The 57,671-nt window shown below is 69.5% G+C and carries 47 protein-coding genes (2 of these 47 cut by a window edge); 31 read left to right on the top strand and 16 right to left on the bottom strand.

Annotation, left to right across the window (positions count from 1 at the left end; translation table 11 throughout):
• The 3 genes from ACN469_RS32935 to ACN469_RS32945 all read left to right on the top strand — a co-directional run.
• On the top strand, positions 1-1,303 hold the 3' portion of the coding sequence (locus ACN469_RS32935) for an MXAN_6577-like cysteine-rich protein (protein ID WP_498774444.1). It extends 308 nt beyond the left edge of the window; 1,303 of the gene's 1,611 nt are visible here — the last part of the coding sequence; the start codon falls outside the window, past its left edge; it ends in the stop codon at positions 1,301-1,303.
• A gap of 304 nt (positions 1,304-1,607) precedes the next feature.
• On the top strand, positions 1,608-3,089 hold the full coding sequence (locus ACN469_RS32940; protein ID WP_498774446.1) for a sensor histidine kinase: 1,482 nt from the start codon (positions 1,608-1,610) through the stop codon (positions 3,087-3,089).
• Positions 3,071-4,438: a sigma-54-dependent transcriptional regulator gene (locus ACN469_RS32945; RefSeq protein WP_498774448.1), complete on the top strand. Its 1,368-nt coding sequence runs from the start codon at positions 3,071-3,073 to the stop codon at positions 4,436-4,438. The genes ACN469_RS32940 and ACN469_RS32945 overlap by 19 nt, the downstream gene beginning before the upstream one ends.
• 3 nt (positions 4,439-4,441) lie before the next feature.
• Here the strand turns inward: ACN469_RS32945 and ACN469_RS32950 are convergent, their stop codons facing one another.
• Positions 4,442-5,248 (bottom strand): glutaminyl-peptide cyclotransferase, encoded by an 807-nt coding sequence (locus ACN469_RS32950; protein ID WP_498774449.1) that lies wholly within the window; start codon positions 5,246-5,248, stop codon positions 4,442-4,444.
• Between the two features lie 458 nt (positions 5,249-5,706).
• On the opposite strand from ACN469_RS32950, the gene ACN469_RS32955 reads away from it, so the two are divergent.
• A complete protein-coding gene (locus ACN469_RS32955) occupies positions 5,707-6,087 on the top strand; it encodes a hypothetical protein (RefSeq protein WP_498774451.1) in 381 nt (126 codons plus the stop codon).
• Positions 6,088-6,912, top strand: a complete 825-nt coding sequence (locus ACN469_RS32960; protein WP_498774453.1) for a hypothetical protein — start codon at positions 6,088-6,090, stop codon at positions 6,910-6,912. It abuts the gene before it with no gap.
• A gap of 87 nt (positions 6,913-6,999) precedes the next feature.
• Here ACN469_RS32960 and ACN469_RS32965 read toward each other — a convergent pair whose 3' ends face one another.
• Positions 7,000-7,941 carry a lysylphosphatidylglycerol synthase domain-containing protein gene (locus ACN469_RS32965; protein WP_498774455.1) on the bottom strand — a complete coding sequence of 314 codons (942 nt, stop codon included), beginning with the start codon at positions 7,939-7,941 and terminating at the stop codon, positions 7,000-7,002.
• Between the two features lie 72 nt (positions 7,942-8,013).
• Entirely contained in the window at positions 8,014-8,472 is a 459-nt protein-coding gene (locus tag ACN469_RS32970) for a response regulator transcription factor (RefSeq protein WP_498774457.1), read from the bottom strand.
• Between the two features lie 440 nt (positions 8,473-8,912).
• On the opposite strand from ACN469_RS32970, the gene ACN469_RS32975 reads away from it, so the two are divergent.
• The 3 genes from ACN469_RS32975 to ACN469_RS32985 all read left to right on the top strand — a co-directional run bounded on the left by ACN469_RS32975 (position 8,913) and on the right by ACN469_RS32985 (position 12,309).
• Positions 8,913-10,409 (top strand): Do family serine endopeptidase, encoded by a 1,497-nt coding sequence (locus ACN469_RS32975; RefSeq protein ID WP_498774459.1) that lies wholly within the window; start codon positions 8,913-8,915, stop codon positions 10,407-10,409.
• A 222-nt stretch (positions 10,410-10,631) separates the two neighbouring features.
• Positions 10,632-11,552, top strand: a complete 921-nt coding sequence (locus tag ACN469_RS32980; protein ID WP_498774461.1) for a DUF6310 domain-containing protein — start codon at positions 10,632-10,634, stop codon at positions 11,550-11,552.
• 1 nt (position 11,553) lies between these two features.
• On the top strand, positions 11,554-12,309 hold the full coding sequence (locus ACN469_RS32985) for a DUF5953 family protein (protein WP_498774463.1): 756 nt from the start codon (positions 11,554-11,556) through the stop codon (positions 12,307-12,309).
• 109 nt (positions 12,310-12,418) lie between these two features.
• Here the strand turns inward: ACN469_RS32985 and ACN469_RS32990 are convergent, their stop codons facing one another.
• Both ACN469_RS32990 and ACN469_RS32995 read right to left on the bottom strand, forming a co-directional pair.
• On the bottom strand, positions 12,419-12,808 hold the full coding sequence (locus ACN469_RS32990) for a DUF1428 domain-containing protein (RefSeq protein ID WP_498774465.1): 390 nt from the start codon (positions 12,806-12,808) through the stop codon (positions 12,419-12,421).
• A 68-nt stretch (positions 12,809-12,876) separates the two neighbouring features.
• Positions 12,877-13,227 (bottom strand): hypothetical protein, encoded by a 351-nt coding sequence (locus tag ACN469_RS32995; protein WP_498774467.1) that lies wholly within the window; start codon positions 13,225-13,227, stop codon positions 12,877-12,879.
• Between the two features lie 174 nt (positions 13,228-13,401).
• Here ACN469_RS32995 and ACN469_RS33000 point away from each other — a divergent pair, with 174 nt between their 5' ends.
• The gene (locus tag ACN469_RS33000) at positions 13,402-17,433 is read left to right on the top strand and encodes a serine/threonine-protein kinase (RefSeq protein ID WP_498774469.1); all 4,032 of its coding nucleotides are present in this window, start codon (positions 13,402-13,404) and stop codon (positions 17,431-17,433) included.
• A 12-nt stretch (positions 17,434-17,445) separates the two neighbouring features.
• On the opposite strand, the gene ACN469_RS33005 is transcribed toward ACN469_RS33000, so the two are convergent.
• Positions 17,446-19,245, bottom strand: coding sequence for an OPT/YSL family transporter (locus ACN469_RS33005; protein WP_498774472.1), 1,800 nt, complete (start codon positions 19,243-19,245; stop codon positions 17,446-17,448).
• Positions 19,242-21,503: a serine histidine kinase EspA gene (locus ACN469_RS33010; RefSeq protein WP_498774474.1), complete on the bottom strand. Its 2,262-nt coding sequence runs from the start codon at positions 21,501-21,503 to the stop codon at positions 19,242-19,244. The genes ACN469_RS33005 and ACN469_RS33010 overlap by 4 nt, the downstream gene beginning before the upstream one ends.
• A 282-nt stretch (positions 21,504-21,785) precedes the next feature.
• Here ACN469_RS33010 and ACN469_RS33015 point away from each other — a divergent pair, with 282 nt between their 5' ends.
• The 4 genes from ACN469_RS33015 (at position 21,786) to ACN469_RS33030 (ending at position 26,971) form a co-directional block, all read left to right on the top strand.
• Positions 21,786-23,195, top strand: a complete 1,410-nt coding sequence (locus tag ACN469_RS33015; protein WP_498774476.1) for a serine/threonine-protein kinase — start codon at positions 21,786-21,788, stop codon at positions 23,193-23,195.
• Positions 23,196-23,444: 249 nt separating this feature from the next.
• The gene (locus tag ACN469_RS33020; protein WP_498774478.1) at positions 23,445-24,446 is read left to right on the top strand and encodes a hypothetical protein; all 1,002 of its coding nucleotides are present in this window, start codon (positions 23,445-23,447) and stop codon (positions 24,444-24,446) included.
• A 136-nt stretch (positions 24,447-24,582) separates the two neighbouring features.
• The gene (locus ACN469_RS33025; protein ID WP_498774480.1) at positions 24,583-25,764 is read left to right on the top strand and encodes a serine/threonine-protein kinase; all 1,182 of its coding nucleotides are present in this window, start codon (positions 24,583-24,585) and stop codon (positions 25,762-25,764) included.
• A gap of 205 nt (positions 25,765-25,969) precedes the next feature.
• Positions 25,970-26,971: a sensor histidine kinase gene (locus tag ACN469_RS33030; protein ID WP_498774776.1), complete on the top strand. Its 1,002-nt coding sequence runs from the start codon at positions 25,970-25,972 to the stop codon at positions 26,969-26,971.
• Here the strand turns inward: ACN469_RS33030 and ACN469_RS33035 are convergent.
• Positions 26,910-27,440 (bottom strand): cysteine dioxygenase, encoded by a 531-nt coding sequence (locus ACN469_RS33035; RefSeq protein WP_498774482.1) that lies wholly within the window; start codon positions 27,438-27,440, stop codon positions 26,910-26,912. The genes ACN469_RS33030 and ACN469_RS33035 overlap by 62 nt on opposite strands.
• Before the next feature lie 169 nt (positions 27,441-27,609).
• Here ACN469_RS33035 and ACN469_RS33040 point away from each other — a divergent pair, with 169 nt between their 5' ends.
• The 3 genes from ACN469_RS33040 to ACN469_RS33050 all read left to right on the top strand — a co-directional run bounded on the left by ACN469_RS33040 (position 27,610) and on the right by ACN469_RS33050 (position 32,143).
• Positions 27,610-29,100, top strand: a complete 1,491-nt coding sequence (locus ACN469_RS33040) for an FAD/NAD(P)-binding protein (RefSeq protein WP_498774484.1) — start codon at positions 27,610-27,612, stop codon at positions 29,098-29,100.
• 92 nt (positions 29,101-29,192) lie between these two features.
• Entirely contained in the window at positions 29,193-30,515 is a 1,323-nt protein-coding gene (locus ACN469_RS33045) for a hypothetical protein (RefSeq protein WP_498774486.1), read from the top strand.
• Positions 30,516-30,688: 173 nt separating this feature from the next.
• On the top strand, positions 30,689-32,143 hold the full coding sequence (locus tag ACN469_RS33050; RefSeq protein ID WP_498774488.1) for a hypothetical protein: 1,455 nt from the start codon (positions 30,689-30,691) through the stop codon (positions 32,141-32,143).
• Between the two features lie 18 nt (positions 32,144-32,161).
• On the opposite strand, the gene ACN469_RS33055 is transcribed toward ACN469_RS33050, so the two are convergent.
• Positions 32,162-32,947, bottom strand: coding sequence for a 2-keto-4-pentenoate hydratase (locus tag ACN469_RS33055; RefSeq protein WP_498774490.1), 786 nt, complete (start codon positions 32,945-32,947; stop codon positions 32,162-32,164).
• 234 nt (positions 32,948-33,181) lie between these two features.
• Between ACN469_RS33055 and ACN469_RS33060 the strand changes: the two genes are divergently transcribed.
• Positions 33,182-33,793 (top strand): outer membrane beta-barrel protein, encoded by a 612-nt coding sequence (locus ACN469_RS33060; protein WP_498774492.1) that lies wholly within the window; start codon positions 33,182-33,184, stop codon positions 33,791-33,793.
• 62 nt (positions 33,794-33,855) lie between these two features.
• Here the strand turns inward: ACN469_RS33060 and ACN469_RS33065 are convergent, their stop codons facing one another.
• Together ACN469_RS33065 and ACN469_RS33070 are read right to left on the bottom strand one after the other, a co-directional pair.
• Complete coding sequence (locus ACN469_RS33065) at positions 33,856-34,638, bottom strand: SDR family NAD(P)-dependent oxidoreductase (RefSeq protein ID WP_498774494.1); 783 nt, start codon at positions 34,636-34,638, stop codon at positions 33,856-33,858.
• A 42-nt stretch (positions 34,639-34,680) separates the two neighbouring features.
• Positions 34,681-36,426 carry a sensor histidine kinase gene (locus ACN469_RS33070; protein WP_498774496.1) on the bottom strand — a complete coding sequence of 582 codons (1,746 nt, stop codon included), beginning with the start codon at positions 36,424-36,426 and terminating at the stop codon, positions 34,681-34,683.
• Between the two features lie 284 nt (positions 36,427-36,710).
• Here ACN469_RS33070 and ACN469_RS33075 point away from each other — a divergent pair, with 284 nt between their 5' ends.
• The 7 genes from ACN469_RS33075 to ACN469_RS33105 are packed head-to-tail and all read left to right on the top strand — an operon-like array spanning position 36,711 to position 43,517.
• The gene (locus tag ACN469_RS33075; RefSeq protein WP_498774498.1) at positions 36,711-38,153 is read left to right on the top strand and encodes an aldehyde dehydrogenase; all 1,443 of its coding nucleotides are present in this window, start codon (positions 36,711-36,713) and stop codon (positions 38,151-38,153) included.
• Between the two features lie 21 nt (positions 38,154-38,174).
• Positions 38,175-38,603 (top strand): RidA family protein, encoded by a 429-nt coding sequence (locus ACN469_RS33080; RefSeq protein ID WP_498774500.1) that lies wholly within the window; start codon positions 38,175-38,177, stop codon positions 38,601-38,603.
• Positions 38,604-39,128: a 3-hydroxyanthranilate 3,4-dioxygenase gene (gene nbaC / locus ACN469_RS33085; RefSeq protein WP_498774502.1), complete on the top strand. Its 525-nt coding sequence runs from the start codon at positions 38,604-38,606 to the stop codon at positions 39,126-39,128.
• Complete coding sequence (locus tag ACN469_RS33090; protein ID WP_498774504.1) at positions 39,125-40,141, top strand: amidohydrolase family protein; 1,017 nt, start codon at positions 39,125-39,127, stop codon at positions 40,139-40,141. The genes nbaC and ACN469_RS33090 overlap by 4 nt, the downstream gene beginning before the upstream one ends.
• Complete coding sequence (gene kynU, locus ACN469_RS33095) at positions 40,138-41,418, top strand: kynureninase (RefSeq protein ID WP_498774506.1); 1,281 nt, start codon at positions 40,138-40,140, stop codon at positions 41,416-41,418. Before ACN469_RS33090 ends, kynU begins: the two co-directional genes overlap by 4 nt.
• Positions 41,405-42,802 (top strand): FAD-dependent oxidoreductase, encoded by a 1,398-nt coding sequence (locus tag ACN469_RS33100; protein ID WP_498774508.1) that lies wholly within the window; start codon positions 41,405-41,407, stop codon positions 42,800-42,802. Before kynU ends, ACN469_RS33100 begins: the two co-directional genes overlap by 14 nt.
• Complete coding sequence (locus tag ACN469_RS33105) at positions 42,780-43,517, top strand: SDR family oxidoreductase (RefSeq protein WP_498774510.1); 738 nt, start codon at positions 42,780-42,782, stop codon at positions 43,515-43,517. The genes ACN469_RS33100 and ACN469_RS33105 overlap by 23 nt, the downstream gene beginning before the upstream one ends.
• A gap of 2 nt (positions 43,518-43,519) precedes the next feature.
• Here ACN469_RS33105 and sitI6 read toward each other — a convergent pair whose 3' ends face one another.
• The 3 genes from sitI6 to ACN469_RS33120 form a co-directional block, all read right to left on the bottom strand.
• Positions 43,520-44,290 carry a SitI6 family double-CXXCG motif immunity protein gene (sitI6, locus tag ACN469_RS33110; RefSeq protein WP_498774512.1) on the bottom strand — a complete coding sequence of 257 codons (771 nt, stop codon included), beginning with the start codon at positions 44,288-44,290 and terminating at the stop codon, positions 43,520-43,522.
• Between the two features lie 827 nt (positions 44,291-45,117).
• Positions 45,118-45,609, bottom strand: coding sequence for an SRPBCC family protein (locus ACN469_RS33115; RefSeq protein WP_498774514.1), 492 nt, complete (start codon positions 45,607-45,609; stop codon positions 45,118-45,120).
• A complete protein-coding gene (locus ACN469_RS33120) occupies positions 45,606-45,947 on the bottom strand; it encodes an ArsR/SmtB family transcription factor (protein ID WP_498774516.1) in 342 nt (113 codons plus the stop codon). Before ACN469_RS33120 ends, ACN469_RS33115 begins: the two co-directional genes overlap by 4 nt.
• A gap of 243 nt (positions 45,948-46,190) precedes the next feature.
• Between ACN469_RS33120 and ACN469_RS33125 the strand changes: the two genes are divergently transcribed.
• Positions 46,191-48,284, top strand: coding sequence for a thaumatin family protein (locus ACN469_RS33125; protein ID WP_498774518.1), 2,094 nt, complete (start codon positions 46,191-46,193; stop codon positions 48,282-48,284).
• 71 nt (positions 48,285-48,355) lie between these two features.
• Here ACN469_RS33125 and ACN469_RS33130 read toward each other — a convergent pair whose 3' ends face one another.
• Entirely contained in the window at positions 48,356-49,162 is an 807-nt protein-coding gene (locus ACN469_RS33130) for an alpha/beta hydrolase family protein (RefSeq protein ID WP_498774520.1), read from the bottom strand.
• A 288-nt stretch (positions 49,163-49,450) separates the two neighbouring features.
• Here ACN469_RS33130 and ACN469_RS33135 point away from each other — a divergent pair, with 288 nt between their 5' ends.
• A complete protein-coding gene (locus ACN469_RS33135) occupies positions 49,451-50,890 on the top strand; it encodes a glutamine synthetase family protein (RefSeq protein ID WP_498774522.1) in 1,440 nt (479 codons plus the stop codon).
• Here ACN469_RS33135 and ACN469_RS33140 read toward each other — a convergent pair.
• Positions 50,887-52,143 carry an APC family permease gene (locus tag ACN469_RS33140; protein ID WP_498774778.1) on the bottom strand — a complete coding sequence of 419 codons (1,257 nt, stop codon included), beginning with the start codon at positions 52,141-52,143 and terminating at the stop codon, positions 50,887-50,889. The genes ACN469_RS33135 and ACN469_RS33140 overlap by 4 nt on opposite strands.
• Before the next feature lie 192 nt (positions 52,144-52,335).
• Between ACN469_RS33140 and ACN469_RS33145 the strand changes: the two genes are divergently transcribed.
• From ACN469_RS33145 to ACN469_RS33165, 5 genes are all read left to right on the top strand, one after another.
• Positions 52,336-53,856 carry a hypothetical protein gene (locus ACN469_RS33145; protein WP_498774524.1) on the top strand — a complete coding sequence of 507 codons (1,521 nt, stop codon included), beginning with the start codon at positions 52,336-52,338 and terminating at the stop codon, positions 53,854-53,856.
• Positions 53,857-54,130: 274 nt separating this feature from the next.
• A complete protein-coding gene (locus tag ACN469_RS33150) occupies positions 54,131-54,622 on the top strand; it encodes a hypothetical protein (protein ID WP_498774526.1) in 492 nt (163 codons plus the stop codon).
• Positions 54,623-54,627: 5 nt separating this feature from the next.
• A complete protein-coding gene (locus ACN469_RS33155; RefSeq protein ID WP_498774528.1) occupies positions 54,628-55,311 on the top strand; it encodes a hypothetical protein in 684 nt (227 codons plus the stop codon).
• A gap of 95 nt (positions 55,312-55,406) precedes the next feature.
• Positions 55,407-57,230 (top strand): sigma 54-interacting transcriptional regulator, encoded by a 1,824-nt coding sequence (locus ACN469_RS33160; protein WP_498774530.1) that lies wholly within the window; start codon positions 55,407-55,409, stop codon positions 57,228-57,230.
• On the top strand, positions 57,227-57,671 hold the beginning of the coding sequence (locus tag ACN469_RS33165; protein WP_498774532.1) for an nSTAND1 domain-containing NTPase. Its footprint extends 3,806 nt past the window's final position; only the first 445 of its 4,251 coding nucleotides appear in the window; it begins with the start codon at positions 57,227-57,229; the stop codon falls past the right edge of the window. Before ACN469_RS33160 ends, ACN469_RS33165 begins: the two co-directional genes overlap by 4 nt.

A 57,671-nucleotide genomic window follows, 5' to 3' on the forward strand; every position in this document is an offset into this window, starting at 1 on the left:
CGGCGCGGTTTGCAAGAGCTACGAGGTGTGCATGCAGGGCGACTGCCAGGGGAAGTGCGCCGGGGGATTCCTTCAGTGCGGCAACGCGTGCATCAGCGGGGAGTCCGACCCCAACAACTGTGGCGCTTGCGGCAACGTCTGCGGAGACGCCCGCGGTTGCCGGGGCGGCGTGTGTACCTATGACGTGGTGGCCACGTGCTTCAACACCGGGCAGGTGGTGGGCATCCAGTCCGGCTCGGACTTCAAGGGCCCGAACACCGGGGTGTCCTCGTCTCCGCAGAGCGCGGCGCGGATGATGAACGCGCTGCTGGTGCTCGACGCCACGAGCAAGCTCGTCCAGGCGCGCCTGAGCGACTACGGCGTGCTGCCCGCGCGCAACGACACGGGCCGCGCACCCAACCAAATCCTGGTCCTGGACCCGTACCTCTACATCCTCAACTCGTCCGACAACACGCTCCAGATGCTCCGTCGCGAAGGAGCCCCCTTGCCCCCCGGCCCCCGGGGCTCCCACTACCCCGACGGCATCACCCTCGCCGACATCGCGAGCGTGAGCTTCGGCGCCAACACCAATCCCTTCGCCATGACGAGGCTGGGCAACGACCTCTGGGTCACGCTCTACGGCAATCTGCTGGGCGACCCGTCCGCCGGAGGCCGCGTGGTGCGTGTCTCGCTGAACGAGTTCTCCACGCCCGTCGTCATGGACACCATCGAACTGCCCTCGGGGGCCGCGCTGAAGCCCTTCCCCGACAACACGACGCTGTCCACGCCCACCGGCATCACCAGCCACCACGGCAAGCTGTACGTCGCCCTCAACAACCTGAACCCCATCACGTACAGCCCGGGCGGGCCTGGCCTGCTGGCACGCATCGACCCCACGAGCCGCGCGGTGGACCTCATCGAGTTGGGTGAAGGCTGCCTCAACCCGAGCTCCGTGGCTCCCGTGGGCGAGCAGCTCCTCGTCAGCTGCGGCGGCAAGGCCGTCTATGACTCCGACTTCCAGCTGCTGTCCGTGGAGCGCTCGTCACTGGTGCTCCTCGACGCACAGGACCGCGTGGTGTCCACCGCGCCCATCCAATGCTCGCCGGGCATCGGCACCTGTCCGATTCCGGCCGCCGGCCGCTTCGCCGTGGTGGGCAATCGCTCGTACCTGGGCGACACCCACGGCGGGCGCATCTTCGTCCACGAAGTCGTGGGCAGCACGCTCGTCGAGCGTCGGGGATTGTTGGACACGTCGGAGCCCCCCATCGCCGCCTGCCCCGCGAGCGGCTTCTCGCTGGTCAGCGACGTGGTGGCCCTGCCCTGAGGCCGTGAAGCGGGGGCACTTCGCCCCGACGGGGCAATGTGCCCCCGTCCCGGCGGGTCATCCCGTCCCGCCGAGACGCGGTCCTCCGAGGGAAGTCGCGCCGAACACCGCCCTGGCATGGCGGATGCTCAAGGCTCGCGGAGCACGCGACCCACTCGACGGCCGCTCCCACTCCCACCAAGGACTCCGGCGCGACACACTGACCTCTTCTCTCGGCACTCGCGGTACGTTGTGAGTACTTCCTTCCGGTCCATGCGTATTCGACCCCTCCCAGGTGCATGGACCGGAATAGCCTCGACCCATCGTGAGACTCGCTCGCAAGTTCACCCTCGCTCTCGTCCTGCTCGCCGTGGCTGTCATCGCCGGGCTGCAGTTCATCCAGGTCCGCCGTGAGCTGGAGCGCTCGGCGCTCGACATGCAACATGACCACCGGCTGCTCGGTCACACGCTCGCCGGAGCCCTCGGCAAGGCGTGGCAGCTCGCCGGTGAGCGTGAAGCCCTCACCATCCTGAACCAGTCCAACAGCTACCAGGGACAGGTCCACCTGCGCTGGGTCTGGCTGGATGGCGGCCCCGGGACTCCGTCGCTCATCGGCTTCCCGCCGCGCCTGCTGGCCACGCTGCGCCAGGGGCTGGACGGCTCCATGGTGGACCCGAGCCCGGAGCCCGGCCTGCTGCACTCGTACACCCCGGTGCGCATCGGCCCGCGCTTCGGCGCCATCGAAATCACCGAGTCGCTGGGCGAGGAGCGGCAGCACGTCTTCGTCACGGTGGTGGGCACCATCGTCGCCACCGGCACCATCACCTTCGCCTTCTTCATCGCCGCCATGGCCATGGGCCGCAAGCTCGTCGGCGAACCCGTGGACGAGCTGGTCCAACTGGCGAACCGCTTCGGCCAGGGCGACCTGACAGCCCGCGTGCGGCTGCCCACCAAGCGTCGCGGCGACGAAATCACCACCCTGGCCGACGCGATGAACCGCATGGGCGAGCAACTCGAGGAGACGCGCTCGCGCCTGTCCGCGGAGACCGTCGCGCGCCTGTCCGCGGTGGAGCACCTGCGCCACGCCGACCGGCTCACCACCGTGGGCAAGCTCGCCTCCGGCGTGGCGCACGAACTGGGCACTCCGCTCAACGTGGTGATGGGCCGCGCGAAGATGATTTCGTCGGGCGAGGCGGAGGGCGAGGAGGTGGGCGAGTGCGCTCGCATCATCAACCAGCAGGCCCAGCACATGACGGGCATCATCCGGCAGCTGCTCGACTTCGCGCGGCGCCGCGCGCCCCACCGGGCCCCGGAGGACGTGCGGGAGTTGGTGGACCGCTCGCTGTCGCTGCTCAAGCCCATGGCCTCCAAGAAGAGCATCACCCTGGTGGACGACGTGCCTCCAGGTGTCATGCTGGAGGCCGATGGAGGTCAGGTGCAGCAGGTGCTGACGAACCTGGTGATGAACGCGCTGCAGGCGATGAACAAGCCCGGAACCGTGCGCATCCACGCGACCCCCACGCGCGCTACGCCGCCCACGGACGTAGGGGGCGCGGAGAGCAGCTACGTGCGGGTGGACGTGGAGGACGAGGGCGGCGGAATCCCTCCGGACGTGCTGGGCCATGTCTTCGAGCCCTTCTTCACCACGAAGGACGTGGGCGAGGGCACGGGGCTGGGGCTGTCCGTCTCGTATGGTCTCATCCGGGACCATGGCGGTTGGATTGCCGTGCGCAGCAAGCTGGGACGCGGTAGCTGCTTCTCCATCTATCTGCCGAGCGGAGGGGACACATGCCAGGCCGCGTCCTGATGGTCGAGGACGAGCGCGAGATGCGCGCCATGTTGGAGAAGGGACTGACTCGCCGGGGCTATACGCCCGTGGCGCTCGCGTCCGCCGACGAGGCGCTGGCGCGACTGGCCGGCGAGGACTTCGACGTGGTGTTGACGGACCTGCGCATGCCCGGGATGGACGGGCTGGCGCTGTGCGAGCGCATCGTCCTCAACCGGCCGGACATCCCCGTCATCGTGCTGACGGCCTTCGGCAGCCTGGAGACGGCCGTCGCCGCCATCCGCGCGGGCGCGTATGACTTCGTCACCAAGCCCATCGACCTGGACGCGCTGGTGCTGGTGCTGGAGCGCGCGGTGCAGCACCGGGCCCTGCGCGACGAGGTGCGCAGGCTGCGGCAGCAGTTGGGTCGGCAGCAGGACAGCGGCGCAGTGGTGGGCGAGAGCCCCGCGATGCAGCAGGCCTATGCGCTCATCGACCGGGTGGCGGACCTGGACTCCACGGTGTTGATTACCGGCGAGAGCGGCACGGGCAAGGAAGTGGCCGCGCGCGCGGTGCACACGCGGGGTCGCCGCGCCGCGGGGCCGTTCGTGGCACTCAACTGCGCGGCGATGCCGGAGGCGCTGCTGGAGAGCGAGCTGTTCGGCCACGCCAAGGGCGCCTTCACGGACGCCAAGGCGACGCGCACGGGCCTCTTCGTCCAGGCCAATGGCGGCACGCTGTTCCTGGATGAAGTGGGCGAACTGCCGCTCACGCTCCAGCCCAAGCTCCTGCGCGCGCTCCAGGAGCGGGTGGTACGGCCGGTGGGCGGGGACACGGAGATACCGTTCGACGCGCGCATCGTCGCGGCGACGAACCGGGATTTGGAGCTGGCGGTGGAGGAGGGCCGGTTCCGCGAGGACCTGTACTACCGGCTCAACGTCATCGGCGTGGAGCTGCCTCCGCTGCGGGCCCGGGGCAATGACGTGCTGCTCTTGTCGCAGCGCTTCATCGAGCAGTTCGCCGCGCGCAACAACAAGCGCGTGGTGGGGTTGTCGCCGTCAGCGGCGCAGCGACTGTTGGCCTATGGGTGGCCAGGGAACGTGCGCGAGCTGCAGAACTGCATGGAGCGCGCGGTGGCGCTCACGTCGTTCGAGCAGCTCACGGTGGATGACCTGCCCGAGCGCATCCGGAACTACAGCCAGCCGAAGGTGGTGCCGGAGAACACGGACCCGTCGGAGCTGGTGACGCTGGAGGAATTGGAGCGGCGCTACATCCACCGCGTGCTGGAGGCGGTGGGTGGCAGCCGGACGTTGGCGGCGCGCATCCTCGGCGTGGACCGGAAGACGCTGTACCGGAAGCTGGAGCGCGACGACGAGGCGAAGAAGCCCTGAGCGTCAGTCGAGGGTCTCCAGGCGGACCTCGAAGAGCTTCGGCCAGAGCTTGCCGGTCATGAGCATGCGGCCGGTGCCGGGCTCCACCGCGATGCCGTTGAGGACGGCCTCGCGGTTGTCCAGCTGGGGGGCCACGGCGCGCGTCAGGGCGGAGGCGTCGATGATGGCGACGACCTGGCCGGTGGCGGGGTCGATTTCCAGCACGCTCGAGGAGTGCCAGACATTGGCGTAGATGACGCCGTTGGCGCACTCCAGCTCGTTGAGCTGGTCCATGGGGTGGCCTTGCAGCGTGACTTCCACCGAGCCCAGCGGCTCGAAGGTTTCGAGCGAGTGGAAGGTCAGCGTGGAGCTGCCGTCGCTGCGGACCAGGCGGCCCTCCCAGAAGCACAGGCCCCAGCCATCACCGGAGTAGCGCGTGGTGCGCTCGCGTACAGGGGGCAGGCCGCTCCAGGTGTAGAGCAGACCTTCCGTCCAGGTGAGCTGGTAGAGGCGCTCGCCGTCACTGGCGAGTCCCTCCGTGAAGATGTTGCCCAGCTCTTCCATCCACACGGGCGTGGCGGACTGGAGGGAGAGCTCGCGCAGCGTGCCTTCGTGGCCGGTGCTCTCGAAGAGGCGGCCTTGATGGAAGACGAGCCCCTGCGTGAAGGCCTCCGTCGAATGCGGATACTCCTGGACGATGCGGGCGACCTTGCGCACGGGGCCGGAGTCCGGAGTGATGCGCCGCTGCGTGGGGCCACAGCTACAGCCGTTGCCCATCCCCATGCCCAGGACACAGAGCGCCGACACCCATGCTGTTTGATTCGCGTGCATCGCGGGGGCCACGCAAGCAGGAAATAAGGGACCAATGTAACATACATGAAATTCGTTAAACAACGAACTAGTGACACCCTATCAGAGGGTCCAACCTACCAGGGTCTCAACAGAACTCTTTTCATAATCTAAAGTAAAATCCTCCACGATAGAAGAGCCGTGGCGCCTACAAATCAGTAGAAAACGCCCCTGCAGAAAATGGCCTCAATGGCCGAACGAGCCTCTCGGCACCTACAAAGGACGCATCCGGAAAGGGCGCCTCAAAACGAGTCACATCAGGTGACCGGATTCGGTCCAGGACAGTCCAATTTACAGGTCCTTGCCTTCGGACTAGAACATGGAAGAGGAGGTCTCAGACCATCGCACCAAAGAAATCAGCGGGCGGAAAATCCACCGGGGCCCGATGGAACATCCATCGAGATCCTCTATTTCGAGGAGATCATAAAGAAGGAGTCCAGGTGCCTACCCCCCTGTCAAACGACTCCATCGTGAGGCATGTGCTCTATCTGGACGGCGCCGGGCGAGAGACTCCTTATCTTTCAACCTCAGAGTCCCAAAGTGCAGCAAGCCATTTTGCTGGTCGCGACGGAAAGATATGGAAGACATTGGTGAAACACATCAAATCCAAGAATGTCCACCATATATCCATGAGTGACCTGCTGGCCATGCTTCGTGGCTCTGGTAAGGGGGCCGCTAAATGGCCGAGCGCGCTTGAGACTATGACAGCCAGAAAATACGTCGAGCAATGGTCGGAACACCTACTAGATTTCAGAGACCACAAGAAAACTCCCAAGGAGCAGCTTGAGCAGCTTGTTCATGAACTTTTCGAGGTACCGTAGATGCTGCCTCTTTCATGCGCTAACTGTTGCTTCAATGGGCTTCAGCACGACACGATCGGCACATCTTTTGGCTACTGCGTAGAGCACCGAAAGATTCTACGCTTCGCTGAAGAGCTGACATGCGGCAGACAATTCCGAAAAGATCTACCATTTGTATCCTCCGAACGCGAACACGAGCAGCATAGCAAGCTGTACTCCCGTGCGCGGGTGGCTTTCTTACGCGAGCGATCAGTAAGCCCCGAGGCGGCTGGCTTTATTGAACGGGATGCAGCTCCATTGCGTACAGATGCCGTTGGAGATGCAGTCGCCGACTATGGCCTGCTAGGCGCCAAGATCGAGTCGCTAGCTCGCCTGAAGCAACTTCAAGGTGTCCGCGCGGAAATTGCGATGCTCAGCATGGGACGCAGCTACGTACGGAGGTGTATCGAACGCAATGGCTCCTGGACAAGCGGCATTCATATACTGTGGTGGACACGGCGCCGCCTAACTCAAGAGCCCGAGATCACGATAAACGACATTAGAGTGGAATTGGCAATTCCACTTCCGCGCCAAATAGAAATCGCTCAATGGGCTGTTCTGATGCTACGCCTCATCTTCATCTCAGACATTGGGCATCACGCTAAAACCGCTAACCCGCGCAATTCTATCGGAAACTTGTCGAGTCTTGCCGAAGAGGCCGCTGCAGAAACTACAAATATCACACCTCATGCCCTTATAACTTGGCTCAAACGAAAGGGACTAAAACGTTTCGACGATGCCTTGCCAGAGCACACCTACATACGAATAGCCAAAGAATTGCATCGAAATGATGACGACCCCCTCTGACCATCCAATAACACCAAAACAACGCCCAATGTCTGGGAGACAGTTCAGCATACACGCAGACAAGGGCAAACAAGCGCCACCTCGACATTATTCTTTATTGAATTTGGCGCCGTGCAACAGGATTTCATATACAACAAGCATCACCGCCGCCACCGCGAAGGGCAGCAGGTAATAGACGATGCGGTACACCACGAGCGTGCCGAGCAGCATCGATGCCGGTACCTCCGGCGTCAGCGCCGCCAGGATGATGGAGTCGAACACCCCCAGCCCTCCAGGCACCTGACTGGCGATGCCCACCAGCTGCGCCACCGCGAACAACGCCACCATGCTCGGCGGCGAAATCCCCGCCCCCGACGGCAACAACACCCACAGCACCATCGCCGCCAACGTCCAGTCCAGACAGGACACCACCAGCTGCTCCAACGCCTGTCGCAGCGTGGGCAACGACAACTCCAGATGCAGCCGGGGCACCTTTAGCGTCCGCCGCACCCGCGCGCACAACACCAGGTAGGCCAGCAACACCCCGAGCAGGGCAACGCCCAGCCCCCGCGCCATCCCGGGCTCGAGCGACAGCGCCGACATGGCCCCCTGCCCCGCATCCACCACCAGCGCCACACCCGCCACCGCCAGCAGCCCCGCCCAGAACGTCAGCGCGTTGAACGTCCCCACCTGCGCCACATCCAGCGCCGTCAGCCCTCGCGCTGAATACAGCCGGTAGCGCACGCCGCCCCCCGTGAGGAACGACATGCCGATGTTGTGGCCAAACGCGTAGCCCACGAAGGACGTGAAGCCCACCTGCCGATACGGCAGCTTGCGCCCCAGGTGCCTCAGCGCCAGCACGTCATAGAGCGTCAACGCCAGGTAGTTGCTCGCCGCGAACACCACCGCCAACACGATGCGCTCGCGCGGAATCGACGCCAGCCCTTTGGCCACGTCGACGCCTCGAAGCTCGCGCAGCTCGTGGCGCATCACGATGAACGCCAGCGCCAGCAACACCATGGGGAGCAGGGCGAGGAGCGCTCGCCTCAATTGGGTCCGAGAGAGCACCCTTCGACAGTGCGCACCTGCTTGAGTCCCCGCCCGCGCCGGGCAGGCAGGGACTCAGCGGGCCGGCGGGACGAGCGCCTCCGCCGTGGCGCACAGGTCTTCCATCGCGAAGGGCTTGTCCAGCACCCGCGCCGCGCCCAGCTGCTCCGCGTCACGATGCAGCTGCGCATCTCCAAACGCGGTGATGAGGATGACCGGCGTCGTCCAACCCTCGCGCCGCAGCCGCGCCACCACCTCCAGCCCCGAGTACCCCGGCATGCGCACGTCGGTGATGATGAGGTCCGGCACCTGCGTCTGGTCCGCCAGCAGGCCGTCGACGATGGCCTGCACCAGGCCAGGCCCATCAGAGGCCTCCACCACCTCATAGCCCTGGCGATGGAGCGCCCTGCGCAACAACGCGCGCATCTCCGGCTGGTCCTCCGCGACGAGGACTCGCGGACGCTGCCCTCGCTCCACATGCAGGAGCGGCCACGGCAGCGCTCCCGACTGCTCCTGCTCTTCGTCTGGCCCCATCAAGGTCGACTCCTTCCTGCGTGGTGGGCTGCCCGCCCTCCCGCCTTCCTCGAGGAAGCACGGAACGTGACGAGCGGACCCGGGCAGAGCATTCGACGTGCCACTTCATTCCCCAGCAGGAGAAGGCACTTCGCCCCGGGGACATTTGCCCCGGCCGGGGCACATTGCCCCGCGCTCCTTGCCCCGCCGCCCTCACCCTCAGAGGAGAACACCCCTCGCGAGGCCCTGGCCCGGCACATGCACAAGGGTCTGGCATCGGTTCGGATGTGGGGACTCGCGGAACGAGCCCCGAGCAATGGCAGCCGTCGGGAGTCGGGGGACGACCAGCGGCAGACCTTTCCACCTCCAGGGGGAGCCATTCCGCGTCCTCCCCACATCTGAACCGATTCTCAATCACTCTTTCCTGACCGGACTGACTCCGGTCTCACGGAGAACGAACGATGGCCTGCTCGCTCCCCTCTCGCCGTTTCCTCGGTGCCCTGGCCCTCCTGCCCGCCGCGACGCTGGGCTTCGCGTGCGGACAAGCACAGGCCTTGAGCTCTTCCAATTCCTCTCAAGCCACGGCCACCGTCGCGGCCACGGCGACGGCCGCCGCGACGCCCTCCGGCGCGCCCGTGCAGCCCGCGCGCTTCAACCCCGCGACGTCCGGCACCGTCACCTCGCTGGCGCCCCTGGTCGACTCGGTGAAGGGCTCCGTCGTCTATGTGGAGGTGCAGGCCCGCCCCAAGCGCATGTCCGGCATGCAGGGCCTGCCTCCGGGCATGGCCGAGCGCTTCGGCATGATGCCGCCGGGCATGCAGGGCAACCCGCAGCCACGCCAGGGCCTGGGCTCGGGCTTCATCATCGACGCGACGGGCACCGTCCTCACCAACAACCACGTGGTGGAGGGCGCGGACGTGGTGCGCGTGAAGCTGGAGGATGGCCGCTCGTTCGAAGCGGAGGTGCTCGGGAGAGACCCGCTCACCGACGTCGCGCTGCTCAAGCTCAAGGGCGCGCCGAACAACCTGCCCTTCGTGCCGCTGGGTGACTCGGACGCGGTGCGCGTGGGCGACGCGGTGATGGCCATCGGCAACCCGTTCGGCCTGGACTCCAGCGTCAGCGCCGGCATCCTCTCCGCTCGCGCCCGGGACATCCACTCCGGCCCGTACGACGACTTCCTCCAGACGGACGCCGCCATCAACCCCGGCAACTCCGGCGGCCCGCTCTTCAACATGAAGGGCGAAGTCGTCGGCATGAACACCGCCATCATCGGTGGCGCCAGCGGCATCGGCTTCGCGGTGCCCAGCAACCTCATCCGCGCGCTGTTGCCCCAGCTCCAGGAGACGGGCGCGGTGCGCCGTGGATTCCTGGGCCTGGCCATCCAGGACCTCACGCCGGAATTGGCGCGCGCCCTCAAGGTCGACGCGGCCAAGGGCGCCGTCGTGTCCGGCATCACCCGTGGAGGCCCTGGAGACCGCGCGGGCCTCAAGGAAGAGGACATCATCACCTCCGTCGGAGGTCGCGCGGTGGAGTCCGCCGGAACGCTCACCCGCGCCGTGGCGCTGCTCAAGCCCGACAGCCGCGTGAAGGTGGAGCTGGTGCGCGGTGGCAAGCCCATGTCGCTGGACGTGACGCTCGGAACGCGTCCGGCCCAGCGCGGCGAGGAGGAAATCACGCCGCGCAACTCCACCGCTCCCGCCACGCGCAAGCTGGGCATCAGCCTGCGAGACGCGGAGGGCGGCGGCGCTCAAATCATGGAGGTGGAGCCCGGCAGCCCCGCCGAGCGCGCGGGCCTGATGCCCGGCATGGTGCTGATGCAGGTAGGTGACGGCAAGGTGTCCACCGCGTCCGACGCGGCCAACACCCTGTCCTCCGCGAAGTCGGGCGCCGCGCTCCTGTTGCGCGTGCGAGCCCCGGACTCGGAATCCACGGTGCTTCGGGCCCTGGAGATTCCGTAGTCCCTCACGGTGTCCGGCGGGCCTTCCCTCCCACCCGCCGGACGCCGCTGAGGTTTTCTACGGGGTGCGTTCCAATCCATTCGCGGAATGGCTCCCAGTTTCCCTGAGGGACACCCGCCCGGAACTCGCGAAAGGCGAGTCTGAGCACCCCTGTCGTTGGTGGTTGCTGGCAGAGTCCACGAGCGGCGAGCCCTACTCCTTCGCTCGCTAGACTGGGCGAACATGACCGTCAGACTTCGTGCCTGCGCAGCACTCCTGCTCTTCCTCTCGGCGTGCGCGACATCGACTCCGAGCCTGAAAGCGCGCGTGCCCCAGAACCCCAGGATTGCCAACCTCCAGCGAGCGGCAGAGCTGCCCTGGACAGACGGAGGACGGTGCGTCGTCCGTGAGGCGTCCCAGCCTTGGCCCGTGTTGGCGGAGCGGTGCTACCAGGCACTCGACCATGACCGGGTCCGGTTCAATGATCCCACGGGCAGGTGCACCGTTGCCTCGGCGGGCGCGATGGTGCTGGGAACCGGACTCTGCATCCTGGCTGCGCCCGAGATTGTCGTGGGTGCCGTGGTCGTCATGGGCTTGGTGGTGGTGGGAGTCGCCATCAAGGAAGCGCTGGATGCGTATGAGCTGAGGGGGAATAGCTCGGAGGAAGTAGAGTCCGCGCCTCAGACAAAACCCGCCCTGCCAGAGCCCTCCGCGAATCGTAAGCCCAAGCTTGAGCCAGCAGGGCAGGATGGGTTCCCCCCGGTGCCGACCGAGCCGATGGGACGCGAGCGCCGCCCGGAGTGCCAGCCACGTCGGGTGAATCACCGGGGTGGTAATGATCCACACAACAACTGCGCCGACAGGATTCCGAACAACAGCTTCCCCGGCTGGGATGTGTTCGTGAATGGGAAGAACTTCGACGCGCTGCAACTGGCCCACCGCACGCTCTGGGAAATCAAGACCGACAACTTCGACACATACAGTGACTTTCTCCGAGGCCGTGTAGTCAGAGACCAGGTGCCGAAGATGAGGAGTGAGCGCGCCCTCGCACTGGCCTGCGGCTTTGACTTCCGGGTCGGTGTGCGCAGTAAAGCGCATCAGGAAGCACTCGAAGACGCAGCCCCGGACCTCAAAGGCCTTATCGTCGTCATGGACTGGTGCTGAGATGACCGCCCCGAGAAAAATCACCCTCATCGTCTACGCGCCAGAGCTCATGGGTGACGACAATCGCCCTGTGGTCGTGGTGCACGGAATGGAGCGTGCGCTCCCTGGCCTGCGCCTGGAGTGGAGGGTTTCCGAAGACGGGCAGCCGATCGCATTGCCTCACCGCGACACGTGGCTCGCGGAAGAGACCCGAGACGGGGGATTTCCTCTCGTGTGCAACGGTGACGAGGGCTACCCCGTGATGATTTCCGGGTGGGAAATGCCAGCGGACAGCTCTCCAGGAGGTCAGGCACAATTCGAGGTCCATGCGGAGCTACCACCCGACTCCGTCGAGGGCACATCGGTGGCGGACGTGCTGGAGGCCGTGGCGGATGGCGCACGCGCATACTGGGGGCATGCCACGCCGTTCCGTGCCAGCGTGGACATCGCACGCCAGACAAAGAATTTGCCCGACGACCTGGAAGCTCCTCCTCGGGGACTCCCGGTCATCAAATCCCCTCGTGCCATGCGCCTGCCGGAAATTCCGCATCGCCTTGGGTGGCTCAACTACTGGTCGGCCGCCGCCGCACGCGCCATCGGATTCCCAGACCTCACCCGCGACACGGACCTGCTGTCACGGGCCCGGCGCACGGCATCAGGCGGCTGGGTCGTACGACTCACGGACGCGCCGCTCGACCTGGACAACCCTGCCCACCGGGAAGCGCTCCTGCGGGCTTATGAGCGCTTCCCGGAGATAGGTGGTCGAGCAACACCCTGACCCCTTCGAGCCATGACGCGGCTCAGCTTCGGTCCACGGTTCCGGACGTGGGCCGCATCCGTGGAGGACATGTAGCAGGCCGCGCGTCAGGCGCCTTCAAGTCAGAGAATTACATCGAGACGATGGGCTTGAAGCCGCCGTACATCATCCGCTTCATGTCGAAGGGCATGGTCTTCTGGTCCGCCAGCCGGGGGTCGTTCATGACCAGCTTGTTGATGCGATTGCGGTCAGCCTTCGACGCATAGACGATGAAGGAGAACACCACCGTCTCGCCCTCCTTGCGCTTCACGCTCTTCGCGAACAGGGCCAGCGGGACTTCGGAGATATCGTCGGCGACACACTCGAAGTACTGGAGCGCGCCGTGCTCGCGCCAGATCTTCCCTGCCTTGCGAGCAATCTTGCGATAGGCGGCGAGGTTCTTCGTGGGCATCGGCAAGACGAATCCGTCGACGTAGGACATGCCAACCTCCAGCAGCGAGAAGAGCGGCAAGTCAACCACGCCGCTCCTCGAAGCACTGGCAGAATCCTTTCATCACGACGAGATTCCGACACCTCGGCGCGAAGCGCTCACGTCCCCGGTCGGAAGCGCAGGGCGCTCCAGACGGAGTCGATGGCCACCTGCCGCACGGCATGGATGCCCTCCTGCTCCAGGCGCCTGGCGAGGATGTCCCGGTTGAGGTCCGTGTCGAGCTGACCCGCCTTCGGATACGCCACCCACGTGACGCGGTCCTCCTTCGCGGCGGCGATGACGGGCGCGGACTTCGCGTCCACGTCCTCCATCCGCGGCACGAAGAGGAGCAACGCCTCCGCCTTCACGGAGGACGTCGTCGCGACATCGTCCAGGTCGACTCCCTTGGGCTTGCCGATGACTCGGGCCTTCATGCCCTCCTTGAAGTTCAGCTTCTTCGCCAGGCTCACGGGACGTGCTCCTCCTTGGTGGAAGCGGACATGACAGCATCGCCTCCGGAGCCAGGGCAATGAACGTGCGTTCGCGCAAGCAAGAGGCCCTGGAGTCCGGGTGATGCGCGACCGACCCCCGGGGTAACCGAGGGGTGACCTGAATCCCCATTGCATTTGGCGTAGAGTTGCCCGGTGCCGCGCTGCCAGACATGTGGGCGGCGTTGGGAAGGCTCCCACGCGCCGTGCCCGCCTAGCTCACCCGCCGACGGGGCGGGACGTGTGACGTCCGTCGTCGAGCCCGCCCCACCGCTCATCCCCGGCTATCGCGTGGAGGGAGTGCTGGCGCACGGCGGCTTCGGCGTGCTCCTGAACGCCTGGCGCGAGACGGACCAGCAGCGCGTGGCCATCAAGCTGGCCCGCACCGGAAATGCCCTGGCGCGCGCGCAGCTCATCCGGGAGTCGGAGGCGCTGCGCACGCTGGGGCCTCCCATCGTGCCCGCGCTGTACGAGGAGGGCGTGCTCTCCGGAGGCATACGCTTCCTCGTCATGGAGCACGTCCCGCTGCCCACCCTGGCGGAGCGACTGGCGCGCGCCGCGGGACCCGTGCCGGCCCAGGAGCTGGCCGCCCTGGCGCTGTCGGTGGCGGACACCGTGGCCCTGGTCCATGCGCGGGGGCTCGCCCACTGCGACTTGAAGCCGGAGCACCTCTTCCTCAATGAGGACGGCGGCGGACAGGTCCGCGTCTTCGACTTCGGTCTGGTGCGCGGCACCTCGCCCCAGGAAGGCTCCGCCCTGCCCGGTGAGGGCGCGACGACGAGCGACTCGTCGGGCTTCGCCGGCACCGCGGAGTACATGGCGCCGGAGCAGTGCGCGGGCAACTCGGACGTGGACGCGCGCACGGATGTGTATGCGCTGGGCGTGCTGCTCTACGAGATGCTCACCGGCCGACCGCCCTTCTTCGGCCCCACGCCGGACGTGCTCCAGGCGCACCTGGCCCTGCGCCCTCCCGCGCCCTCCGACTTCGCGCCCGTGCCTCCGGCGCTGGAGGAGGTCGTGCTGCGCTGTCTGGCCAAGGAGCGCGCGCGCCGCCCCGAGGACGCCGCCGCGCTGGCCACCGCGCTGCGCGAGGCCTTCACCCATGCGCACCGTCCCCTCGAGCCCCTCACGCCCAGGCCCGCCTCGCCCGGAGAGCCCCGCCCCGCGCAGGTGCGCCGCTCCGTCGCCGTGCTCTTCCTGACGTCCCGCGCCAACCCCGTCAGCCTGCAGAAGGGGCTCGCCTCCTACGGGGGGCATCTGGCCTTCACGGATGGGCCGCGCATCGCCGCCGTGTTCGACCCGGACGTGGGAGAGAACCCCGTGCGCCGGGCCATGCGCGCCGCCGAGGGACTGGCCGACCGGGGACTCGCCGCGAGCGCCCTCGTCGACGTGTCCGCCGTCACCGTGCAGCGCCGCCCCACCGGCACCCCGCGCTACCTGGGCGCCATCCTCTCGCGCACGGACCGCTACCCCACCGGGCCGGAGACCCATGGGCTCCTGCTGTCGCCGGCCGCCGCGGAGGCCGTGCCGGAGGTGCCTTGCACCGAGGTGCCGGGCCACCCCGGGCTCTTGCGCCCCGCGTCCCCAGGCGCCGCGCCGCGCCCCGACATCACCGTGCTCCAGCTGGGCAGCGAGGTGCTGGTGGGCCGCGAGGCGGAGCTGACCTCGCTGGTGGACAGCGCCCGCGCGGCCGTGGGCGAGGCGGCCCCCACCCTCGTCACCGTCCTGGGCGAGCGGGGGCTGGGCAAGAGCCACCTCGCCGCCGCGCTCGCGCGTGAACTCCAGATGCAGTTGCCACTGACTCGCATCTACACCACGCGCTCGCGCGAGCCCGTCCAGGGCGACCCGGACGGCACGCTGCGCACGCTCTTGCGCTGCGCCCTCAACGCCTTCGAGAGCGAGAACACGGACACGGAGGAGCAGGGCCGCGCGGCCATCATGCAGCGGCTGGGGCCCACGCTGGGCACGGAGCTGTGGCCCGGCGTGGCCGCGACGCTGGGATGGTATGCGCCGGGTGGGCCGGAGCTGCAGAGCTGGGCGGCGGCCCCGGGCGCGCTGCGCTCCCTGGCCATGCGCGCCACCGGCGAGCTGCTGGCCACCACCGCCCGCGAGCGCCCGCTGTGCCTGGTCATCGACGACGCGCACTTCGCCGAGGAGACGGCGCTGGATGCGCTGGAGTACGCGTGCCTCGCCGAGGCGAGCGTGCCCATCTGGGTGTGCGTGCTGGCGCGCCCGGGGTTCGAGAAGAGCCGACCCTTGTGGGGTGCTCGCGCGGCCCGGCAGGCCACGGTGGCCCTGCGCGCGCTGGGCGCGGAGCAGGCGCAGGCGCTGTGCCGCATGCTCCTCAAGCCGGTGGAGAACGTGCCGGCGCAGGCGGTGGACCGCATCGTCGAGCGCGCCCAGCACGTGCCGCTCTACATGGTGGAGCTGGTGCGCGGCCTCAAGCGCCAGGGACTGGTGCGCCAGCGCGCCCCGGGCGGGAGCTGGTACCTCGTCACGGACGGCGTGGAGAAGGTGCCCGAGCTGCGGCTGGTGGAGTGGCTGGCGGACCGCGAGCTGAGCGCGCTGCCGTCGACGCTGGCCGCGCACGCCCGGCTGTGCGCCCTGCTGGGCACGGACTTCACCGCCGCCACGGCGGAGGGCGTGGTGCGAGAGCTGGAGCGCGACGGCGCGGCCGGGGGCTTCCCGCTGGACGCGGGGCACGCGACGCGACGGCTGCTCGACTCCGGGCTGCTGGTGTCCCACCGTCAGGAGGGACTGAGCTTCCGCAACGAGCTGCTGCGCGACGCGGTCGCCGCCACCCTCCCCGCCGCCGAGCGACAGCGCATCCACCGCGCCGCGTACCGCTACTTCCTGGGCCCCGCGGGCGCCAGCGAGCGACAGCGCCTGCCTCGCCTCGCGCTGCATGCCGCCGCAGCGGACCTGCGCGACGAGGCCGCCGCGCTCTCCATCGACCTGGCCGAGTCCGCGCGCGGTCGCCATGCGTTCCTCGACGCGGAGGCCATGTACACGCGCGCGCTGGACTTGCTGGAGAGCTCGGACGAGCTGCGCTGCCTCACCGCCCTGCGCGGGCGCGGGCTGATGCGCATCCGCATCGGCCGCTATGACGATTCGCTGGCCGACTTCGCCGCCGCGCGGGAGCGGGCCCGCGGGCTGGGGGACATCCGGACGGAGGTGGAGCTGCTGCTGGACGAGGCCATGGCGCTGGACTGGGTGAATGACTATCCCGCCAGCGAGGCCCGCGCGCTGGAGGCCCAGGCGAAGGCGGCGCACGTGGGCTCGGCGTACGTGCAGGGCCGGTTGCTGCTCGCCGTGGGCCGCGCGCTGTTCCGCAAGGGTGAGTGGCAGGAGGCCCGCGAGCCCCTGGAGGCGGCGGCGGAGATTGCCCGGCGCCTGGGTGACGCGGGCTATGAGACGCAGGTGGTGTCACAGCTCCTGCTGGCGGTGATGCTCCCCAACCTGGGGGACATCGACGAGACGGACCGCGTGCTGACGGAGGTCATCGCCGCGTGCACGGAGCGTGGCGACTTGTTCCACCTGGGCAGCGCCATCAACAACCGCCGCAACCTTTGGGTGGCCCGGCGAGACCTGGCCAACGCGTTGAAGGACCAGGAGCGCTTCATGCACCTGGGGCGCGAGCTGGGCATGGTGGGCTGGGAGTACTTCGCCGAGCACAACCTGGGCGAGCTGCACTACCAGGCCGGAGACGTCGACGCGGCCACGCCGCACATCACCCGGGCCATTGCCCTGGAGCGCCGGCATCCGGAGGTGGCACCCAGGCCGTGGGCCCTGCTGCTCCAGGCGCGCACCATGGCGTGGCTCGGACGGCAGGCGCGGGCTCGCGAGCTGCTCGCGCAGGTGCGGCAGGTGTTGGCGGAGGGCCGCAACGGCGTGGAGCTGAGCCCGTCGGAGGAGGTGCTCTTCGCCATGGTGGAGCTGGCCACGCGCGACGCCACGGCGGAGGCATGGAACACCCTGCGGGAGTGGTCCTCCCAGGTGTCCGTGGAGCAGGAGCCGCTTGAGGTGCTGGAGATGATGGGGCTGGCGGCGCTGCGCCGGGGCGAGCGCGAGGAGGCCATCCACATCCTGACGGACGCGCTCCAGCTCGCCTCGCGACTGCCCAATCTGATGGAGGCGCGCATCCGCCGCTCGCTGGAGCGTGCTCGGGACAGCGCCCCTCCGACGTGAAGCCGCCGGACGCTACGCCATCCAGCCCAGCAGCTTGAGCGCGCCGATGAGCACTCCCGCGAGCGACTCCGCGGCAATCGCCCCCGCCGCCAGCGCGGGCACGTTGCGCACCGTCGCTTGCGGCCAGCGCCACCGGGCCACCGCCGCCAGCGCTCCGCCCAGGCACAGCGTCACCGCGAAGTAGGCGGGCAGGATGAAGCCGATTCCCATCGCCACCGGAGAAGGCACCCAACGCGCCTCCCGCTCCCTCGCCAGCAGCGTCAAGAGCGCGCCCACGCCCGCCGCGATACCGCCCGCCAGCGCCGCGTTCGGCGGCAGGCCCGACAGCCCCTTCACCGCCAGCTCCGCCACCGCTCGGAACTGATGCGAGAACGGCGCGGGCAGCGCCTCCGAGCCCAGCCCATACGCCCGCGTCAGCAGCAGGTACGCCGGCACGCTCACCAGCGAGCCCGCCAGCACCCCCACCAGCTGCGCCCCGAGCATCCGCCGTGGCGAGGCCCCCAACAGGTGCCCCGCCTTGAGCGCCCACATGCTCACGCCCGTCTGCGCCGCCGCGCCCGACACCACGCCACCCACCGCGATGTTGGGCGCCACCGCTCCCGGCAGCAGCACCCCGGCCGCCACCTGGGAGAGCTGCCCCACCTGCGTCACCGGCGAGACGTCCACCTGTCCCGCGCCACGCGCGCACACCGCGCACAGCGGCAGCAGCACCACCAGCGACAGCAACACCTGCGGCACGCTCATCCCGAACAGGCCCACGCCCAGCGCCAGCGTCAGCACGGCCGCCGCGCCACCGCACAACCACGCCCACCGGGGGAGCACTCCACCGCGCCTCAGCGAGCCCACGTCCTTCGCCGCGCTCCAGAAGTCCCGCGCCTGCGCCGCGAGCGACACCACCGCCGAGCCCACCAGCAGCCCCACGCCGGGCCACGTGAGCCAGTTCAGCAGCGAGTCATAGGTCGCCTCCTTCACCGCACCCGTGCTCAAGAGCCACGGCGCCAGTGCGCCCCAGCCCACGAGCGCCCCCACCAGCATGCTCAAGCCCAGGTGCAGCCCCGCCATCATCCCCACCGCCACCAGCATGGGGCTCCACGCCAGACCCCACGTCAGCGACGCGGTCGATACACCGCCCACCGAGCCCGGCGCCGCCACCATCCCCGGCAGCTTCTGAAGCACATCGCGCACCGCCGTGATTCCCGTGGCCACCACCGCCGCCACCGCCAACCACACGCCGCGCCCGCGATTCTCCTCGGGCGCCGAGACATGCATCGCGGTGATGAGCTCCGCCGTGGTGATGCCCGTGGGGAAGGCCAGCGCCTCCTCCTCCAGCAACCGGCGCCGCAGCAGGTGCGCGGCCAGCACGCCGAGCACGCCCAGCGCCACGCTCCACACGGCCACTCCCACGCCGGGCACGTCCAATCCCATCAGCATCAGCGCGGGCAGCGGCCCCAGCAACCCCGCCGCCGCCGGCATGGCGCCCACCGACACCGCCGCCACCTGCGTGAGGTTGTTCTCCAGCGGCGTGTACGGCGAGCCTCGCCTGCGCGACACCGCCGCCAGGCCACCGAAGCCCAGCACCGCCGCCGTCACGGAGCCGCTCTCCCACCAGCCCAGCTTCAACCCCATGGACACGTTGGTGACGGCCAGCAGCGCGCCGACGACGAGCCCCATGCCCAGCGCACGCGGCGACCACTCACGCGGCTCGCGAACAGGGGACGGCGACGACTCGGGGACCACCGCCAGGCGTGCATCGCCGACGGTCTCAGGTACGACGGGAGTGGAGGACACGGTGGCTTTCGAGGGACTGCTCATCTTCCCGCCTCCGCCGAACGTCCCACCAGCTCGCGGAGCTGTGTGAGGTCCAGCGGCTTGGAGATCTTCAAGTTGGGCACCTCGCGCAGGAAGGACACCGTGCGCGGGGTGAAGGCGCCGCCCGTCATGAACACCATGCGGCCCGCCTGCTCCGGCACGCTGCGCCCCAGCTCGTGGTACAGGTCCATGCCCGTCATCCCCGGCATCATCACGTCGCAGAGGATGAGGTCGAAGCGGCTGCCCTCGTTGAGCAGCCGCAGCGCCGCCTGCGCGCTGTTCGCCGTGGCGACCTCATGGTCCGCCGCCAGCGAGCGCTGGAGCGCCAGCGTCACGTTCGGCTCGTCATCCACGACGAGGATGCGCGCCCGCGCGTTGATGGCCACCACCGCCGTGAGCCGGGGCAGCACCTCCAGCTCCCGCGTGGCCGCGCGCAGCACCACTCGGAAGGTGCTCCCCTTGCCCGGCTCGCTCTCCGCGTGGATGGAGCCACCCATCGACTCGATGATGCCGTGGCAGATGGACAGCCCCAGCCCCGTGCCCACGCCCACCGGCTTGGTGGTGAAGAACGGGTCGAAGATGCGGTCCATCACCTCCGGAGACATGCCCATGCCCGTGTCGCGCACCTCCACCAACACCCGGCCGCGGTCTCCCGCGCGGATGACGACGCGGATTTCATGCTCGTGCTCCGGCGAGCGGTCCTCCGGAATCGCCTGCGCCGCGTTGAGCAGCAGGTTGAGGAACACCTGGCACAGCCGGGACTCGCTGGCCTCCACCGGGGCCACCGGCTCGAACTCCGTCACCAGCCGGGCGCGGTGGCGGATGACGTTGTCCGCCATCTTGCACGCCAGCTCCACCGCGCGACGCACGTCCACCGGCATCAGCCGCACTTCCTGCTCGCCCCGCGCGAAGACCTTCAAGTCGCGGACGATGGTGGCGATGCGCTCGGCGCCCTCCGTCGTCTCGCGCACCAGCTGCTGGAGCGAGGCGATGGCCGCCGCGGGCACCTGGCTCTCCATCCGCTCCAGCCCCTCGCGAACCAGGTGCAGGTTGACGAGCATGTAGGCCAGCGGGTTGTTGATTTCGTGCGCCACGCCCGCGCCCAGCGTGCCCACCGACGCCAGCCGGTCCGCCACGACGAGGTGCGCCTGGAGCTGCTTGCGCTCCGACGTGTCCCGGTGGACCATGATGTTGGCAATCGTGCGCCCCTCGCTGTCGCGCAGCGGGACGACGACGGACTCGCACCAGCACGTGGTGCCGTCGCGCCGCTTGAACTCCAGCTCTCCCGTCCACCGTCCCTGCTTCTCCAGCGCCGCCAGCACCATGCCGGTGAGCCGGTCCGGCTCGTCCGGGTGCAGCACGCGGAAGAGCGTCTGCCCCATCGCCTCCGTCTTGTTGCGGCCGAACATCCGCTCCGCGCTGGCGTTCCAGTCGATGATGCCGCCGCCCAGGTCCGTAATCACCACGCCGTCGTAGATGCTCTCGAAGATGAGCGCCTGGCGGTTCAGCTCCTGCTCGGCCTGCTTGCGCGCGGTGATGTCCATCACCGTGCCCGTCACCCGTGCGGGCATGCCCGCCGCGTCGCACAGCACGTCACCCTTGCAGGAAATCCAGCGCCACCCGCTGCCCTGCGGCTCAATGCGGTAGTCCACGTCCACCTGCGTCTTCTTCTCCAACGCGGTGGACAGGGACTCGCGCACGCGCGGCAGGTCCGCCGGGTGCACCACCTCCTCCAGCTCCATGGCCCGGCCGGACAGCTTGCCCACGGGCAGCCCCAGGAGCCGGTCCACGTGCTCGCTCCACGTCACCCGGCCGCTCTGCGCGTTCCAATCCCAGATGCCCACGCGCGCGGCGGACAGCGCCTGCCGCAGCTGCTCCTCGCGCTGCTCCAAGAGCTCCCGCTTGGAGAAGCGGAACACCGTGACGGTGCCAATCTGGAGCCGGTCACCCTCCTGAAGCTCCGCCGTGGCGACGGGCGTGCCGTTGAGCAGCGTGCCGTTGGTCGACTCCAAGTCCGTGACGTGGCAGCCGCCGTCGGGCGCGCGGATGATGCGGGCATGCTTGCGGGAGACGCCGTGGTCGTCGATGCGCACCGTGGCTTCGGAGCCCCGGCCGATGATGTGCTCGCCCGGCTCCAGCCGATACGCCTTGCCGATGGCGGCCGGCGTCGTCGTGCTGATGAGGATGAGGCAGGCACCCGTCGAGGAGGGCGGAGCCAGCACCATGCCGGCGCAGGTCGTGAGATCATCCAATGTCGTCATCAAGAGGCCCCCCGGGCCCCCGCGCCGCGTCCATCCACCCGACCAACCCCGACTCGCGCGCGTGAGGTCACGTCCCGGGAATCCAGCAGTCCCTGGTCACGGCGTCCAACCACCCGGGGTGTTGGGGCGCCCGAGCATACGCAAGGCAACATCTGCCCCGCTGTCCCCCACCCGAGGTGATGGGTGGTGAACGCATGCCAGGGATTGGCGCGACGCGGCGGGCGCTTCGGGCCCGGGGCGTGCAGCAGGGCTCCAAGGTGGGTGCTAGGGTGCCCTTTACACATGGCGGCCGACTCCGAGAGCACGTTCCGCATCCAGGCACGGGCGGATCTGCATGTCTCCGAGCGGGGGCGCGGCGATGCGGGCAAAGGTGACCGAGGCCCCGGCACGCTCGCGGGCGAGTACATCCTCAAGGCCCTGCTCGCCTCCGGTGGCCACGGCAGCGTCTATGAAGCCGAGCACCGGATTCTGGGCCGCCGCGCCGCGGTGAAGGTGCTGCACCCCCACCTGGCGGATCAGGGCGAGATGCTCAAGCGCTTCGTGCGCGAGGCCCGCGTGGTGAACCAGATTCGCCACCCCAACATCGTGGATGTCTATGACTTCGGGCTGATGCCGGACGGCAGCCCCTACTACGTCATGGAGCTGCTCGCCGGTCGCACGCTGGGCCAGGTGGTGCAGGAGCGCGGCCGGCTGTCCGCGTCCCGTGCGCGCGCCTACCTGGAGCCCGTGTGCGGCGCGCTGGAGGCGGCGCACCGCGCGGGCGTCGTCCACCGCGACTTGAAGGCCAGCAACATCCTCGTCGTGGAGGAGGGCGAGAAGCCCCGGGTGAAGCTGCTCGACTTCGGCATCGCCAAGCTGATGCACGCGGAGGGCTCGCAGGAGGGCCTCACCATCGCCGGCCAGCGGCTGGGCACCGCGCACGCCATGGCCCCCGAGCAGTTCCGCGGCGGCACCATTGGCCCGTACACGGACATCTACGCGCTGGGCGTGCTGCTGCATCAACTGCTCACCGGCCGCTACCCGTTCCTCTGCGAGGACCGGATGGAGTTGGAGCGGCTGCACCTGGAGGCCCCCGCGCCCAGGCCCAGCGCCATCGCCCCGGTGTCTCCCGCCGTGGACGCGGTGGTGCTGCGCTGCCTGGAGAAGGACGCCGGCCGCCGCTTCACCAGCGTGGGCGCCTTCCTCGCCGCGCTCGCCGACGCCGCCGAGGAGCCCGTACAGCCCGCCCACCGCTCCCGGCTGGCGCTCGCCGTCCACGCCGAGGTGCTGCTGCCCTCCGCCGCCCAGGACGACGACGCGATGTACGCCGTGCTCGCCGACGTGCTGGATGGCCTGGAGCAGGGCCTGCGCGGCGGCGGCTTCCTGCTCGCGCTCCAGTCCGGCACCACGCTGCTGGCCGTGCGCCCGCTGGAGAACGGCGCGCCCACCCCGGAGCGCACCGCGTACCTGCGCGAGGCCGAGCGCTCCCTGCGCATCCTCCAGCAGGCCGCGCAGAAGCTCGCCGACCCCGTGGATGCCACCGTCCACCTGTGCCTGCACCTGGGCCAGGCCGAGACGCGCGGCGACACCGGGGAGTCCGAAGTCGTGGGAGGCCCCGTCACCGACGTGGGCGCCTGGCGACTGCGCGGACCCGAGGGCTTTGCCCTCACCCCCGCCGCCGCACTGTCTCTGGAATTCCCGGAACCCATCTAGACCTCCCGGGAATGACGGGTCTCCGTTGAATCCGATTCATCCATGACTCCCTGAGTCCTGGACTTTACACCCTGACTGTCATGATTCGGCCGCCATGGGAAATTTATCGTCCCTGCGGCATGCAAGCCAGCTGAACCCCCGGCAAAACTTGTCGAACCCATCAGCTACAGCGGCATTCTTTGGGAATGCTGGAACTGGTGGACGACAAGGTGGTCAGCGAGCGCTGGCCACCACACACGGGGGAAGAGCATGCACCACACACCAGCCTCGCAGTCGCGTCGTCACACCAGCACCCACCCGTCTCGGGGCCGGGGATGGATGGTGGGGCTCCTGAGCCTGGCGCTCGGAGCGGGGGCCTGTGGCGTGGGGGTGGAGCCGGTGGGAGAGGAGCTGGGGCACCTGCGCCACAGCCAGGTCACCCACAACGGCTTGTCCACCAATGGCCTGTCCACCAATGGCTTGTCCACGAATGGCCTGTCCACCAATGGCTTGTCCACGAATGGCCTGTCCACCAATGGCCTGTCCACCAATGGCTTCACGACCTGGTTCAACCAGGACCCCGTGAATGCGGACGCGGTGATGTCCTACGTGGTGACGTGCGCGGTGCAGGCGGGGGTCGCCCGCCAGTTCACCAATCCGGTGACGGGAATCACGCACATGTGGCTCGGGGCGCTGGGGCTGGCGACGGCCTGGGCCAACGGAGCGCCCGCGACAGATTTGGAGAAGCAGGTGGTCTCCGGCTGCCTCGCGGCGCATGCGAACAAGTACGGCCTGCACGTGCCCATCTCCGTGCTGGGCCTCACCGGCTCCAGCGACACCTCGCCCCCGGCCATTCCGTACACGCCGCAGGAGCTGGCGACGTACAGCGAGACGGAGGCGTGCTACTTCGGCAACCTGTTCGACGGCACGGGCGTCTTCGCGGCCAATGACCAGGCCTACCTGTCCGCGGACAAGAGCACCCCGCGCACGTGTGGACTGGCGTCGGGCGAGGCGCAGAACTGCCCGCCCATCACCCACGTGGGCATGTGCGCCACGTATTGCCAGCGCGCCATGAGCACCACGACGCCCTCCACGACCCTGCCCTACTACGAGAGCTGCACGTACAACGGGAAGAACTACCGCCCCATCACCGCGCGCATCCGCCCGCAGGAAATCTATCGCTGCGGTGACGGCACCTGCCAGTTCACCGAGCGCTGCGGCACGGGCACCACCGCGCTGAGCTGCCGCGCGGATTGCGGCACCTGCCCCTGAGGGCAAAGCGTTGGTCTTCCGCGACACAGTTCGCGCCGGCGCGTGGGTCCGTGAGGGCCCCCGCCGGTGGGGACGTCCCCCTGGGTGGTGCTACGGTTTCCCCATTCCCGAGGTTGGGCCGGACACGGGAGGTCGCATGAACGGTCTTCATTTCCTGGATGCCCCCGAGGGCACCGACATCGCCGGCTACACGGTGGAAGGGCTGCTCGGCGCGGGAGGCTGTGGCGTGGTGTACCGCGCCACGCGCGACGGCCAGCCCGTGGCGCTCAAGCTCCAGTCACTGGTGCAACTGGGTGGCTGGGGGCAACGCGAGGTCGCCATCCTGACACGGCTGGCCCACCGCAACGTGGTGGGCTTCCGTGACGGCGGCCTGTTTCCACCGGAGGCGCCCGAGTGGCTCTACCTGGCCATGGAGTACGTGCACGGGCGCCCGCTGGCCCAGTGGGTGGAAGAAGAGAATCCCGGCGCGCGGCGCGCGGCGCGACTGGCGCTGGGAGTGGCGCGCGGACTGGAAGCCGCGCACGCCGCGGACGTGCTCCACCGGGACATCAAGGAAGCCAACGTGGTGGTGCGCGAGGAGGACGGCACGCCGGTGCTGATGGACTTCGGCGTGGGGGACTACTCCGGAGCGCCCCGGCTGCCACGCGGAGTGCTGCCCCCGGGGACGCCGCGCTACCGCAGTCCGGAGGCCCTGGCCTTCCGCCACGAGGGCCGCGACGGCATGTACCCGGCCACCGTGGCCGATGACCTTTATGCGCTCGGCGTCGTCCTCTACTGGATGCTCACCGCGCGCTACCCGTTCGAGAACGTGGAGACGCCCGAGGGAGAGCTGGCCGTCATCCACCACCCTCCGGTGACGCCCGCCGTGCTCAACCCCCGGGTGCCCTGGGCGCTCAGCGAGCTGTGCCTGCAGCTGCTCACCAAGCAGCCCTGGCGGCGAGGCACCGCGAGCACCTGGTGCGCGGCGCTGGAGACGGCGCTCGCCAACGCGGACGCGGCGTGGGACGTGCCCTTGTTCCCGAACACGGCGGACCTGCCGCTCGACGTCCAGGGCCCACGCCCTCCGTCGCGCGGACGGCGCACGACGGGCTCCGGGACGCTGCCCTCGATTCAGTCGGTCTCCACCGCCTCCACCGAGGCCGAAGCGCCCAGGCTCGTCGTCCGGGCCCGGCCGGTGAAGCTGGGGACTGGCGCCATCCAGTTACCGCGCGTCCTGCTGGCCCTGGGGCTGGGGGTGTGTCTGGCGGGTGGCGTGTGGTGGGCACGGCGCTTTCAACCCTCCCTGCTCGCGCTGACCTTGTCCTCCCAGGCGCGCTGACACAGGGGCGGAGCTTCCAGTCGCCAACGCTGGCCGGGCCCCTCCGGGAGCGCTGGCGTCGACTACCCATCTGGACAGCCACGAACCCTCGCGCGAGCCGACATCGGCTCCTTGCCGGCCACGTCCTGGCGGTGTTGACTGGGATGGTCCGCCCCGCCCCCGCGCCGCACTCGGGACGGACCTTCGACGCCGGGACCGCGACGTGATGACGCTACGAGCCAGGGTTCTGTTGATGTCGGCGGTGGCGCAGCGGCGCGGCACGCTGCGGCGCGCCTTCCAGGCGCGTGCGGGATTTTCACCCGGAGCGGAGCACCCGGGGACGGAGCTCGTCCGCGAGGCCGGCGAGGCGGGCAGGCGACTGGAAGAGACGGTGCGGGAGCGGACCGCGGAGCTGGAGGCCGCCAACGCGAAGCTGTCCCGCAGCCTGGAGCAGCTCCACGCCACCCAGGCCCAGCTGCTCTTCGCGGACCGGCTGATTGCGTTGGGCCGCATCGCCGCGGGCGTGGGGCACGAAATCAACAACCCCCTCGCCTTCATCCTCAGCAACCTGGAGTACATCCACCAGGAGCTCCAGCAGAAGGAGCAGCTCCCCGAGCGCGAGCGCCAGGAGGTGCTGGAGGCGCTGGCGGAGACGCGCGACGGCGCGGAGCGCATCCGCCTCATCGTCCGGGACTTGCAGACGCTGTCGCGCTCGGAGGACGTGGGCAGCGGGCCCTCGGACGTGGGCGCGGTGGTGCGCACGGCGGCGAAGATGGCCATGCACGAGCTGCGGCACCGCGCGCGGCTCATCGTCGAGTGTGACGGAGTGCCGCCCGTGCAGGGCAATGGCTCGCGGCTGGGCCAGGTGTTCCTCAACCTGCTGCTCAACGCGGCGCAGGCGATTGTGCCCGGGCAGGTGGAGCTGAACGAGGTGCGCGTCGTGGCGCGCGAGGCGATGCCCGGCCGCATCGTCGCGGTGGAGGTGCGCGACACCGGCTGCGGCATCTCCCCCGAGCACCGCGAGCGCATCTTCGACCCGTTCTTCACCACCAAGCCGCTGGGCGTGGGCACCGGCCTGGGCCTGGCGGTGTGCCATGGCATCGTCACGTCGCTGGGCGGGACGCTGACGGTGGAGAGCGCGCCCGGTCAGGGCAGCATCTTCCGCGTCACCCTGCCCGTGGCCGGCGCCTTCGCCCAGCCGCCGCGCCAGCTGGACGCGGTGGTGTGAGCGTCACCACCTGGTCGTCATAAGGCGTCATGCCCTCCATCGGCGGCGCGTAGAGGTGCAGCGACACGGCGCCATACCGTGAGGTGTTGAGGACGCGGTGGATGGTGTCCGGCTCCTCAATCATCAAGTCGCCCTCCTCCGCGCGCACGCCCACCTCGGGCAGCAGCCTGTCGCCTCCCCAGACGTAGCGGGTCTCTCGCACCGCGCCGCGCACCATCAGGGACACGCCGGACGAGCCGCCGTGGTCATGCACCAGCGAGCCTTGCCCCGGCCCCCAGCACACCAGCAGCAGCTCACACGCTTCCGTCTTCGCCAACGTCTTGCGCACGTAGCGCGCCTCGTCGAACTCGACGAAAGACCTCAGCAGTCCCCAGTCGGGCCGGCTGTCGCGGAGCCTCTCCACCAGCCACGCCAGTGAAGGGACGGACTCCCTGCGCTCTGGCAACGGCCAGCCGAGCAGGCTTCTCATGTCCGGGACTTCTCCGTCCCAGTCTTCCTTGGGGCGCTCTCGCATGGTTCTCCCGGGATGTGCGTGGGAGTGTGGACATGCCCTAGCACCACGACCAGGGGTTGGCGTTCGATTGTCCACGCTGGCCCGCTGGGATGCCGTGGGACGGAGGCGGACATAGGATTGCGGCGTGCGAGTTCAGAGCAGCCCTTGGGACGTGGCCGTGGTGGGGGGCGGGGCCAGCGGGACGTTGTTGGCCATCCACCTCTTGAGGCAGGCGCGCGCGCCCTTCCGAATCCTCCTGGTGGAGCGAAGCGGGCGGGTGGGCCAGGGGCTCGCCTACTCGACGCGGAGCCACCGTCACCTGCTCAACGTCCCCGCCGCGCGGATGGGCGCCTTCGCGGAGGAGCCCGAGCACTTCCTGCGCTGGCTGCGTCAGGAGACGCCCGACACGGAGGGCGGGGACTTCGTCCCCCGGCTGCGCTACGGCCAGTACCTGGACGCCGTGCTGAAGGAGTCCGTCACCAGCGCACCGCCGGGTGTCCAGCTGGAGACGCTGTCCGACGAGGTGACGTCCACGCGAGAGCACGGCGGGCTGGTGACGCTGACGACCCGGAGCGGCGCGGAGCGGGTCGCCCGAGCGGTGGTGCTGGCGCTGGGCAACGCGTCCCCCGCGGACCTGCGCGTGGCGGACGGCGGGCTGTATGCGAGCCCGCGCTATCACCGCTCGCCGTGGACGCCGAGCGCGCTGGAGGGCATTGGCGAGGACGACACGGTGCTGCTCATCGGCACGGGGCTCACCATGGTGGACGCCGTGCTGTCGCTGGAGGAGCGCGGCCACCGGGGCCCGCTGCACGCGCTGTCTCGCCACGGCCTGCTGCCGCACCGCCACCCGCGCACCGCCCTCCAGGGCACCTACGCCTCACCCGGCATCCGCGACGTGCTGCGCGCGCTGCGCGACAAGGGGCTCCGAGACAACGGGCCGCGCTCGCCGGAGCCCACCCACCCCATCCCCGTACGGGTGCGCGCGCTCCTGCGCGTGCTGCGCCACGAGGTGCGCCGCGCGACGGAGGCCGGGGCCAGCTGGCGCGCGGTGGTGGACGCCCTGCGGCCGGTGACGGTGCCCCTGTGGCAGCGCCTGGACGACGGGGAGCGCAAGCGCTTCCTGCGACACCTGCGCGCCTACTGGGACGTGCACCGTCACCGCATGGCGCCGGACGTGGCGGACGGCCTGGAGCGACTGAGGGCCCAGGGCCTGCTGCGGCTGCACGCGGCCCGGGTGCGGAGCTTCGTCCTGGACGACGACGCGGTGCGGGTGCGCGTGCGGCGCCGGGGAGCGCGGCACGAGGAGGACCTCCAGGTCCACCACGTGGTCAACTGCACGGGCCCTGAGGGCGACGTCACCCGCCATGGACACCCGCTGCTCCACCGCCTCGCGGAGGAGGGCCGGCTGCGCCCGGACGCGCTCGGCCTGGGCCTGGACACCGACGGCCACGGGGCGCTGGTGGACGCGCGCGGGCACACCGGGGGCCGCCTCTTCACCCTGGGCCCCCTGCGGCGCGGCGAGCTGTGGGAGACCACGGCCGTGCCGGAGATTCGCTCCCAGGCCCGCGCCCTGTCCGAGCACCTGCTCGAGCGCCTGGGACGCGGCTTCGTCGCCCCTCGGCGCAGCGCGGGCTGACCCTGGACTGGCAGTGAAGCCTTTCCAGAGCGTGGAAATCCCTGGAGCCTGGGTTTCGTGCGAGGCTTCCGCCCGCTGAGCGCCGCCCCCTCATGACTTCCCACCGCTCTCTCGTCACCGTCGCAGGAGGCCTGTTCGCCATCCTCCTCGTGTGTGCGGGGGGCGTGGCGTACGTGAAGCTGCGCACCAGGCCACTCGAAGCGAGGCTGGTGCGCGAGGTGAACGAGCTGACCCAGGCGCGGTACGCGCGGCCCTCGCACGTGCAGCCGCCGAGCCCGGGGACCTTCGCCCGCCACCTGGAGCCGCTGCTGGAAGACGTGTTGCACCTGTACCAGGAGCGGCAGAAGGCGGGCACGGGCCAGGACTCGACGCTGGGGCAGTCCTGCCGGGACGTGGCGGACGGGAAGCTGCCGACGACGTCGCTGTCCTCGGCGTGCGTCGAGACGCTGGAGCGCGCGCGGCCCCTGCTGGAGCGGGTGCTGGCGGCGACGCACGCGGAGTTCGGCGGGCTGCCGGAGCGGCTGGGCGTGCTCGCGCCCGTCACCCACGCGCGGGCGAACGGGAAGTTCGCGTTGATGTACGTGGTGAACCTGGCCGCGCTGGACACGCGGTGGAAGCTCTCCCATGGCCGGCCGCTGGCGGCGCTGGACACGTGCCTGGACGCGCTGGCGCTCAGCCGCGAGCTGGAGCTGGGCGGAGGCATGGAGGGACAGCTGCTGTCGGCGACGGGCCACGGCGTGCTCTACCGGCCGTGCGCGGACGCGCTGGACGCGGCGCCGACGGAGCGCAAGCGGCTGGCGATTTCGCAGCTGGTGAAGCTGGCCGAGGGCTTCGCGCCCTTCTCCATGTCGCTGCGGCACGAGTCCACGCTGGTGCAGCTGGTCCACTTCCGGGGGCTCTTGTCCGACGAGGCCCTGGCCGCGCTGCCGCCGCACAGCGAGGACTGCGTGCCGCCGGAGCTGCGGGACGAGGAGGCCTCCGACGACGGTCCCCTGGCCGCGCGGCGCGCGTGGTGGACGCTGGTGGAGGGCTTCGACGCGCTGACGTCCGCGGCGGACCTGCCCACCTCGGCGCGCCGCCGGGCCTTCGCGCTGATGGAGGCGAGCGAGGAGGAGGACCAGCTGGGCTCCATCCACGGGCCGCACATCGCCACCTATGGCGAGTACGCGGAGCGGCTGGATTTGCGCAGGCTCCAGCACGACGCGCTCATCACCCTGGCGGAGGTCGACCTGGCGCGCACCGAGCGGGGCCACTGGCCGGAGTCGCCCCCACGACACAAGAACTCCTCCTTCGTGCTGGAGACGCTGGGCCCGACGGAGGCCCGCATCCAGCCCTGCGCTCGCGCGCACTCGGCCCACGGCCTGCGTGTGACGGCGGACCCTCCTCCGTCCACGGCGCGCCGGCCGGAGCCCTGAAGCGACGCCAGCACGCCTCCCCTCCCCTCGGGCGGGTGTCGGCGGCCTGCTCGGGTGGCATTCAGGGCCTACCTTCCTGACGGACGCCGTCTCGGCCTCGGAGGGGGAATGGGCCTGCCGCACGCAACGAGTGTCGACACGTCGCGGCGCTCCGGGCGCGAAGGGGGTCCGCCATGATGGCGCGTCGCTTCGTCGCGGACTTCGACTCCGCGGCCGCCATGCTGCGCGCGCTCGCGGGCTTCCTGCATGGCCGCGACTTCCCCGCGCTGGGCACGCACCGGCACACCCGCCCCCTGTTCGAGGCGCTCCTCCCGGTCGTCAACCGCCTCCCGGTGCCCAAGCGCGAGGCCGCCTATGTCCGCAGCGGACTGGCCGAGGCCCTCACGCCGCGCGCGCTGACGCACTTCGACGCGGAGGCCCTGGCGCGCTGGGTGGTGTCCCGCTACCCGCGACGACGCTACCCGGCCGCGGTGGTGGGCTCCTCCAACGGCGCGCTGGTCCACCTGTGCGCGGCGCTGGGCATTCCGTGGCTGCCCCAGACGCAGCTGTTGTCCGTGCGCCATGACGGGCGCGTGCCCGTGGACGAGCCGTTGAAGGACTTGGACTTCGCCAGGGAGCCCGCGCGCCACCTGCTGGAGTCCCATCCGGACCTCCAGCTGCACCACACGCACGACGCCAACCACGACCGGCTCCTGTTGCGAGGGCTGACACACTTCCGGGTGAAGCGCCGCCGCCTGGGCGCCGCGTATGTCCGCTTCCTGGAGGACGTGCTGGAGCCCGGCGCCACCCTCTTCGTGTCCGAGTGCGAGCTGCGCTGGCCCACGCTGCGGCAGGGCGAGCGGCACGTCTTCCAGCAGGGCGCGCTCGGCGGGGCGAGCCCTGACGAGTACTACCTGGGCGGCCCGCGCGTGGAGGACTGGCTGCGGCGCCAGGGCTCACCTCATTCGCGCTGGCCCACGCCTCCGCCGGACAGCGACAGCCCGGAAGCGGAGTGGGGCTTCGAGCCCGCGCTGCTCGAGGACCTCCAGCGGCTGGCGCGCGAGCGGCGCTGGCGGCTGCGGCGCATCGTCTATCCAGAGCCGGAGGCGCTCAGCCCGCTGGTGGCGGACCTGTACCGGCACTGGTACCGCGACCGACACATGCCGCTGGGACAGTTGCTGGTGGAGTCCTCGATTCTGCTGGAGCCGTGGTGGGCGCTGCGCACCGGTGCGGTGCCGTTCTGGATGGTGCTCAACACGCGCCCTTCCGCGCGCGCGCTGGAGCACTACCTGGACGCGTCCGAGCCCTGGGACGCGCTGTTCCTGATGCTCTGCTCCCGGGGCGTGGACTCGCTGGGCCTGGCGCCGCTCCAGCGCTGGCGGGAGCTGCTCGCGCGCGGCCTGGACCGGGGAGAGCTCCTGGGCGTGGACGAGCGGGAGTACCCCCGCGACTTCGCCGCCGTCGTCCGCTACCACCCCGCGCTGAAGCGGGCACTCGACGCACGCCACCCCATGCCGGAGCGAATGGGCCTGGAGCGGCTGGACGCCTTCCTGCGCCAGCACGGGGACCGCTACGCGGTGCGCTGGCACGACACCGACACGCGCCCGCGTCACACGAGCGCGGGCGTGTCCTCCTCGTGGATGAACTGAAGCGCGAGGGGGCGCGCGCTACCCGGCCGACACCGCCACGGAGCCCAGGCCCTCCACGATGAGCCGCACCCTGTCTCCAGGCTGGAGCATGTGCGCGGCCGTGGCGGCGCCCGCCAGGACGATGCTGCCGGCGGGGAGCACCTGGCCCCGCTGCGCGAGCAACGCGCACAGCTGCACCACGGACAGCACCGGGTCCCCGGAGATGGCGTCCGAGCGGGCCGACTGCACCAGCGCGTCGTTCACCGACATCTTCATCTCCAGGCGCGTCAGGTCCAGCGCGCGCGGCGGGTGCTCCTCCGTCGCGAGGACGAACAGCGAGGAGGACGAGTTGTCCGCCACCACGTCCGGCAGGGAGAAGTACTTGAAGTCGCGGTAGCGCGAGTCGAGGATCTCCATCGCGGCGAACACGGACTCACACGCGTCCAGCGCCTCCTCGCGCGTCACCGTCCCGCCGAGCTCGCGCGCGGTGCGGAAGGCGATCTCCGGCTCGATTTTCGGGTGGATGCCCTGGCCCAGCCGGATGACCCCGTCCGCCGCCACGCGCATCTTGTCCGTGAGGACGCCGTACACCGGTGAGTCCAGGTTCATCTGCCGGCGCTTGGCCTCGGACGTCAGGCCCATCTTCAGGCCGACCACGCGCTCACCGTCGGCCTGGCGGAGCTTCAGGCCCGCCTCCTGGACGGCGTAGGCCTCTGGTAGCGAGAGCTGGGGCAGCTCGTTCGTGAGGGGCGGCACCTCGCGCCGCTCTCTCCGGGCGGAGTCGAGGCGTCGGGCCAGCTCCGAGGGGTCCACGGTCTGCGTCATTGCATCCCTCTCCAGGTGGGGTCAGCGCGGGCGCGCGCCGGGCGGCGCAGCAGAGCACGGCCGGAAGTCCCAGGCGAGGCGGCTGATGCGCGGGGCGGCCGGCTCCGGGGTATAAGCCGCGTGAACCGGAGGCACGGAGCTTCCGGGGACTGGCAGGACCGGGGCGACGTGTGCATAACCCCGGTCGCAGCCCCCCGGCCGGGGCGGGCCTTTCCGAAGCAAGGACTCCTCTTCATGCGATTCTTCTGGCTCTTCGCGGCAGCGGTTCTCTCGACGACGGTGGCGCTCGCGGACGAGACGCCCGGGCGACACACCCACGACGGCTTCTACCTGCGCGGCCAGCTGGGCATCGGCTACACGCGCGCCGAGGCGCCCGACCTCGACCTGGCCATCAAGGGCGCCGCGGGCACCCTCAACCTGGAGCTGGGCTACGCCCTCATCAACAACTTCATCATCTACGGAAAGCTCTTCGGCACGTCCACGACGAACCCGGACCTCGAGGTGGGCGACATCACCGTCGAGGGTGACGAGGATGACGACGTGGCCAGCAACTACGCCGGGATTGGCGTGGGCCTCACGTACTACTTCATGCCCGTCAACCTCTACATCTCCGGCGCCGTGGTGGCCAACCAGCTCAGCATCACGCAGGACGGCGAGCGCGAGGGAGAGACGGACTCCGGCGTGGGCATCCACCTGGGCCTGGGCAAGGAGTGGTGGGTGAGCGACAACTGGGCGGTGGGCATCGGCGGCGAGGTGGCGCTGGGCCGCATCCGCAGCAGCGAGAACGACGGTGACGACTGGAACGTCACCCACTTCTCGCTGCTCTTCACCGCCACGTTCAACTGAGCGTGGGACTCGGGTGGCCGTGACGCTTCCGTTTGCACGGACGAGTCACGGCCACCGGCGCCTCAGGCCTGTTGGTTGAGCCCCGCGGCGACGGCGCGCGATGCGGCGCGCGGGCTGAAGCGCACCATGAACGCGGCCAGGCCATTGAGCGCGCCGTGGACGGACACCACCCGCCCGCGCATCATCGCCTTGTAGGCGTGCTCCACCACGTCCCCGGGCTTCGCCACGCCGGAGCGCTGGAACAGGCGGCTCTTGTCGTTGCCCGCCTTCTGGGCGAACTCCGTCTGCGTCGCGCCAGGGCAGTGGGCCGTCACCGTCACGCCGGTGCCCCTCAGCTCGTACGCCAGCCCCTCCGACAGCGACACGACGAACGCCTTCGTCGCGTAGTACGTGGACATGTAGGGGCCAGCCTGGAAGGCGGCGGTGGAGGCCACGTTGAGGATGCGGCCGTGGCCGCGCTCGCGCATGGGTCTGGCGAACAGGTGCGTGAGCTTCAAGAGCGCGGTGCAGTTGACCTGCACCATCTCCGCCTCGCGCTTCACGTCCTGGTCCAGGAAGGGGCCCGAGGAGCCGAAGCCCGCGTTGTTGACGAGGAAGTCCACCGTCAGCCCGCGCTCGGCCACCTGAGCGAAGAGCTGCTCGGGCGCGTCCGGCCAGGACAGGTCCGTGGGCAGCACGTGGGCCTTCACCCCGTGCTCCTTCTCCAGCGTGGCGGCGAGCGCCTCCAGCCGAGAGGCTCCGCGTGCGACGAGGATGACGTCGTGCCCGTCCCGAGCGAAGCGCCGCGCGAACTCCACTCCGAGTCCAGCCGATGCTCCGGTGATGAGGGCCACCTTGCGTGTCATGTTGTTTCCTCCCAGCGCCCTTATAGCCGAGCGCCGGGCGGCTCACGCGCTCGCGGGGCCCTCGCGCCTTGGGAGGGTGACTTCGAAGCGGCTGCCCAGGTCCAGCTCGCTGCGCACCTGGATATCGCCGCCGTGGGCTTCGACAATCTGCCGGGTGATGTAGAGCCCCAGCCCCAGCCCTCCATAGTGGCGCTCGCTGACGGCGCGGCCAAAGCGCTCGAAGATGTGGGACTGGTACTCGCGGGCGATGCCGATGCCCGAGTCCTCCACGCGCAGCACCACCCGCTCCGGCTCGCCTCGGAGCGCGATGTGCACGGGCTGGCCCGCGCCGTACTTCACCGCGTTGGCGAGCAGGTTCGTCAGCACCTGCTCCAGGCGTATCCGGTCCCAGTGCCCGCGCACGTCGCCCTGCACGGACACCGACACCGGGCTGCCCGCCTGACTCGCGGGGACCGCCAGCCGGTCCTTCACCTGGCGCGCCAGCGTCTCCAGATTCACATCCTCGCGGTGCAGCGTCAGCCGGCCGCTGGACAGGCGCGACACGTCGAGCAGCCCGTGGACGAGCCCCGACAGCTTGTCCACCTGGCGCTGGACGACGTCGAGCTGCGAGAGGACCAGCGGCGTGGGGAGATAGGGCCGGTCCTTGCGTGTCTGCCGCCGCAGCCACTGGAGGCGCAGCTGGAGCGGGGTGAGGGGTGTCTTCAGCTCGTGGCTGGCCACGGCGAGGAACTCGTCGCGCAGGCGCACGGAGCGGCGCGCCTCGCGGTACAGCCGGGCGTTGTCCACGAGGAGCGCGGCGCGGCGGGCCAGGTCCTGCGCCGTCTCCAAATCCGTCTGGGTGTAGTGGCGCGAGGGGCGCACCGCGAGGAAGGTGAGCGCGCCCAGTGAGCGGCCTCGCGCGAGCAGCGGCACGGAGAGGATTTCGTGGAAGCCCACCTCGCGCATCGCCTCGAAGTGGGCCTCGCTCACCGACACGCGGCGCAGCCAGGCGTCATCGACGTGGTCCACGAGCAGGGACTCGGCCTGACGGGCCACGCGGGTGGTGGGGTGCGCGCTGCCCTCCTGTCCGGGAGGAAAGCCCCGCACGCGCTGGGCGAGCGAATCCTCACGGGGGTCGGCGTAGGCGACAGACGTGCGCTGCACGGTGCCCGTCTCGTCCATGACATCGACGAGGCACCAGTCGGCGAGGATGGGGACACAGAGCCGGGCCAGGGTGTCGAGCGTGGCCTTGGGGTCCAACGAGGAGGACGCCAGGATGCGGCTCGCGTCCGCGAGGAAGGCCGCGCGCTGCTCCGCCGACTCCGCCTCCGAGCGCGCCTGCTGCTCCTCGCGCAACAGGCGCGCGGACTCCAGCGCCAGTCCCGCCAGCCGGGCGAGCCGGTGGAGGGCCACGTCATCCTCGCGGCTGAAGTCCCCCACCTCCCGGTCGAAGAGGTAGAGCACGCCCGCGTCGGAGGGCAGCGACACGGAGAGTCGGCCGCGAGGCTCCGCGCGCGAGGCGCGACGCTCCCTCGACGTGCGGCCGGGCTCGTCGCTGGGACGCACGGCATAGCCGCCCCAGACCTCATAGGCGCGCGAGAGCGACGTGACGCTCGCCCCGCGCGTCTTCCCGGGAGCGGGCGACAGGACGACGGTCGCCTGGTGGGCGCGCGTCAGTCGGCGGGCGATCTCCACGAGCACGGCGAGCGCCTCTTCGACTGTCGCGGCCGACAGGAGCTGCCTCGAGTCCGCGTCCTCCGCCGCGCGAGCCTCTTCATGCGACATGGGCGCGACAGGTTCCATCGGCATGTTCGACTCCCCTTGGGCTCAACCCCATCCGGCCCCTCGCCCCTCCGGTGTGACGAGGGGCTTCAACGCCCCCTCGCCCTCCAGACAGGCCAGGGCGTCAGGCGTTTGACGCGAGCGGACGACACGGAGTGGAGCGCTTGCCGCAATGCTGGTGACGGCTCCGTCGGTTGCGTACATTGCGCCCCGCTCGACCCGGGTTCGCGCGGTCCCCCTCCCTCTCGGCAACCGAGGAGGCGGGCGTCCGTGGGCGGCTCGTGGTGCGGGCACGCACGGAGGGTCCGGCCATGGAGAAGGTGCTCAACTACATCGGTGGGGAGCTGTTGCCCGCCCGCGGTGGCCAGTGGCTGGACAAGCCGGAGCCCGCGACGGGGAAGACGTACGCCCAGGTGCCCGACTCGGACGCCACCGACGTCCAGCACGCGGTGGAGGCCGCCACGCGCGCCTTCCCGGACTGGTCCGCCACGCCCACCGCCGAGCGCTCCCGCCTGATTCGCCGCCTGGCCGACGCCATCCGTGCCCGCCTGGCCGACTTCGCCCGCGCGGAGTCCATCGACTCCGGCAAGCCGCTGTCCGTGGCGTCGAGCGTGGACATCCCCCGCAGCATCCTCAACTTCGAGTTCTTCGCGGACGCGGTGACGCAGTTCTCCAGCGAGGCGCACGCCACCGACGGCGTGGCGCTCAACTACACGCTGCGCTCGCCGTTGGGCGTGGTGGGCTGCATCTCGCCGTGGAACCTGCCGCTGTACCTGCTGACGTGGAAGCTGGCGCCCGCGCTGGCCATCGGCAACTGCGTGGTGGCCAAGCCGTCCGAGGTCACGCCGATGACGGCGTATCTCCTGTCCCAGGTCTGCCGCGAAGTCGGCCTGCCGCCCGGGGTGCTCAACGTCGTCCACGGCCTGGGCCCCAAGGTGGGCGCGGCCATGAGCCAGCATCCGGACATCGCCGCCATCTCCTTCACGGGCAGCACCCGCGTGGGCTCGGAGATTGCCCGCGTGGCCGCGCCGAACTTCAAGAAGCTGTCGCTGGAGATGGGCGGGAAGAACCCCAACGTCATCTTCGAGGACTGCGACTTCGAGGAGGCGCTGGCGACGACGGTGCGCTCGTCGTTCTCCAACCAGGGGCAGATTTGCCTCTGCGGCCCGCGCATCTTCGTGCAGCGCCCCATCTACGAGCGCTTCAAGGACGCGCTGGTGGCGCGCACGCGGGCGCTCAAGGTGGGTGACCCGCTGGAGGCCGGCACCGAGCAGGGCGCGCTGGTGTCGCAGCAGCACTTCGACAAGGTGATGGGCTACATCGATCTGGCGAAGCAGGAGGGCGGGCGCGTCCTCACCGGAGGCCGCCGCGCGAGCCTGTCCGGCCGTTGCAGTGAGGGCTGGTTCGTGGAGCCCACGCTCATCGAGGGCCTGGACGCGGCGTGCCGCACCAACCAGGAGGAGATCTTCGGGCCGGTGGCCACGCTCATCCCCTTCGACAAGGAGGAGGAGGTGCTCGCGTGGGCCAACTCCACGAAGTATGGGCTGGCCGCCAGCGTGTGGACGAAGGACGTGACGCGGGCGCACCGCTTCGCGTCGCGGCTGCACAGCGGCATCGTCTGGGTGAACTGCTGGATGCTGCGTGACTTGCGCACGCCGTTCGGCGGGGTGAAGGACTCGGGCGTGGGACGCGAGGGCGGGTGGGAAGCGCTGCGCTTCTTCACCGAGCCGAAGAACGTGTGCATCAAGCTGTGACGCGCCGGACGGAGACACGACGTGAGCACCAGTGAGCGAGTCGATTCCCAGAAGGCCCCGGAGCCGGTGGGCCTGTACCCCCACGCACGGCGCGTGGGCAACTTGTTGTTCCTGTCGGGCGTGGGCCCGCGCGAGCGCGGGACGAAGAAGATTCCCGGCGTGGAGCTGGACGCCGAGGGCAACATCACCTCGTGCGACATCGAGGCGCAGTGTCACTCGGTGTTCCGCAACGTCCGCTACATCCTGGAGGACGCGGGCTCGTCCTGGGACAAGCTGGTGGACGTCACGGTGTACCTGACGGACATGAAGAAGGACTTCCCCACGTACAACCGGCTGTGGGCGGAGTACTTCAAGGACAACCCGCCGTGCAGGACGACGCTCGAAATCAATCGGCTGCCCACGCCCATTGCCATCGAGCTCAAGTGCATCGCCACCATCGGAGACGACTGAATGGGCCGCCTGACCCCCATCAACTTCAAGAAGTGGATTGATGAGCACCGCCACCTGCTCAAGCCGCCCGTCGGCAACCAGCAGGTGTGGGCGGACCGCGAGTTCATGGTCACCGTCGTCGGCGGCCCCAACTCGCGCACGGACTTCCACATCAACGAGGGCGAGGAGTTCTTCTACCAGTTGGAGGGCACCATCAACCTGCGCGTGCTCGACGACGGCAAGCCCGTGGACATCCCCATCTCCGAGGGGGACATCTTCCTGCTGCCGCCCAAGGTGCCGCACTCGCCGCAGCGCCCCGCCGGCACGGTGGGCCTGGTGCTGGAGCGCCGCCGCCTGCCCGGTGAGCTGGATGGCTTCATGTGGCTGTGCCCCACGTGCGGCGAGAAGCTCTACGAGGAGTTCGTGCACGTCACCAACCTGGTGACGCAACTGCCGCCCATCTTCGAGCACTTCTACGGCAGCGACGCGAACTGCACGTGCAAGAAGTGCGGGACGAAGGTCACCAAGGAAGGGCCGAAGCGTTGAAGGTCGACATCCACACGCACCTGTTGCCGGAGAAGCTGCCGCGCTTCGCGGAGCGCTATGGCTATGGCGGCTTCATCACGCTGGACCACCATCAGCCGTGCCGCGCGCGGATGCTGCGCGACGACGGGAAGTTCTTCCGCGAGGTGGAGAGCAACTGCTGGGACCCGGTGAAGCGCATCGAGGAGTGCGACTCAGCGGGCGTCCATGTGCAGGTGATTTCCACGGTGCCGGTGATGTTCAGCTACTGGACGCAGCCGGAGCACGGGCTGGATTTGTCGCGCTTCCTGAACGACCACGTCGCCTCCGTCGTCCGGGAGCACCCCAAGCGCTTCGTGGGCCTGGGCACGGTGCCGTTGCAGTCGCCGGAGCTGGCGATTCGCGAGCTGGAGCGGTGCGTGAAGGAGCTGGGGCTGGCGGGCGTGCAGATTGGCAGCCACGTCAACGATTGGAACCTGTCCGACGAGAAGCTGTTCCCGTTCTTCGAGGCGGCCAGTGAGCTGGGCGCGTCCATCTTCGTCCACCCGTGGGACATGATGGGCGAGGCGAAGATGCAGAAGTACTGGCTGCCGTGGCTGGTGGGCATGCCCGCGGAGGTGTCGCTGGCGATGTGCTCGCTCATCTTCGGCGGTGTGCTGGAGCGGCTGCCCAAGCTGCGCTTCGCCTTCGCGCACGGCGGCGGCTCGTTCCCTGGGACGCTGGGGCGAATCGAGCACGGCTTCGAGGCGCGTCCGGACCTGGTGGCGGTGGACAACAAGGTGCCGCCGCGCGACTACCTGGGCCGCTTCTGGGTGGACTCGCTGGTGCACGACGCGGAGACGCTGCGCTTCATCGTCAAGCTGTTCGGCGCGGACAAGGTGGCGCTGGGCAGTGACTATCCGTTCCCCCTGGGCGAGCTGCGCCCGGGCACTCTCATCGAATCGATGAGCGAGCTGGCGCCCGACGCGCGCGAGCAGCTGCTCTGGAAGAACGCCCTGGCGTGGCTGGGGCGCTCCCGCGAGGACTTCGCACCATGACGACGACGCTTCCCTACGAGGACTCCGAGGACTTCGCGCGCCGCGCCGACGGAGAGGACCCGCTGCGCACCTTCCGCGAGGCGTTCCTCTTCCCTCCCGGTCCGGACGGCAAGCCGGTGGTGTATCTGGCTGGCAACTCGCTGGGGCTCCAGCCGCGCAACGCCGCGCGCTACGTGCAGGAGGAGCTGGAGGACTGGGCGAAGCTGGGCGTGGAGGGGCACCACCAGGGACGACACCCGTGGCTGCACTACCACGAGCTCGTCACCGAGCAGGCCGCGCGGCTGGTGGGCGCGAAGCCGCAGGAAGTGGTGGTGATGAACACCCTGACGGTGAACCTGCACCTGATGATGGTGTCGTTCTACCGGCCCACTCGCGGGCGGTTCAAAATCCTGGTGGAGGGTGGCGCGTTTCCATCGGACCAGTACGCGGTGGCGTCACAGACGCGCTTCCATGGGTTTGACCCGCGCGAGGCGGTGCTGGAGCTGAAGCCGCGTCCTGGTGAGGAGACGCTGCGCACCGAGGACATCCTGGCCACGTTGGACCAGCACGGCCACGAGGTGGCGCTCGTGTTGCTCGGCAGCGTGAACTACCTCACCGGACAGGCGTTCGACCTGGCGGCGATTACGCGCACGGCGCACTCGAAGGGCTGTCTGGTCGGGTTCGACCTGGCGCACGGCGCGGGCAACTTGAAGCTGTCGCTGCACGACGACGGGCCGGACTTCGCGGTGTGGTGCTCGTACAAGTACCTCAACGGTGGCCCTGGGAGCCTGGGCGGGGTGTTCGTCCACGAGCGGCACTCTCGCTCGCGGGACATCCCTCGGTTCGAGGGCTGGTGGGGGCACGACAAGACGACGCGCTTCCAGATGGGGCCCGACTTCGACCCGATTCCGGGCGCGGAGGGGTGGCAGTTGTCCAATCCGCCCATCCTCCAGCTCGCGGCGCTGCGAGCGTCGTTCGAGCTGTTCGACAAGGCGGGCATGGAGGCGCTGCGCGCGAAGAGCGAGCGGCTCACGGGGTATCTGGAGTTCCTGTTGGACAAGCTGCCGCCGGCCTTCGTGCGCATCACCACGCCGAGGGACCCGAAGCAGCGCGGCGCGCAGCTGTCGTTGCGGTTCAGGGGTGAGGCGCAGGGGATGCTCAAGCGGTTGTCGGACGCGGGCATCGTCTGCGACTTCCGCAAGCCGGACATCATCCGCGCGGCGCCCGCGCCGTTGTATTGCAACTTCACCGATGTCTATCGCTTCGTGAATGCGCTGGAGGGCCATGCCCGTGGGTGAGCGGAACGAAGCCGTCACCGTGGTGGGCGCGGGCTTGGTGGGCTCGCTGCTCTCCGTGTTCCTGGCGCGCCGGGGCTACTCCGTGGAGGTGCTGGAGCGCCGCCCGGACATGCGTCGCGAGGTCATCGACGCGGGTCGCTCCATCAACCTCGCCATCTCCACTCGCGGCCTGTACGCGCTGCGACAGGTGGGGTTGGAGGAGGAGGCGCTGAAGCACGCCATTCCGATGCGCGGGCGGATGATTCACCCGCCGAAGGGCGCGCTGGCGTATCAGCCGTACGGCAAGGATGACTCGCAGCACATCAACTCGCTGTCGCGGGCGTGGCTGAACAAGTTCCTGATGTCGGCGGCGGAGGCCACGGGCCGCGTCAACATCCGCTTCAAGCAGCGGGTGACGCAGGCGGACCTGGTGAAGGGCTCGCTCACGGTACTGGACGAGGCCACGGGGCAGGAGCGCCAGGAAGAGGGCCGCGTGTTGTTCGGCACGGATGGCTCTGGCTCCGCGGTGCGACAGGCGATGGAGCAGGTGCCGGGCTTCGCGGCGACACAGGAGCAGCTCGGGCACGGCTACAAGGAGCTGACGATTCCGGCGGGCCCGGGTGGCGCGTTCCAGATGGAGAAGCACGCGCTGCACATCTGGCCGCGTGGCACGTACATGCTGATTGGGCTGCCCAATGAAGATGGCAGCTTCACGTGCACGCTGTTCCTGCCGTGGAAGGGGCCGGTGAGCTTCGAGTCGCTGGACACGCCCGCGAGGCTGGAGGCGTTCTTCGAGGAGCAGTTCCCCGACGCGAAGGCGCTCATCCCGGATTTGACGGAGGCGTTCTTCGCGCGGCCCACGGGCAGCATGGTGACGGTGAAGTGCGCGCCCTGGCGGGTGGGTGAGAAGGCGCTGGTGCTGGGCGACGCGGCGCACGCCATCGTGCCGTTCTTTGGTCAGGGGATGAACTGCGGCTTCGAGGACTGCACGGTGCTGGATGGGCTGCTGGAGCAGCACGGCGCGTGGGCGGAGGTCTTCGGGACGCTGGAGCGGCTTCGCAAGACGAACGCGGACGCCATCGCCGACATGGCGGTGGAGAACTTCGTCGAGATGCGCGACAGCACGGGCAGTCCGCGCTTCCTGTTGGAGAAGGCGGTGGAGAAGGCGCTGCTCAATGCCTTCCCGGGCGAGTTCGTCAGTCGTTACTCGATGGTGAGCTTCAGCCGGGTGCCGTATCGGCTGGCCTATGAAGTGGGGGCGATTGCCGGCGGCATCGTCTCCGAGCTGTCCGAGGGGCTGACGCGCGCCGAGGACGTGGACCTGGGGCGGGCGAAGCAGCTCATCCAGGAGCGGCTGGTGCCATTCATGAAGGAGCACGCGGATGGATTTCGGACTCAAGGGTAGGCGCGCGCTCGTCATGGGCGCATCGGCGGGGCTGGGCTACGCGACGGCGCAGGCGCTGGTGAAGGAAGGCGCCACGGTGGCCATCTGCTCGCGCGGCGGCGACAAGCTGGAGCGCGCGGCGAAGGAGCTGGGCGCTGCGCTCGCGGTGCCCTGTGACTTGAACCAGCCGGGCGCGGCGAAGCGACTGGTGGACGAGGTGACGGCGAAGCTGGGCGGCGTGGACGTGCTCGTGGTGAACACGGGCGGGCCTCCGGCGGGCGGCTTCGAGTCACTGACGGCGGAGCAGTGGCAGCTCGGCTTCCAGAGCTTGTGGATGGCGGCGGTGGATGGAATCCAGGCGTCGCTGCCGGGGATGAAGGAGCGCAAGTGGGGCCGCATCGTCCTGGTGACGTCGCTGGCCGCGCGTGAGGCGATGCCCAACCTCACCATCTCCAACGGATTGCGTGCGGGGTTGCTCGGGCTGGTGAAGACGGTGAGCAATGAAGTCGCGCAGCACGGTGTGACGTTGAACGCGGTGCTCCCGGGCTTCCACGCCACGGAGCGGATGACACAGCTGGGCCTCACGGACGAGAAGGTGGCGCCGCAGATTCCGGCGCGGCGCCTGGGACGTCCGGAGGAGCTGGCTTCGTTGGTGGCGTTCCTGTCCTCCGAGCAGGCCTCGTACATCACCGGCCAGTCCATCGTCGTCGACGGTGGTGCGCAGCGCGGGTTCTGACGTCACGGCGGCGCGGAGTCCCCTGACGGGCTCCGCGCCTCACCCGGGCTCGGGGCTGGCGCTGAGATTTCATTCACTTGGATGCCGATGTCGCCCAGCTCTTGGAGCACACCGACAAACCGCTCGCTCGCGATGATGTGGCCTGGACCTGGTCGGAAGCGGAACACGTCCGCATCGGGAAGAGTCGCCGCGTCGAGACACCAGCGGGCGGGCGCCAGCGTCATCTCCTGGGAGCCACACACTGGGCAAGGTTCTCCGACTGGCATGGGGCGACATTCCGCTGCGTAGTCACCAGCCACGAGCAGTTCCATCTCAAGCAACGGGGGCACGTCCGGGGCCACCTTCAATGCTGTCGCCACGGGATTGATGCCGCGAAGCCGTGCCGCCGACAGAGCCTCCACCCCCACCGGCTGGGCGAAGAGGTTCCACGGCGCATCCATCGCGATCGGAGGGGGCCGTCCCCGCACCTGCCCGACCAGAGGGCCCATCCCCGCACCTGGCCTGACGAGCGCTCCTTCCGGCATGAATGGAAGCACGAGGTCGCGGAGCCGGATGTACTCCGACCAGGGCTCCTGCCGAGCCTTCACGAACTCACGCTGCTCGGGCAGCGTGGACAGGTCCGCGCTCGGGTAGTTGAGGGAGATGGTCGCCCATTCCGCGAAGCACTTGCCGCAAGCCGCTCCCGGGAGCCCCCACTTTCGCTTGGCGCTGATGGACCACTGGCGGCGGTTCACCTCCCGGTCGATAGCGTTCCTGAGCGTGAAGTAACGCATCAGCGACTCTTGGCATCCCGCCTCATTGAGACGGCGTCATTCACGGGCTCTCAGGTTGGAGACACGCAGCAAGCCAGTCACAGTGCCCACCGGTCCACTTCCAAGCGGACCCCATGGCCATCCGTTCCACGACAGAGCCAATAACATATGGTGGGTCGCAGATCCGATTCTCACTGTAGTGAGTCAATCCAATCTTATGTGCCGCCTCATGGATGATGGTGTTCGCAAACGACTCAGGTCGGCGCCACAGCCCCCAACGATTCACCCGAATGGGTTCAGCGCCCGGCGCACCATCGTATGCCAGATTGTCAGACCAGAAATACACCCATCCCCCCGTCAGGCCGCCATACGTCTTCAGAGAGAGAAGGGGGACCTGCTCACGAAGCTTGGTAACAATTGACTCTGCGGTCCATCCCTTCCACTCGCTCGGGAGAGGCCCCTGGGCCAACCGCAGGTCCATGCATTGCGCCAACGTCGTCTCGAACTCGCCTGAATAGACGGTATCGATGGCAAGCCGCCCGGCGCTCTTGAAGTCGGAGGCCTTCTCCTCGGGAATCTCCATCGCTCCAGTACAGACACTGCTGTTCTGACCCGAACCACACGTCTTCGGGAGGGTGGTGAAGTGGGTACAGCCCCCGAACAGGAAGAGGAGAAGCAGGCCAACCCGCAGATGACCCGACGCACTTTGATGACGCATGGGAGGAAGTCTAGAGGTGATCTCAGAATTGCCTCAATAGGATGAGGATGCACCCAAGGTGGAGAAGCCGAGGAGGCTCTCCACCTTCACCTCGTAGCGAGTGACGATGCGACCGCAGTTCTGGAGGGACCTACGCCTCCCGGGCCAACAGCGCATCCAGCGCGCGGTAGCTCTCGTTGAGGCCCCCTTCCATTCCCGAGGACGCCATGCCGTCGCGCTCCTCGGTCGTATAGAAGAGCGACGTCGCCACCAGCTTCGTGCGGCCGTCACCCAGGTCCTCGAGCGTCGTCGTATTCAGGATGACGTAGCCCGGCATCCCGTCCCACTCGAAGGTCTGCACCATCCGCTCGGGCGGCGTCACTTCGCGGAACCGCCCCTCGAAGCCGTGAGCACCATCCTCGGCGTGCTCGACGAAGCGCCAGTATCCGCCGCGCACGACATCCAGTCGCTCGACGACGAGCTTGTTGCCACGGCCCCACCACTGCGCCACCTGCTTCGGGTCCGTCATCGCCCGCCACACACGCTCGCGCGAGGCATTGAAGATGCGCTCGGCGCGAATCTCCCGGTCGGACGGCTGCGTGACGACGGCATCCCTGGGCGTCTGCTGCAAAGACATGCTCATGACTCCTCCTCATCCTTCGTTCGCGCGAGGAACTCGCCCAGGCTGTCCAGCCGGGCGTCCAACATCCGCCGATAGCCGGCGATCCACGCCGCCTCTTCCTCCAGGCGCCGCGGCCCCAACTTGCAGGTCCTCACCCGCCCCACCTTCTCGGTGGAGACCAGCCCCGCCTCTTCCAGCACGTGCACGTGCTTCTTCATGCCCGTCAGGGTCATGTCGAAGGACCCGGCCAGCTCGCTGATGGACGCCTCGCCACGTCCCAGCCGCTCCAGCACGCCCCGACGCGTGACATCCGCCAACGCTCCGAAGGCCAAATCGAGCCGCGAATCAAACTGAACCATATGGTTCAGTGATAATCAAGCTCGCTGTCGAGCGCAAGTACTCCACGACGAAACGTGCGCGCGGCGGGACAGCGGCTCGAGTCTCCGCGTGTCGAGAAACCTCCCGGACGCAATGCGCGACATGAAGGAACACCCCCAGGCAGGTACGTCTCGGGACACCCGGGCATCCGATGCCCCGACTCCTTGGTAGGTCCCTTCACGCAAAGTACGGTCCTCGACAGCCCCCGCCCTGGAGTCCCCGTCATGGTCTCGCGTCGCTTGGTTGTTCCCGTGGTGTCGCTCGGCCTGGCCGCACTCGTGGTGGTGTTCGCGATGAGCAAAGTCCGTGAAACCTCGGGACCGGAGTCCCGACCCGACGTGGCCTCCACGCCACCACCCGCGGCTTGCCCTCCGGGCTTCCGCCCCTTCACCCTGACGAACCAGGCGAGCCAGACGGTGTGGCTCGGACAGACAGCGGGCGCCGCGCCTCCGCCCTTCGCCTGCACCACCGACACGGACTGTGGTCCGAATCAGCAGTGCAACAACCCGGGCTGTACCAGCACCGCCGACTGCAACTCCGGCAACATGTGTGACACCAACACAGGGCAGTGCATGGTGGCGCCCAACACCACGTGCAATGGCGGCGCGCCCATCGTCACCGTTCCCCTCCCCTCCATGCAGTGCACGGGCGCCAGTCAGGTGGCGGCCTGCACGGGCTGCGGTTCCGAGGGCTGCGACTCCACCACGGGCCTGTGCAACTGCGCGACGGGCGGCCAGGGCGCGTGCCCCACTGGGACGACGTGCGCCAACACCGTGAAGGAGTGCAGCCTCGCCAACGGGGGCACCTGCTACTTCCAACAGGTCGTCCCCGGAGAGAACCAGGCCTGCGGCACGGGCAACACCACCTGTCCGACGGGACAGACGTGCGACGCGGCGCTGGGCCTGTGCCAGTACCCGCGCACGGATGGTGGCGTGCCCCTGGATGCGCTGGAGCTGACGCCCCAGGAAACGGCCACGCTGTGCATGCCTTCCTCGCTTCCTCCCGCGTACGCCAATCTCCAGCCCCAGCTCACGGCCTGCACCCAGGACTCGCAATGCCAGAGCAACCGCTGCCTGCAGGCCAGCGGCTCCGTCATCTCCACCACGGACTGCTCCCAGGATGCCGGCTCCACCGCCTGCCTGTGCCGGTCCGTCGTCGGATGGAGCGGCGGCATCTTCGGACGCACGGGGTGCCAGGCCGATGGAACCAAGTGCCAGAGCGCGGACTGCGGCAACGGACCCGGGCTGCCATGCCCGCTCGGCAAGGGCGGCACCAACCCCTTCGCCGCGGCGGAGTTCACCCTCCAGCCCAACGCCTCTGACTTCTACGATGTCACCGTCATCAACGGAGCGAACGTCAGCATCCAGATGGGGCCCACGAATGACGGCGGCTTCGCGCCCACGTCCCTGCCTTCGCCCTACAACTGCGGAACGGCGGGCTCCCGCAGCGCCCAGAGCGTTCCCGACGCGGGGACGCTGGCGGCGTGCTCGTGGCAGTTCACCCCGGACACGACGGCGGGACTCCAGGCCGACTACTCCACCCTGATGCGCGCCATCGTCCTGCCAGCGTGCGGCACGAACACCGACTGCGGAGCGGGCAGCACCTGCACCAGCGGCGTGTGCCAGCCCACGCTGACGAAGTGCTCCCTCACCCAGCCGTACTGCGCGGGCAACGCGGTGTGCAGCAACCCCAACAGCCCCGACGCCGGCTATTGCAGCACCTGCGCGTCGAACAGCGACTGCGCGGGCCTGGATGACGGGGGCACTCCGACGTGCGGCACGGCCTTCCTCCCGGGCGTCGATAAAATGACGCCGCTCATCCAGACGTGTGGCCAGTCCATCGGCTGGTGGTCCTATGAGGACTTCTGCGCGGCGATGCCTTCGTTCAGCTACGGACCGCTGAACTGCTCGCAGGTGATGACCGCGGGCACCGTGACGGACACGCTGAACAACCTCTTCCAGTGCGCGGGGAACTTCGACACGTCCTGCTACAACTCCAGCTCGGGCAACACCCCCGCCTGCTGCGGCTGCGCGACGTTCCCCGGCAATCCCGCGGGCAGCTTCTGGCCCACCACGCTGGAGGCGGGCAACAACCCGGCCCAGCAGAACCAGGGGCAGTGCATCAACAACAACACCGCGTGGGCGCAGAACGTCCAGCCGTGGCTCGCGTTCCTCAAGAAGGCGTGCCCCACCGCGTACTCGTACGCGTATGACGACGCGACGAGCACCTTCACGTGCATGACCCCGGGCACCGGGGGCCCGGACGGCGGGACTCCCAACTCGGTGGGCTACAGCATCGTCTTCGGTGACGTGAACTAGCTCACGAGGCCGGGCACGCCCCCATGACGTCAGGCGTGCTCGGCTTCAAGCGGGGCTCGTGACGACCGTGCTCAGAGCAGGGAGCGCACGGCGTCCACGACCTGGGGCCACTCGCGCGAGCGCGGGTCGACGACTTCGAAGTGGCCCGCGCCGGGCAGCACGACACAGCGCACGTCGTCTCCTTGCGCGCGTCCCCGGGCACAGTAGTCCGCGCTCATCACCACGGGGACGGTGTCGTCCTCGGAGCCATGGAGGATGACCTGGGGGACACCCAGGGGCTGGAGCGCGGCGGGCGAAGAGCGCTGATAGCGCAGGGGCACCTCCAGCGGAGAGCCGCCGAGCAGGGCCTCCGCGGCGTTGTCGCTCAAGCCCAGCTCGTAGGCGCGCGTGAGGTCGGCCACGCCCGAGAGGGAGACGATGCCGCGTGGGCGCAGCGGGTCCGCGCCGCGCAGGGGAATACCCGCAGGCAGACGGTGACGGGCCCCAAGCCACAGCGCCAGGTGGCCGCCCGCCGAGTGTCCCAGGAAGACGACTCGGGAGAGGTCCAGCGGGTGGGAGTCCGCGAGGGTGCGCAGGAAGTCCGCGCCGAGCGCGACATCCTCCAGCGTGCCGGGATAGCCGCCGCCTTCATTGCCGATGCGTCGGAACTCCAGGCTCCAGGTGGCGAAGCCGCTCGCGGTGAGCGCGGCGCACAGGTGGCCCAGGTGGGCCAGGTCATACTTCGCGCGCCAGAAGCCCCCGTGGATGGCCACGACGACGGGGTGGGGACCCGGACCCGACGGAAGCCTCAGCTCCCCGAAGTGGTGGGGACCCGGGCCATACGCGATGCGTGCATCCGGCGCGGCGGGCGCCTCCTCAAGTATCCACAGCGAGCTCATGGCCGCATTTTCAGGAGGCACCACCGCCCCCACAAGCGGTGTCCGCCCATGCCCCACCCGGGCAGGCAACCTCCCGGGGCGCCCGAGTGTCCTTCGGACGTCACTCCCACCCTCCCGGAGCCCCTCCCAAGTGTTGCCCACCGGGCTTTAACCGTTTCTAGACCAAGGATTTAGCCTTCATTCTCGTGAATTTAGGCTTGATTTCCCGTCCTCAAATGTAAATACCTGCGCCCACGGATTCGCTGCCGCCGTTTTTGACGGCGGTCACCGGCCTGGAGGCACGGAAACATGGAGACGAAGGGGCTGCGGACGTTCCTGGAGATTCCCTACGACGAGCTGGAGGAGCGCAACCTCAAGGTGAAGGAGCAGCGCGTCCAGCACGTGGCCCCTGACAAGGTCCGTGAGGAGCGCATCAAGTACCTCACCGACGAGCGCAACCTGAAGGCCGTCACCGTGTGCTTCACCGACCTCGAGGGTCGGCTGCACATGCTGGACTACGACAAGAAGTTCCTGCTCAAGAGCGCCGACAACCTCACCTTCGACGGCTCCTCCATCCGCGGCTTCTCCCAGCAGTCGGAGAGCGACCTGCGGCTGAACATCGACTGGGGCTCCTTCTACTGGCTGCCCTCCGACATCTTCGGCCCCGGCAAGGTGCTGGTGTTCAGCGAAGTGCTGGAGCGCGACGGCAGCCCGTACCACGCGGACATGCGCGGCCAGCTCAAGCGCATCACCGAGGCGCTGTACCAGAAGGACGGCACCGTCTTCCACGCCGCGCCCGAAGTCGAGGGCTTCCTCTTCAAGGGCCGCGACGCCGAGCGCCACTACCACGAGACGGGCAAGTTCGACTTCATCTCCACCGGCGGCTACTACCACTCGCTGCCCGGTGACCCGCTGCGCGCCTTCATCGACAAGGCCGCCGAGGCCCAGCGCGCCATGGGCTTCCAGAACGAGAAGGACCACCCGGAGGTGGCTCCCAGCCAGTTCGAGATGAACTTCTCGTACAGCGAGGCCCTCATCTCCGCGGACCAGATTCAGCTCTACAAGCTCCTGTGCCGCCAGGTCGCGGCCCAGATGGACACCACCGCCAGCTTCCTCCCGAAGCCGGTGACGGGCGTCAACGGCAACGGCATGCACATGAACATGTCGCTGTCGAAGAACAACAAGAACCTGTTCTACGACAAGGCCGGCGAGGACAACCTGAGCCAGATGGGCTGGGACTTCATCGACCGGCTGCTCACCAACGCCAACGACATCTGCCTCGTCCTCAACTCCAGCGTGAACGCGTACCGCCGGCTGGATCCGCACTACGAGGCCCCGAATCAGATCAAGGCCAGCGCCAACAACCGCGGCGCCATGGTGCGCATCCCCTACGGCAACGAGCGCTCCGCTCGCGTCGAGTGCCGCTCCGTCGCCCCGGACGCCAACCCGTACCTGGTGCTCTACTCGCTCCTGCGCACCGGCCTTGAGGGCCCGCAGCCGCAGGAGGACGCGGAGTCCAAGCGCAGCCGCACCCGCTTCCTGCCGGACAACATCTTCGACGCCGTCCGCCTCTTCAAGGGCAGCTCGTTCATCGCCAACATCCTGGGTGAGAACGTGCAGAGCAAGTTCGCGGAGCTGAAGACGGCCTCCGCCGAGCGCTGCCCCAAGCAGCTGGGCGCCCGCGTGAAGACGTCCGAAATCCAGTTCCACCACGAAATCACCAACCAGTACCTCTGGAGCCAGTTCTAGGCCCTCGGCCTGGACAGCCCCAGCAGCACCAGGCCCGCCACCACCGCGACTCCGGTGGTGGCGGCCTCCCGAAGGCTCGCGCCGAACGCCACCAGCGTCAGGCCGAGCCCCAGCGTGGGCACCGCCAATATCGCGTGCACCAGCCGCAAGCCCCGCTGACGCTTCCACGAGAGCCACGCCAGCGCCGCCGCCGTGACGCCGTACTGCATCAGCACGGCGATGCTGGAGAGCGCGAAGAGCTCCGACAGGTTCCCCAGGTTGACGAAGAGCAGCACCGCGCCCCACGTGACGGCCAGCGCCCGCAGGGGCACGCCCCGGGGTGACATGCCCTCCAGCCCCAACAGCGACCGGCCTCCCGACGCGAGCGCCGACAGGTAGCGCGGCGTCGTCACCATCATCCCCACGCAGATGCCCAGCGCGGACACGCTGGTGCCCGCCGTCACCACCCGCGCGAGCCCCGTCCCGCCCCACACCCCCGCCGCGGAGGCGAGCGGCGCGGAGGACGAGGCCAGCTCCGGCAGCGCCGCGACACACGCCCAGACGAGCCCCACGTACAGCCCCACCGCGCCCAACAGCGAGCCCACCGTGGCCAGCGGCACGCTGCGCTCCGACGAGCGCACCTGCCCGGCAATCACCGGCACGATTTCAAAGCCCTGGTACGCGAACATCACCGTGAGCCCCGCGCGCAGCCACGCGCCATCCGAGAGCCCCGTCGTCGGCGCCACCACCGGCCCAGGCCCCGTGGCCAGCGCGAACGCGATGAGCAGCGCGGCCAGCGGCAACAGCTTGAGCACCGTGAGCGATGTCCACGTCCGCGCCGAGACGCGGATGCCCGAGGCGACGATGGCCGCCAGCGCCGTCACCAACACGGAGGCGAGCACGCGCTGCCCCACCAGCCCCTCCAGGCCCAGCGACGGCGCCACCGCTTGCGACAGCCCCGCCACCACGGCGGACGTACTCAGGAACGCGCTGACGTAGGCCACCCAGCCGACGAGGAAGGCGACGCGCTCGCCGAAGGCCGCCCGCGCGAAGACGACGGGCCCACCATCCGCGTCGAAGCGGCGACCGAGCACCGCGAAGGCCAGCGCCACGGGAATCAGCGACAACCCCGTGAGTGCGAAGGCGAGCACCGCGCCCATGCCCGGTGCGTGCGCGGCGACCTCCGCGGGCGCGAAGAAGATGCCCACCCCGACGATGCCGTTGACGCCCAGGGCGAGGAGCTGGAGAGGACCGACCGTTCGTTCCTGGGACATGGCGGAGGCGGCGAGTGGAGCGGGCACGGTGCGCAGTTCACTACAGGGCCGGTACGGGCACCAACTCCACCCCCGTCCTGGCGACGCACCGGGCCTTGCGGGAGGCCGCGATATACTCGGCGGTGGCCGGGCGTTTGGCGTGGATGTGAGTGTCGCACCGGGCTGCTTCCGCGCCCGGGACAGGGAGTCACGATGCGCCGGTACGGACTGATGCTGGGGTTGCTGCTCACGGGGTGCGCCACGCTCACCCGGCCGCTCGGGGCGAACATCAACCCGGAGACGGGCGAGTTCGAGACCCCTGTCGAGGAGACGGTGTACCTGGTGCCCGTCGAGGACGCGATGATGACGGCCCGGCGCATCCTGGAGTCGGAGCGCTACGACGTGCTGGAGAAGGAAGGCGGGCTGGAGCTGTTCTCCTCGGCGCACGAGCCGGGGAAGAACCAAAAGAACCTGCGCACCATCGAGCGCTACTACGTCAAGGGCGAGCGGCTGGGGCCTCGCAAGACGCTCGTCCGCGTCTTCCGCCTCAGCTACAACGAGATGGAGAACGTCGTCGAGCAGGGGCCCCGCCTGGCGGGCTCGACCAACAGGGACCTGCTCTCCGACCAGAGCTCCAACCCCCTGGATGCGCGGATGGAGGCCTTCCGGACGGAGACGAACGCGCAGGGCCTCCGCCAGCAAGTGGCGCTCGCGGACCCCTTCCCGAGCGCCCCGGGCATGGAGCGCTTCCGGATGGTGCGCGGCGTGCGCGATTTGGGCATCGAGCGCCAGCTCCTGGAGCGGCTGGAGATGGTGCCGGCGCTGGAGCTGGTGGGCGGCAACGCGCCCGTGCCCATGCGCTCGGTGATGCTGGAGGGCTGGGGTGAGAGCGGCGAGGCGGGCACGGTCAGCGCGGCGGAGTGCGGCGCGACCGTGGACGGCGCCAGTCCCCTGCTGACCGCGGGGCAGGTGCTGTTCGTCGCCGACCCGCTGGGCACCCAGGAGGTGCCGTCCATGGCGCTGCGGATGTTGTGCGAGGCCACCGCCCAGGGGCTGCCGGTGACGCTGGCCCTGTCGGTGCCCGTCTCCGAGCAGCCGCTGCTGGAGCGCTACCTCGCCAGCGAGGGCAAGTCCGAGGACGCGCAGGAGCTGCTGTCGGAGAGCGCCTTCTGGCGCCGCGTGTATCAGGACGGGCGCAGCAGCCGCGCCATGTTGTGGCTCGTCGAGCAGGTGCGCCGCCTGCGCGCCTCCGGCAAGGACGTGGCCCTGGCCGCCATCGACGGAGAGAAGGTCCAGGGCAACGAGCGCGAGGCGCTGATGGCCAAGAACCTGCTCGCCTTCCAGTCCAAGCGCCCCCAGTCGTGGACGCTGGTGCTCACCGGCAGCGTGCATGCGCGCACCGCCAAGGTCGACTGGGACGGTGACTTCGAGCCGATGGGCGCGCGCGTGTTCCGCGCCCTGCCCAGCTCCGTGCGCGCCCTCGACATCGGCTTCAAGCGCGGCACCCAGTTCTCCTGCCGCTACAGCGTCTGGGAGGACGTGGAGTGCAACGTCTTCGCCATCAGCCCGACGAACGAGGCGCTGCAGCTCTCCAAGGTGAACCCGGGCGTGCAGCTCTTCGGTGAGACTCGGCCGGACGGCTTCCACGGGCGGCTGTACCTGGGCGCGCTGAACGCCTCGCCTCCGGCGCTCCAGTCGCAGGGCCAGGTCGCGCTGCGCTCCACCGCGAAGTAGCCCACCCCGGGTCGAGACACCCGGAGCCCCGGCGCCCGTCACGTGGCCGGGGCTTCGTCATGTCCACCCCGGCAAGGTTGGCCGGGGACGGCAAGCGTTGCCGTTCCGAAAACCGCGCCGCGCGGCAACTCCTGCCGGAGTGACGAGCCCCTTCGCCCGGGAAGCGGGCCGGAGGGCGCTGGCATCTTCGTTGCTCTTCCCTGTCTCAGCACGCTGCCCGGGTTTGCGCATGACGCGACATCTCGAGGGCGGCGCGCACGACAAGGAAACTCCCATGATGAAGAACACGTTCAAGAGGTCGGTGGCTGCTCTCGCGCTGCTCGGTGCGCTGCCCTCCGTGGCAGCTACCGCGACGTACGCGGGCGCGCTGTGCACGTCCGTGTCGGGCTTCAAGGCGCCCAGCATCTTCCGCAGCGGCCGGCTCATCAACCAGACCGGCGAGGCCATCGAGGTTGTCTGTCCCGTGCAGCGCAACGTCGTCGCCCCCACGTTCAACGAGAACGCCTCGTTCCTCATCACGGTTCGGGATCCGCACCTCACCGAGAACGTGTGCTGCACCGCGACGGTGACGGAGCCCGACGGTACGGCCATCGCCTCCGACTCCGGCTGCACCTCCGGCGCCGACACCGCCACCGCGAAGAGCATCTCCCTCAACCTGGCGACGGTGTTCGCGTCCGTGAACGGCTTCATCGCGCTGCGCTGCGAGCTGCCGGGTCCCTACGCCGGTCACAACACCGCGCTCTCCAGCTTCTACATCGCGGAGTAGCCACCATGTCCAAGGTCCGCTGGGGAGTCCTGGGGTTGGCCGGAGCCACCGTGGCCGCCGCCGGAGTGTGGAGTCTGAAGGGGGACGCGCCCACGCCGGGCGTGCCGACGACGACTGTCGCGGAGGTTCGCACCGGACCTCCAGCGGGCCTGGAGCAGGAAGTGCGCGCGCTGCGCGCGGAGCTGGAGGCCCTGCGACGCAATCAGGGCCGCCTGGAGCAGCACCCGCACGCCGCGCCGGTGCTCCCCGTGGGGGACGCCACCGCGAAGGAGGGGGACTCCGAGGGTCGGGACACCGCGCCCACCCAGGAAGAGCAACGGGCCACCCAGGAGCAACGGCGCCAGGAGCGGGTGATGGAGCTGGACGCGGAGCTGGAGGTCGCCGCGAACACGGAGCCTCGAGACACGCAGTGGGCGTCACCCACCGAGTCGCTCGTCACCCAATCCTTCCAGGGGCCGGACTTCGTGGGCTCGCGGCTGGCGCGCGTGGAGTGCCGCACGCACCTGTGCACGCTGGAGGTGGAGCACGACGACGGAGACGCCCAGGCGGAGCTGCTGACCTCGCTCTTGCGCGTGAAGGGCCTGCGGGGGCAGGCCGTGGTGCGTCCCAAGAACGAGGGGGGACGTCGCACCTCTCGCGTCTACCTCTCCAGGGCAGGAGAGCGGCTGCCCGTGACGCTGCGCAAGTGAGCATCCTGCGCTCGGGCCCCAGGCGGCTCCTTGTTTCCACGGAGCCCCTGGGTTGCCCGACTCGACGCGAGCGTGCCAGCATGGACGTCCGCTCGATGTCCGCTCCGACTCCCAGTGTTCGAGACACCCGCCCCATCGGCATCCCCTCGGAGCCCTCCGGGGCGGGCGCCGCGTACCTGCTGGTGCTGGAGGGCGAGTCGTCGTGGCGCTTTCCGCTGCCGGCCGAGGGCGTGGTGCTGGTGGGCCGCGACGACAAGGCGGACCTGAAGCTGAAGGACGAGAGCGTGTCTCGCCGTCACGCCCGCATCCTGGTGACGGACGAGGGCGCGCGCGTGGTGGACCTGGGCAGCCAGAACGGGACGTCGCTCAACGGGCGCCCGCTCGACGACGCCCGGCCGCTGTTGTCCGGGGACGTGGTCTCCTTCGGCGCGGTGGTGGCGGTGGTGCGCGCGAAGCGCCGTCCCATGCCGGCGCGCCGGGCGCTCGACGCGGAGCGGTTGATGGGGCAGCTGCGCGAGGAGGTGGAGCGCGCGCTGCGCTACGGCCGACCGCTCACGGTGCTGACGCTCGCGCTGGCGGAGCAGGACCCCTCCGAGCGCGAGGCGGTGGAGGCGGTGCTGGGCTCCGACGCGGGGCCCGCCGAGGCCGCGGGTTGGCTGGACGGTGAGCACCTGCTGTGGCTGTTGCCAGAGGTCTCCGGAGAGCCGGGCGAGGAGGGGCTGGGCGAGCGCGTGGAGGCGCTCTTGAGCGCGAGTCCTCGCGCGCGGCTGGGCGTCGCCACGTGTCCTTCGGATGGCTGTGACGCGGAGACGCTGGTGGCCGCGGCGCGCACGGCCGCGCGGACCGCGGCACCAGGGGGCTTCGCCTCGGCGGCGGAGGGCATCACCCGCGTGACGCTGGCCGAGCGCACGGTGCTGGTGGCGGACCCGGCGATGGCGCAGCTGTACGCGCTCCTGCGCAGGCTGGCGGCCAGCGAGCTGCCGGTGCTGGTGTGCGGCGAGACGGGCGCGGGCAAGGAGAACGCCGCCTTCGCGGTGCACCACTGGTCTCGTCGGACCTCCGGGCCCTTCGTCCCCGTCAACTGCGCCGCGCTTCCCGAAGGCCTGGTGGAGAGCGAGCTGTTCGGCCACGAGCGCGGGGCCTTCACGGGGGCCACCACGTCGCGCGCGGGGTTGCTGGAGAGCGCGCAGGGCGGCACGGTGTTCCTGGACGAGGTGGGCGAGCTGCCCGCGTCCGCGCAGGCCAAGCTGCTGCGCGCGCTGGAGGTGCGTCGCATCACCCGCGTGGGCGACACGCGGGAGCGGCCCATCGACATCCGCGTGGTGGCCGCCACACATCGGGACTTGGAGGCGGAGGTCTCGGCGGGGCGCTTCCGGCAGGACCTGTACTTCCGGCTGGGCGCGGCCACGGTGCTGCTGCCGCCATTGCGCGAGCGGCCTCGTGAGGTGCCCATGCTCGCGCGCGACTTCCTGGAGCGGGCCTGTGTGGCGCTGGGGCGCGGCGGGCTGGAGCTGGCGTCGGGCACGCTGCACGCGCTGTCGCGGCACTCGTGGCCGGGCAACGTGCGCGAGCTGCGCAACCTGATGGACTACGTGGCGGCGGCGGTGACGGGGGACGTGGTGGAGCCGCATCACCTGCCGGCGCGCATGGCGGGAGGACGGACGGTGGCGCAGGCGGAGCCCGTGGTGTCGGAGCTGGCGCAGGCGCCGACCTCGACGCATCGGCCCCAGCAGCAGCCGCTGGCGCAGGAGATTCGTGAGCTGGAGCGGCGCAGGATGCAGGAGGCGCTGGAGGCGGCGGAGGGGGTGCAGACGCGAGCGGCGGCGCTCATCGGCATGCCCATCCGGACCTTCTCCTTCAAGCTGAAGCAACTGGGACTGCAACCTCGCACCGCGCGCCGAGGCAGCTCGCCGGAATGAGTGCGCCTCCCGGGCTGCTGGAGCCCCCCCGCGAGTTCGAGGAGTACCAGGTGCTCCGCCCCCTGGGGCGCGGCGCCATGGGACAGGTCTTCCTCGCGCGCGACACGCTGCTGGACCGGCTGGTGGCGGTGAAGTTCATCGCGACGCCCGCGGGGCGACTGCCGGACGCGGTGGCGCGCGCGCGGTTCTTCCAGGAGGCGCGGGCGATTGCCCGGCTCCAGCACCCCAACGTGGTGGCCATCCACCGCGTGGGCGAGGTGCGCGGCCAGCCGTATCTGGTGTCCGAGCTCATCCGTGGCGAGCCGCTGGACACGCTGCGCAAGCCGATGGACGGGCGACAGGTGCTGGGGCTGGGGCTGGGGTTGGCGCGAGGGCTCGCGGCGGCGCACCGGTGCGGTGTCCTGCACCGCGACATCAAGCCCGCCAATGCCATCCTCTCCG

Source organism: Corallococcus terminator (genome assembly GCF_049194865.1).
GTDB classification, from domain to species: Bacteria; Myxococcota; Myxococcia; order Myxococcales; family Myxococcaceae; genus Myxococcus; species Myxococcus terminator_A.

What these genes read in the sequence shown, in the direction of transcription:
- ACN469_RS33125 (WP_498774518.1), top strand. Translation starts at nt 46,191, where the DNA reads ATGGTCTCGCGTCGCTTGGTTGTTCCCGTGGTGTCGCTCGGCCTGGCC.
- ACN469_RS33075 (WP_498774498.1), top strand. Translation starts at nt 36,711, where the DNA reads ATGGAGAAGGTGCTCAACTACATCGGTGGGGAGCTGTTGCCCGCCCGC.
- ACN469_RS33005 (WP_498774472.1), bottom strand. Translation starts at nt 19,245, where the DNA reads ATGAGCAGTCCCTCGAAAGCCACCGTGTCCTCCACTCCCGTCGTACCT.
- ACN469_RS33155 (WP_498774528.1), top strand. Translation starts at nt 54,628, where the DNA reads ATGTCCAAGGTCCGCTGGGGAGTCCTGGGGTTGGCCGGAGCCACCGTG.
- ACN469_RS33065 (WP_498774494.1), bottom strand. Translation starts at nt 34,638, where the DNA reads ATGACACGCAAGGTGGCCCTCATCACCGGAGCATCGGCTGGACTCGGA.
- ACN469_RS32985 (WP_498774463.1), top strand. Translation starts at nt 11,554, where the DNA reads ATGACCGCCCCGAGAAAAATCACCCTCATCGTCTACGCGCCAGAGCTC.
- ACN469_RS33035 (WP_498774482.1), bottom strand. Translation starts at nt 27,440, where the DNA reads ATGAGAAGCCTGCTCGGCTGGCCGTTGCCAGAGCGCAGGGAGTCCGTC.
- ACN469_RS33145 (WP_498774524.1), top strand. Translation starts at nt 52,336, where the DNA reads ATGCGCCGGTACGGACTGATGCTGGGGTTGCTGCTCACGGGGTGCGCC.
- ACN469_RS33070 (WP_498774496.1), bottom strand. Translation starts at nt 36,426, where the DNA reads ATGCCGATGGAACCTGTCGCGCCCATGTCGCATGAAGAGGCTCGCGCG.
- ACN469_RS33100 (WP_498774508.1), top strand. Translation starts at nt 41,405, where the DNA reads ATGCCCGTGGGTGAGCGGAACGAAGCCGTCACCGTGGTGGGCGCGGGC.
- ACN469_RS33130 (WP_498774520.1), bottom strand. Translation starts at nt 49,162, where the DNA reads ATGAGCTCGCTGTGGATACTTGAGGAGGCGCCCGCCGCGCCGGATGCA.
- ACN469_RS33120 (WP_498774516.1), bottom strand. Translation starts at nt 45,947, where the DNA reads ATGGTTCAGTTTGATTCGCGGCTCGATTTGGCCTTCGGAGCGTTGGCG.
- ACN469_RS33030 (WP_498774776.1), top strand. Translation starts at nt 25,970, where the DNA reads ATGACGCTACGAGCCAGGGTTCTGTTGATGTCGGCGGTGGCGCAGCGG.
- ACN469_RS32945 (WP_498774448.1), top strand. Translation starts at nt 3,071, where the DNA reads ATGCCAGGCCGCGTCCTGATGGTCGAGGACGAGCGCGAGATGCGCGCC.
- sitI6 (WP_498774512.1), bottom strand. Translation starts at nt 44,290, where the DNA reads ATGCGTTACTTCACGCTCAGGAACGCTATCGACCGGGAGGTGAACCGC.
- ACN469_RS32950 (WP_498774449.1), bottom strand. Translation starts at nt 5,248, where the DNA reads ATGCACGCGAATCAAACAGCATGGGTGTCGGCGCTCTGTGTCCTGGGC.
- nbaC (WP_498774502.1), top strand. Translation starts at nt 38,604, where the DNA reads ATGGGCCGCCTGACCCCCATCAACTTCAAGAAGTGGATTGATGAGCAC.
- kynU (WP_498774506.1), top strand. Translation starts at nt 40,138, where the DNA reads ATGACGACGACGCTTCCCTACGAGGACTCCGAGGACTTCGCGCGCCGC.
- ACN469_RS33160 (WP_498774530.1), top strand. Translation starts at nt 55,407, where the DNA reads ATGTCCGCTCCGACTCCCAGTGTTCGAGACACCCGCCCCATCGGCATC.
- ACN469_RS33015 (WP_498774476.1), top strand. Translation starts at nt 21,786, where the DNA reads ATGGCGGCCGACTCCGAGAGCACGTTCCGCATCCAGGCACGGGCGGAT.
- ACN469_RS33140 (WP_498774778.1), bottom strand. Translation starts at nt 52,143, where the DNA reads ATGTCCCAGGAACGAACGGTCGGTCCTCTCCAGCTCCTCGCCCTGGGC.
- ACN469_RS33050 (WP_498774488.1), top strand. Translation starts at nt 30,689, where the DNA reads ATGATGGCGCGTCGCTTCGTCGCGGACTTCGACTCCGCGGCCGCCATG.
- ACN469_RS33135 (WP_498774522.1), top strand. Translation starts at nt 49,451, where the DNA reads ATGGAGACGAAGGGGCTGCGGACGTTCCTGGAGATTCCCTACGACGAG.
- ACN469_RS33055 (WP_498774490.1), bottom strand. Translation starts at nt 32,947, where the DNA reads ATGACGCAGACCGTGGACCCCTCGGAGCTGGCCCGACGCCTCGACTCC.
- ACN469_RS33150 (WP_498774526.1), top strand. Translation starts at nt 54,131, where the DNA reads ATGATGAAGAACACGTTCAAGAGGTCGGTGGCTGCTCTCGCGCTGCTC.
- ACN469_RS32980 (WP_498774461.1), top strand. Translation starts at nt 10,632, where the DNA reads ATGACCGTCAGACTTCGTGCCTGCGCAGCACTCCTGCTCTTCCTCTCG.
- ACN469_RS33060 (WP_498774492.1), top strand. Translation starts at nt 33,182, where the DNA reads ATGCGATTCTTCTGGCTCTTCGCGGCAGCGGTTCTCTCGACGACGGTG.
- ACN469_RS33045 (WP_498774486.1), top strand. Translation starts at nt 29,193, where the DNA reads ATGACTTCCCACCGCTCTCTCGTCACCGTCGCAGGAGGCCTGTTCGCC.
- ACN469_RS33105 (WP_498774510.1), top strand. Translation starts at nt 42,780, where the DNA reads ATGGATTTCGGACTCAAGGGTAGGCGCGCGCTCGTCATGGGCGCATCG.
- ACN469_RS33020 (WP_498774478.1), top strand. Translation starts at nt 23,445, where the DNA reads ATGCACCACACACCAGCCTCGCAGTCGCGTCGTCACACCAGCACCCAC.
- ACN469_RS33025 (WP_498774480.1), top strand. Translation starts at nt 24,583, where the DNA reads ATGAACGGTCTTCATTTCCTGGATGCCCCCGAGGGCACCGACATCGCC.
- ACN469_RS33115 (WP_498774514.1), bottom strand. Translation starts at nt 45,609, where the DNA reads ATGAGCATGTCTTTGCAGCAGACGCCCAGGGATGCCGTCGTCACGCAG.
- ACN469_RS32975 (WP_498774459.1), top strand. Translation starts at nt 8,913, where the DNA reads ATGGCCTGCTCGCTCCCCTCTCGCCGTTTCCTCGGTGCCCTGGCCCTC.
- ACN469_RS32970 (WP_498774457.1), bottom strand. Translation starts at nt 8,472, where the DNA reads ATGGGGCCAGACGAAGAGCAGGAGCAGTCGGGAGCGCTGCCGTGGCCG.
- ACN469_RS33010 (WP_498774474.1), bottom strand. Translation starts at nt 21,503, where the DNA reads ATGACGACATTGGATGATCTCACGACCTGCGCCGGCATGGTGCTGGCT.
- ACN469_RS32960 (WP_498774453.1), top strand. Translation starts at nt 6,088, where the DNA reads ATGCTGCCTCTTTCATGCGCTAACTGTTGCTTCAATGGGCTTCAGCAC.